The sequence below is a fragment of the Microcystis sp. 0824 genome (assembly GCF_003112475.1).
Classification (GTDB): Bacteria; Cyanobacteriota; Cyanobacteriia; order Cyanobacteriales; family Microcystaceae; genus Microcystis; species Microcystis aeruginosa_C.
In genome coordinates, this window is record NZ_BDSM01000046.1 from 142673 (window position 1) to 197435 (window position 54763).

The 54763-nt window shown below is 46.2% G+C and carries 68 protein-coding genes and 1 tRNA gene (1 of these 69 only partly in view); 21 read left to right on the plus strand and 48 right to left on the minus strand.

All coding sequences use genetic code 11. The features are described 5' to 3' along the window. Positions 1-191: 191 nt before the first annotated feature. The gene (tpiA, locus tag N0824_RS14510; protein WP_071591854.1) at positions 192-917 is read left to right on the plus strand and encodes a triose-phosphate isomerase; all 726 of its coding nucleotides are present in this window, start codon (positions 192-194) and stop codon (positions 915-917) included. Here the strand turns inward: tpiA and N0824_RS14515 are convergent. Continuing rightward, positions 914-1696 carry a fumarylacetoacetate hydrolase family protein gene (locus N0824_RS14515; RefSeq protein WP_108937263.1) on the minus strand — a complete coding sequence of 261 codons (783 nt, stop codon included), beginning with the start codon at positions 1694-1696 and terminating at the stop codon, positions 914-916. The two genes, tpiA and N0824_RS14515, sit on opposite strands and share 4 nt — an antisense overlap. A 145-nt stretch (positions 1697-1841) precedes the next feature. Here N0824_RS14515 and rpsF point away from each other — a divergent pair, with 145 nt between their 5' ends. Further along, a complete protein-coding gene (gene rpsF, locus N0824_RS14520; RefSeq protein WP_002769143.1) occupies positions 1842-2231 on the plus strand; it encodes a 30S ribosomal protein S6 in 390 nt (129 codons plus the stop codon). 6 nt (positions 2232-2237) lie between these two features. On the opposite strand, the gene N0824_RS14525 is transcribed toward rpsF, so the two are convergent. Beyond that, on the minus strand, positions 2238-2936 hold the full coding sequence (locus tag N0824_RS14525; RefSeq protein ID WP_108937264.1) for a Uma2 family endonuclease: 699 nt from the start codon (positions 2934-2936) through the stop codon (positions 2238-2240). 619 nt (positions 2937-3555) lie between these two features. Between N0824_RS14525 and N0824_RS14530 the strand changes: the two genes are divergently transcribed. Further along, positions 3556-4164 carry a PEP-CTERM sorting domain-containing protein gene (locus N0824_RS14530; RefSeq protein ID WP_233256450.1) on the plus strand — a complete coding sequence of 203 codons (609 nt, stop codon included), beginning with the start codon at positions 3556-3558 and terminating at the stop codon, positions 4162-4164. Between the two features lie 421 nt (positions 4165-4585). Here N0824_RS14530 and N0824_RS14535 read toward each other — a convergent pair whose 3' ends face one another. Both N0824_RS14535 and queD read right to left on the minus strand, forming a co-directional pair. After that, positions 4586-5029 (minus strand): DUF29 domain-containing protein, encoded by a 444-nt coding sequence (locus N0824_RS14535; RefSeq protein ID WP_108937266.1) that lies wholly within the window; start codon positions 5027-5029, stop codon positions 4586-4588. 105 nt (positions 5030-5134) lie between these two features. Continuing rightward, entirely contained in the window at positions 5135-5509 is a 375-nt protein-coding gene (gene queD / locus N0824_RS14540; RefSeq protein ID WP_108937267.1) for a 6-carboxytetrahydropterin synthase QueD, read from the minus strand. 460 nt (positions 5510-5969) lie between these two features. On the opposite strand from queD, the gene N0824_RS14545 reads away from it, so the two are divergent. From N0824_RS14545 to N0824_RS14560, 4 genes are all read left to right on the plus strand, one after another. Then, complete coding sequence (locus tag N0824_RS14545) at positions 5970-6653, plus strand: PHP domain-containing protein (protein ID WP_108937268.1); 684 nt, start codon at positions 5970-5972, stop codon at positions 6651-6653. A gap of 229 nt (positions 6654-6882) precedes the next feature. Continuing rightward, on the plus strand, positions 6883-8781 hold the full coding sequence (locus tag N0824_RS14550) for an NAD(P)H-quinone oxidoreductase subunit F (protein ID WP_108937269.1): 1899 nt from the start codon (positions 6883-6885) through the stop codon (positions 8779-8781). Between the two features lie 149 nt (positions 8782-8930). Continuing rightward, positions 8931-9002 (plus strand) — tRNA-Thr (locus tag N0824_RS14555). A gap of 323 nt (positions 9003-9325) precedes the next feature. After that, positions 9326-10213, plus strand: coding sequence for a lipid kinase (locus N0824_RS14560; protein ID WP_108937270.1), 888 nt, complete (start codon positions 9326-9328; stop codon positions 10211-10213). 2 nt (positions 10214-10215) lie between these two features. Here the strand turns inward: N0824_RS14560 and N0824_RS14565 are convergent, their stop codons facing one another. Together N0824_RS14565 and N0824_RS14570 are read right to left on the minus strand one after the other, a co-directional pair. Beyond that, positions 10216-11271, minus strand: coding sequence for an amino acid ABC transporter substrate-binding protein (locus N0824_RS14565; protein WP_108937271.1), 1056 nt, complete (start codon positions 11269-11271; stop codon positions 10216-10218). Between the two features lie 24 nt (positions 11272-11295). Continuing rightward, positions 11296-12036 (minus strand): TIGR00297 family protein, encoded by a 741-nt coding sequence (locus N0824_RS14570; RefSeq protein WP_108937272.1) that lies wholly within the window; start codon positions 12034-12036, stop codon positions 11296-11298. Between the two features lie 46 nt (positions 12037-12082). Between N0824_RS14570 and N0824_RS14575 the strand changes: the two genes are divergently transcribed. Then, positions 12083-12787 carry a cytochrome b/b6 domain-containing protein gene (locus N0824_RS14575; protein WP_108937273.1) on the plus strand — a complete coding sequence of 235 codons (705 nt, stop codon included), beginning with the start codon at positions 12083-12085 and terminating at the stop codon, positions 12785-12787. 101 nt (positions 12788-12888) lie between these two features. Here N0824_RS14575 and N0824_RS14580 read toward each other — a convergent pair whose 3' ends face one another. The 4 genes from N0824_RS14580 to N0824_RS14600 form a co-directional block, all read right to left on the minus strand. After that, positions 12889-13506 (minus strand): bifunctional 2-polyprenyl-6-hydroxyphenol methylase/3-demethylubiquinol 3-O-methyltransferase UbiG, encoded by a 618-nt coding sequence (locus N0824_RS14580; RefSeq protein WP_108937274.1) that lies wholly within the window; start codon positions 13504-13506, stop codon positions 12889-12891. Between the two features lie 291 nt (positions 13507-13797). After that, on the minus strand, positions 13798-14037 hold the full coding sequence (locus tag N0824_RS14585; RefSeq protein WP_108937275.1) for a 2Fe-2S iron-sulfur cluster-binding protein: 240 nt from the start codon (positions 14035-14037) through the stop codon (positions 13798-13800). Between the two features lie 9 nt (positions 14038-14046). Further along, positions 14047-15522, minus strand: coding sequence for a cobyric acid synthase CobQ (gene cobQ / locus N0824_RS14590; protein ID WP_108937276.1), 1476 nt, complete (start codon positions 15520-15522; stop codon positions 14047-14049). A 197-nt stretch (positions 15523-15719) separates the two neighbouring features. Beyond that, on the minus strand, positions 15720-16121 hold the full coding sequence (locus N0824_RS14600; protein WP_108937277.1) for an Npun_F0494 family protein: 402 nt from the start codon (positions 16119-16121) through the stop codon (positions 15720-15722). Between the two features lie 115 nt (positions 16122-16236). Here N0824_RS14600 and N0824_RS14605 point away from each other — a divergent pair, with 115 nt between their 5' ends. The 3 genes from N0824_RS14605 (at position 16237) to N0824_RS14615 (ending at position 18012) form a co-directional block, all read left to right on the plus strand. After that, complete coding sequence (locus tag N0824_RS14605) at positions 16237-16539, plus strand: hypothetical protein (RefSeq protein ID WP_002801943.1); 303 nt, start codon at positions 16237-16239, stop codon at positions 16537-16539. 55 nt (positions 16540-16594) lie between these two features. Beyond that, complete coding sequence (locus N0824_RS14610; RefSeq protein WP_108937278.1) at positions 16595-17050, plus strand: ferredoxin; 456 nt, start codon at positions 16595-16597, stop codon at positions 17048-17050. Between the two features lie 281 nt (positions 17051-17331). Next, entirely contained in the window at positions 17332-18012 is a 681-nt protein-coding gene (locus tag N0824_RS14615; protein ID WP_108937279.1) for a response regulator transcription factor, read from the plus strand. 92 nt (positions 18013-18104) lie between these two features. Here the strand turns inward: N0824_RS14615 and N0824_RS14620 are convergent, their stop codons facing one another. The 6 genes from N0824_RS14620 to efp all read right to left on the minus strand — a co-directional run bounded on the left by N0824_RS14620 (position 18105) and on the right by efp (position 22292). Further along, positions 18105-18509 carry a DUF1622 domain-containing protein gene (locus N0824_RS14620; RefSeq protein ID WP_002762845.1) on the minus strand — a complete coding sequence of 135 codons (405 nt, stop codon included), beginning with the start codon at positions 18507-18509 and terminating at the stop codon, positions 18105-18107. A gap of 112 nt (positions 18510-18621) precedes the next feature. Then, a complete protein-coding gene (locus tag N0824_RS14625; RefSeq protein ID WP_002734165.1) occupies positions 18622-19221 on the minus strand; it encodes an ATP-dependent Clp protease proteolytic subunit in 600 nt (199 codons plus the stop codon). A 35-nt stretch (positions 19222-19256) separates the two neighbouring features. Further along, positions 19257-19943 (minus strand): ATP-dependent Clp protease proteolytic subunit, encoded by a 687-nt coding sequence (locus tag N0824_RS14630; RefSeq protein ID WP_002746650.1) that lies wholly within the window; start codon positions 19941-19943, stop codon positions 19257-19259. Between the two features lie 139 nt (positions 19944-20082). Next, the gene (locus tag N0824_RS14635) at positions 20083-21069 is read right to left on the minus strand and encodes a zinc-dependent alcohol dehydrogenase family protein (protein ID WP_108937280.1); all 987 of its coding nucleotides are present in this window, start codon (positions 21067-21069) and stop codon (positions 20083-20085) included. 5 nt (positions 21070-21074) lie between these two features. Further along, positions 21075-21569, minus strand: a complete 495-nt coding sequence (gene accB, locus N0824_RS14640) for an acetyl-CoA carboxylase biotin carboxyl carrier protein (protein WP_108937374.1) — start codon at positions 21567-21569, stop codon at positions 21075-21077. Positions 21570-21734: 165 nt separating this feature from the next. Then, positions 21735-22292 carry an elongation factor P gene (gene efp / locus N0824_RS14645; RefSeq protein ID WP_108937281.1) on the minus strand — a complete coding sequence of 186 codons (558 nt, stop codon included), beginning with the start codon at positions 22290-22292 and terminating at the stop codon, positions 21735-21737. Positions 22293-22468: 176 nt separating this feature from the next. On the opposite strand from efp, the gene N0824_RS14650 reads away from it, so the two are divergent. Beyond that, a complete protein-coding gene (locus tag N0824_RS14650; RefSeq protein WP_002732720.1) occupies positions 22469-22786 on the plus strand; it encodes a DUF3067 family protein in 318 nt (105 codons plus the stop codon). Positions 22787-22820: 34 nt separating this feature from the next. On the opposite strand, the gene N0824_RS14655 is transcribed toward N0824_RS14650, so the two are convergent. The 4 genes from N0824_RS14655 to N0824_RS14670 all read right to left on the minus strand — a co-directional run bounded on the left by N0824_RS14655 (position 22821) and on the right by N0824_RS14670 (position 29607). Continuing rightward, complete coding sequence (locus tag N0824_RS14655) at positions 22821-26267, minus strand: DEAD/DEAH box helicase family protein (protein WP_108937282.1); 3447 nt, start codon at positions 26265-26267, stop codon at positions 22821-22823. Between the two features lie 228 nt (positions 26268-26495). Further along, on the minus strand, positions 26496-27752 hold the full coding sequence (locus N0824_RS14660; RefSeq protein WP_108937283.1) for a restriction endonuclease subunit S: 1257 nt from the start codon (positions 27750-27752) through the stop codon (positions 26496-26498). Between the two features lie 148 nt (positions 27753-27900). After that, complete coding sequence (locus tag N0824_RS14665) at positions 27901-28092, minus strand: hypothetical protein (RefSeq protein WP_104397518.1); 192 nt, start codon at positions 28090-28092, stop codon at positions 27901-27903. Positions 28093-28095: 3 nt separating this feature from the next. Further along, a complete protein-coding gene (locus N0824_RS14670) occupies positions 28096-29607 on the minus strand; it encodes a class I SAM-dependent DNA methyltransferase (protein WP_108937284.1) in 1512 nt (503 codons plus the stop codon). Positions 29608-29925: 318 nt separating this feature from the next. Here N0824_RS14670 and N0824_RS14675 point away from each other — a divergent pair, with 318 nt between their 5' ends. Beyond that, entirely contained in the window at positions 29926-30117 is a 192-nt protein-coding gene (locus N0824_RS14675) for a hypothetical protein (RefSeq protein WP_002734734.1), read from the plus strand. After that, positions 30110-30373 carry a type II toxin-antitoxin system RelE/ParE family toxin gene (locus N0824_RS14680; protein ID WP_002733564.1) on the plus strand — a complete coding sequence of 88 codons (264 nt, stop codon included), beginning with the start codon at positions 30110-30112 and terminating at the stop codon, positions 30371-30373. Before N0824_RS14675 ends, N0824_RS14680 begins: the two co-directional genes overlap by 8 nt. Before the next feature lie 79 nt (positions 30374-30452). Here the strand turns inward: N0824_RS14680 and glmS are convergent, their stop codons facing one another. The 23 genes from glmS to N0824_RS14805 all read right to left on the minus strand — a co-directional run bounded on the left by glmS (position 30453) and on the right by N0824_RS14805 (position 45792). Then, complete coding sequence (gene glmS / locus N0824_RS14685; RefSeq protein WP_108937285.1) at positions 30453-32354, minus strand: glutamine--fructose-6-phosphate transaminase (isomerizing); 1902 nt, start codon at positions 32352-32354, stop codon at positions 30453-30455. 572 nt (positions 32355-32926) lie between these two features. Further along, entirely contained in the window at positions 32927-33493 is a 567-nt protein-coding gene (locus N0824_RS14695) for an adenylate kinase (protein WP_108937286.1), read from the minus strand. Between the two features lie 70 nt (positions 33494-33563). Beyond that, a complete protein-coding gene (gene secY, locus N0824_RS14700; protein ID WP_002780096.1) occupies positions 33564-34883 on the minus strand; it encodes a preprotein translocase subunit SecY in 1320 nt (439 codons plus the stop codon). Positions 34884-35150: 267 nt separating this feature from the next. Then, positions 35151-35594, minus strand: a complete 444-nt coding sequence (gene rplO / locus N0824_RS14710; protein ID WP_002780095.1) for a 50S ribosomal protein L15 — start codon at positions 35592-35594, stop codon at positions 35151-35153. Positions 35595-35604: 10 nt separating this feature from the next. After that, the gene (gene rpsE / locus N0824_RS14715) at positions 35605-36126 is read right to left on the minus strand and encodes a 30S ribosomal protein S5 (RefSeq protein WP_002746611.1); all 522 of its coding nucleotides are present in this window, start codon (positions 36124-36126) and stop codon (positions 35605-35607) included. Between the two features lie 26 nt (positions 36127-36152). Continuing rightward, positions 36153-36515 carry a 50S ribosomal protein L18 gene (gene rplR, locus N0824_RS14720; protein WP_002753900.1) on the minus strand — a complete coding sequence of 121 codons (363 nt, stop codon included), beginning with the start codon at positions 36513-36515 and terminating at the stop codon, positions 36153-36155. Positions 36516-36518: 3 nt separating this feature from the next. After that, positions 36519-37088, minus strand: a complete 570-nt coding sequence (gene rplF / locus N0824_RS14725; protein ID WP_002780093.1) for a 50S ribosomal protein L6 — start codon at positions 37086-37088, stop codon at positions 36519-36521. Positions 37089-37193: 105 nt separating this feature from the next. After that, positions 37194-37595, minus strand: coding sequence for a 30S ribosomal protein S8 (gene rpsH, locus N0824_RS14730; protein ID WP_002734721.1), 402 nt, complete (start codon positions 37593-37595; stop codon positions 37194-37196). Between the two features lie 186 nt (positions 37596-37781). Continuing rightward, the gene (gene rplE / locus N0824_RS14735; RefSeq protein WP_002787866.1) at positions 37782-38321 is read right to left on the minus strand and encodes a 50S ribosomal protein L5; all 540 of its coding nucleotides are present in this window, start codon (positions 38319-38321) and stop codon (positions 37782-37784) included. A gap of 54 nt (positions 38322-38375) precedes the next feature. Beyond that, positions 38376-38729 carry a 50S ribosomal protein L24 gene (gene rplX / locus N0824_RS14740; RefSeq protein ID WP_108937288.1) on the minus strand — a complete coding sequence of 118 codons (354 nt, stop codon included), beginning with the start codon at positions 38727-38729 and terminating at the stop codon, positions 38376-38378. Positions 38730-38801: 72 nt separating this feature from the next. Continuing rightward, positions 38802-39170: a 50S ribosomal protein L14 gene (gene rplN / locus N0824_RS14745; protein WP_002732358.1), complete on the minus strand. Its 369-nt coding sequence runs from the start codon at positions 39168-39170 to the stop codon at positions 38802-38804. Positions 39171-39190: 20 nt separating this feature from the next. Next, the gene (rpsQ, locus tag N0824_RS14750; RefSeq protein ID WP_002796423.1) at positions 39191-39433 is read right to left on the minus strand and encodes a 30S ribosomal protein S17; all 243 of its coding nucleotides are present in this window, start codon (positions 39431-39433) and stop codon (positions 39191-39193) included. Between the two features lie 6 nt (positions 39434-39439). Then, positions 39440-39658 (minus strand): 50S ribosomal protein L29, encoded by a 219-nt coding sequence (gene rpmC / locus N0824_RS14755; RefSeq protein ID WP_108937289.1) that lies wholly within the window; start codon positions 39656-39658, stop codon positions 39440-39442. Continuing rightward, complete coding sequence (gene rplP, locus N0824_RS14760) at positions 39658-40077, minus strand: 50S ribosomal protein L16 (RefSeq protein WP_002734310.1); 420 nt, start codon at positions 40075-40077, stop codon at positions 39658-39660. The genes rpmC and rplP overlap by 1 nt, the downstream gene beginning before the upstream one ends. A gap of 30 nt (positions 40078-40107) precedes the next feature. Further along, a complete protein-coding gene (rpsC, locus tag N0824_RS14765) occupies positions 40108-40836 on the minus strand; it encodes a 30S ribosomal protein S3 (protein WP_008197249.1) in 729 nt (242 codons plus the stop codon). Positions 40837-40859: 23 nt separating this feature from the next. After that, positions 40860-41219 (minus strand): 50S ribosomal protein L22, encoded by a 360-nt coding sequence (rplV, locus tag N0824_RS14770; protein ID WP_002746605.1) that lies wholly within the window; start codon positions 41217-41219, stop codon positions 40860-40862. A 135-nt stretch (positions 41220-41354) separates the two neighbouring features. Continuing rightward, positions 41355-41636: a 30S ribosomal protein S19 gene (gene rpsS / locus N0824_RS14775; protein WP_002753908.1), complete on the minus strand. Its 282-nt coding sequence runs from the start codon at positions 41634-41636 to the stop codon at positions 41355-41357. A gap of 30 nt (positions 41637-41666) precedes the next feature. After that, a complete protein-coding gene (gene rplB, locus N0824_RS14780) occupies positions 41667-42500 on the minus strand; it encodes a 50S ribosomal protein L2 (RefSeq protein WP_002771036.1) in 834 nt (277 codons plus the stop codon). A 33-nt stretch (positions 42501-42533) separates the two neighbouring features. Beyond that, positions 42534-42839: a 50S ribosomal protein L23 gene (locus N0824_RS14785; RefSeq protein ID WP_002746599.1), complete on the minus strand. Its 306-nt coding sequence runs from the start codon at positions 42837-42839 to the stop codon at positions 42534-42536. Further along, complete coding sequence (rplD, locus tag N0824_RS14790) at positions 42829-43461, minus strand: 50S ribosomal protein L4 (RefSeq protein WP_108937290.1); 633 nt, start codon at positions 43459-43461, stop codon at positions 42829-42831. The genes N0824_RS14785 and rplD overlap by 11 nt, the downstream gene beginning before the upstream one ends. A gap of 20 nt (positions 43462-43481) precedes the next feature. Continuing rightward, positions 43482-44120, minus strand: a complete 639-nt coding sequence (rplC, locus tag N0824_RS14795; RefSeq protein WP_002746597.1) for a 50S ribosomal protein L3 — start codon at positions 44118-44120, stop codon at positions 43482-43484. 664 nt (positions 44121-44784) lie between these two features. Further along, a complete protein-coding gene (locus N0824_RS14800) occupies positions 44785-45123 on the minus strand; it encodes a P-II family nitrogen regulator (RefSeq protein WP_108937291.1) in 339 nt (112 codons plus the stop codon). 183 nt (positions 45124-45306) lie between these two features. After that, entirely contained in the window at positions 45307-45792 is a 486-nt protein-coding gene (locus tag N0824_RS14805; RefSeq protein ID WP_108937292.1) for a DUF4079 domain-containing protein, read from the minus strand. A 198-nt stretch (positions 45793-45990) separates the two neighbouring features. On the opposite strand from N0824_RS14805, the gene N0824_RS14810 reads away from it, so the two are divergent. Continuing rightward, entirely contained in the window at positions 45991-46650 is a 660-nt protein-coding gene (locus tag N0824_RS14810; protein ID WP_108937293.1) for a phosphoribosyltransferase, read from the plus strand. 128 nt (positions 46651-46778) lie between these two features. Here the strand turns inward: N0824_RS14810 and N0824_RS14815 are convergent, their stop codons facing one another. Then, positions 46779-47081 carry a YkvA family protein gene (locus N0824_RS14815; protein ID WP_108937294.1) on the minus strand — a complete coding sequence of 101 codons (303 nt, stop codon included), beginning with the start codon at positions 47079-47081 and terminating at the stop codon, positions 46779-46781. A gap of 233 nt (positions 47082-47314) precedes the next feature. Next, positions 47315-48079 carry an NADAR family protein gene (locus N0824_RS14820; protein ID WP_373456622.1) on the minus strand — a complete coding sequence of 255 codons (765 nt, stop codon included), beginning with the start codon at positions 48077-48079 and terminating at the stop codon, positions 47315-47317. 170 nt (positions 48080-48249) lie between these two features. Between N0824_RS14820 and N0824_RS21925 the strand changes: the two genes are divergently transcribed. The 4 genes from N0824_RS21925 to accD all read left to right on the plus strand — a co-directional run bounded on the left by N0824_RS21925 (position 48250) and on the right by accD (position 50772). Beyond that, positions 48250-48300, plus strand: coding sequence for a KxYKxGKxW signal peptide domain-containing protein (locus N0824_RS21925; RefSeq protein ID WP_108937376.1), 51 nt, complete (start codon positions 48250-48252; stop codon positions 48298-48300). Positions 48301-48741: 441 nt separating this feature from the next. Continuing rightward, on the plus strand, positions 48742-49551 hold the full coding sequence (locus N0824_RS14835; RefSeq protein WP_108937295.1) for an A24 family peptidase: 810 nt from the start codon (positions 48742-48744) through the stop codon (positions 49549-49551). A 101-nt stretch (positions 49552-49652) separates the two neighbouring features. Further along, the gene (locus tag N0824_RS21030) at positions 49653-49802 is read left to right on the plus strand and encodes a hypothetical protein (protein WP_192576009.1); all 150 of its coding nucleotides are present in this window, start codon (positions 49653-49655) and stop codon (positions 49800-49802) included. A gap of 19 nt (positions 49803-49821) precedes the next feature. Next, positions 49822-50772, plus strand: a complete 951-nt coding sequence (gene accD / locus N0824_RS14840; RefSeq protein ID WP_108937296.1) for an acetyl-CoA carboxylase, carboxyltransferase subunit beta — start codon at positions 49822-49824, stop codon at positions 50770-50772. Between the two features lie 85 nt (positions 50773-50857). Here accD and N0824_RS14845 read toward each other — a convergent pair whose 3' ends face one another. Beyond that, complete coding sequence (locus tag N0824_RS14845; protein ID WP_002802309.1) at positions 50858-51241, minus strand: Fur family transcriptional regulator; 384 nt, start codon at positions 51239-51241, stop codon at positions 50858-50860. 31 nt (positions 51242-51272) lie between these two features. Here N0824_RS14845 and purS point away from each other — a divergent pair, with 31 nt between their 5' ends. Continuing rightward, on the plus strand, positions 51273-51548 hold the full coding sequence (gene purS, locus N0824_RS14850) for a phosphoribosylformylglycinamidine synthase subunit PurS (RefSeq protein WP_108937297.1): 276 nt from the start codon (positions 51273-51275) through the stop codon (positions 51546-51548). A gap of 95 nt (positions 51549-51643) precedes the next feature. Then, complete coding sequence (gene purQ, locus N0824_RS14855; RefSeq protein WP_108937378.1) at positions 51644-52342, plus strand: phosphoribosylformylglycinamidine synthase subunit PurQ; 699 nt, start codon at positions 51644-51646, stop codon at positions 52340-52342. A gap of 35 nt (positions 52343-52377) precedes the next feature. On the opposite strand, the gene N0824_RS14860 is transcribed toward purQ, so the two are convergent. Beyond that, complete coding sequence (locus N0824_RS14860) at positions 52378-53496, minus strand: glycosyltransferase family 1 protein (RefSeq protein WP_108937298.1); 1119 nt, start codon at positions 53494-53496, stop codon at positions 52378-52380. An 81-nt stretch (positions 53497-53577) separates the two neighbouring features. After that, positions 53578-54763, minus strand: partial view of a glycosyltransferase family 4 protein gene (locus tag N0824_RS14865; protein ID WP_108937299.1) — the 3' portion only. It continues 41 nt past the right edge of the window; 1186 of the gene's 1227 nt are visible here — the last part of the coding sequence; the start codon falls outside the window, past its right edge; it ends in the stop codon at positions 53578-53580.

A 54763-nucleotide genomic window follows, 5' to 3' on the forward strand; every position in this document is an offset into this window, starting at 1 on the left:
GAGGGAAAAAAGTCTAAAAGCCTTATCCAACAAAGTTTTTAGATTTATTCAGCAAGCCCTAGGTACAGGTAAAAGTATTAAAAAAATCTGTTCATGACAGACAGCGATTATCGGTGATCTTGCTTAGGGTAACAAAAAGGCTTACAGTAAAATGTACCATAAATTATCAAATCTACTAAATTAATTAAGCTGTGCCGAAAGTTGTTATTGCAGGTAACTGGAAAATGCACAAAACCCAGAGAGAAGCTTTGGAGTTTTTGCAAGATTTTAAATCCCATCTAGATGAAACCCCCGACGACCGAGAAGTAGTTCTTTGCGCCCCTTTCACAGCTTTAGCTGTCCTCTCTAAAACCCTCCACGGTGGTCGTATTCGCTTGGGGGCGCAAAATGTCCACTGGGAAAAATCGGGGGCTTATACGGGGGAAATCTCGGCGGATATGTTAACCGAAATTGGGGTTCACTATGTGGTTATCGGTCACAGTGAACGCCGGCAATATTTCGGCGAAACCGATGAAACCGTCAATTTAAGGGTTATATCTGCCCAAAAACAAGGTTTAACCCCAATTATCTGTGTGGGAGAAAGTAAGGCCCAAAGAGATGCTGGAGAAACGGAAAAGGTAATTATCAAGCAAATTCAAGCAGGTTTAGTCAATGTTGACCAAAAAAACCTCGTTATCGCCTACGAACCCATCTGGGCCATTGGCACGGGGGAAACCTGCGAAAGCGAGGAAGCCAATCGGGTTATCGGTTTAATTCGGCAACAATTAGACAATCCCGAAGTAACCATTCAGTACGGTGGTTCGGTAAAACCCGATAATATCGATGAAATTATGGCTCAATCGCAGATAAACGGGGCTTTAGTCGGTGGGGCAAGTCTAGACCCCGCCGTCTTCGCTAGGATTGTTAATTATCGTTAATTGATTTCTGCTGCCATGACGCGATTTTCCAAAACCCCGATGCCTTCTATTTCCACCCGAACCTTATCCCCCACCTGCATCGGTCCGATTCCTTCGGGAGTTCCCGTTAAAATCACATCCCCCGGCAGCAGGGTCATCACTTGAGAGATATAAGCCACCAAGACATCGGGGGGAAAAACCATATCACTGAGATAACTGCTTTGTTTGGGTTCGCTGCCATCATTGAGAAAAGTGGTTAATTGCGCCCCGATACTCAATTCCCGGACAATCCAGGGGCCGAGGGGACAAAAACTGTCAAATCCTTTCGCCCGCGTCCATTGGCTATCTTTTTTCTGTAAATCCCTAGCGGTGACATCGTTAGCAATGGTATAACCCCAGATTTTGCTTCTGGCTTGGGCTGTGGTGCATTTTTTGGCGGTTTCTCCGATAATTAATGCCAATTCTCCCTCATAATCTACTCTTTCCGATTGGGGCGGATAAAAAATTGTTTCACCATCGGCGATAATTGTCGTCGGTGGTTTGAGAAATAAAAGCGGTTCGCTCGGTACAGGTGTTCCCATCTCGGCGGCGTGGGCGCGGTAATTTTTGCCCACAGCAATAATTTTCGACGGGAAACAGGGGGCTAATAGTTGGTAGCTATCAGGTTCTAATTCTAGTTTGGTTAGTTGCCCTCCTTGCCAGGGAGGGGCATCAAAGACGGCAACGCTACGGTTTAGCTGTAACAGTCCGTAGAAGATTTGTCCTTGACGATGTTTCACTCGTACATAGCGTTGCGCCATATTTTTCTGGGAATGACTAGCGATCGACTCTCGGATAGTAGTATGATCATATATCCTTGCTTCTTTATTAAAAGCTAGAGAGTTATGAAAATCAATTAACTCCTGGCCTTGACAAAGAAGCCTTCTAGTCCATAAGGATTCTGAGATGAGCAATAACTACGAAACTCTTTACATTCTCCGTCCCGATTTAGGGGAAGAAGTCGTTCAGCAACAAGTGGAACGTTATCGAACTCTGATTAGCGAACACAGCGCCACAGACATTCAAGTTAAGGTGTGGGGTAAAAAACGTCTGGCCTATCCCATCAAAAAACTCAATGATGGTGTCTATGTGCAGATGAATTATCAGGCCAGCGGCAAACAAGTCGCCCCCATGGAACGGGCCATGCGTTTAAGTGATGAGGTTATTCGTTATTTAACCCTAAAACTCGATCGCGTGGTGGCCCCCCCTGCCGATTTATCTCCCTTAACGGAAATTCCGCCCTCTCCTATCACCGAAGCGGTGGTGGAAGATGACGGTATCTCCGCTGAAGATTAATTATAGTCACAACTGTGTCGGGTCAATGCCCAATTCGCGTAATCGGGCAAAAGCGCGGTCGCGCTCTTGTTGTGCTTGGTTGCGTTCCTGTTGTGCTTGGTCGCGTTCTTGTTGTGCTTGGTTGCGTTCCTCAAAGAGGGTTTCAGGGTCTTTAAATCGTTCCCCATTGGGATAAAAGACCTCTAAACCCTCTTCAAACATCTCAAACCGAATCCCTAGGATTGGGGAAGTCCAAGGAAAATTCAAGGCCGTCACCGGGAAAAAATCCTCCTGCTGATTGGCCCGCACCAATCCCCAGAAATCATGGGAGTCTGGGTCATAGAAAAACATTTCTAATACCCCATGCTCCCGATAGAAAGACTGCTTTTTGAGCATTTCCCTGGCACTATTGCTCGGAGAGAGGATTTCAAACACTACCTGGGGGGCAATATTGTCTTCTTCCCATTGTTTATAGCTGCCGCGCTCACCAGGTGGACGGCCGAAAACTACCATGGCATCGGGAGCTTGACGGGGAGCGGGGGGTACAGTTACCTGCTGGGGATACCAGAGCAAATCCCCAGCGACAAAGACGGTTTGCTCTTTAAATAAATACTTGAGATTGGCAACCAAGCGAACAATCCAGCGATATTGAACTGTGTTGTCGGCCATAGGTTTACCGTCGGAGTCAGGATAGAAAAGTTGGAGTTCGATGGGTGCTTGAACCATGCTTTATCTCTTGCGATCGCATTTTGGCCTGACTTTATTGTATCATCGAGCTATTGACAAAAGCAGATATCAGCCCTTGCTGAGAATTTGCCGCCGATTGAGAACATCGCCTCGTTGCTTCAGTCGATGGGGTTGGTTGAGCAGATATTTTTCCCGATTCCAATTATGAAATCTCCTCGTGAAGGGGAATTGAAACAGATAGAATCTGGCAGGATTTTAAAGATTCATTAAAGCCAATAGTAAGGGCTTCAAATCTACAAAAGCAAATAGTAAGCTGTACTGCATTTAAACTGCGTCTTGGATATTTTAGTACAAATGCTAAAACTTCCTCTCTAATGTTCCACAAGTGCTTCGCCATTGTTCTGCTTATCTTAATGATAACCTTGTTGAATTCTATTTTTTACCCCTTAAGTATTTCTGTTTATTACCAAAGTGAGATGCTTCTTATTACCAAAGTGAGATGCTCCCGTATTTTCCTAAATGTATGGTAGAAGCATCTTGCCTGACAACGAGGGCAGAACCACATTTTTTAAGAGGCATTTAGTTATGAAATTAGTAAAACTTATTCAACACTCCATCGGGGGGGGGTGTAATACTTATCAGTCTGGCGACAGCCAATGTGGCTCGGGCTGCCTTGATCACATTCGACGATCTTATCGCTGGGCAGACCAGTTATTCTTTTGATGGTGATGGTGATGGGAGCGACGATGTTATCTTCAGCACTATCGATCCGTCTGGTTTCAACACTATAGGTCCGGGACTATTTCAGAGCTACATTAATGAACCAGGACTTGAAGGTACTTCACTGTTAAATCCTGATTTAAGGGTTGATTTTCTTGTAGGAGCGAAAGATTTCTTAAAATTTGGTTTTGCACTTGATAGTGTTTCTGAAGGACCTGGTACTTTTGCTTCTTTTCAGGTCTTTGATAGCAGCAATAACCTACTTGCTTCCTCTACTGTTCCTGGTCTCTATAGTCCAAGCAGTTTTCCTGAAGGGTTAATTAATGTAAACTTTTTAGGAACAGCTTCTTACGCCCTCTTCAATTTTAGCAGTGACTTTGGACGCTATATCATTGATAATTTTGAGGGAACTTACGGAACCACTGAGGTGGAAAGTGTTCCTGAACCCTCTTCTACATTAGGCATTCTTGCTCTGGGAGTTCTAGCGGCAGGTTCTTGTTTCAATCGCAAACTATCTCAAGGGAAGAAGTCAAAACAGGACAATTGAGTTGAGAACTTTGGGATTTATCCCCCCTTAATCTTCCATGAATAAGGGGGATATCTGACGGTTTTTAACACCTACCTACATATAGAAAAATAGGGGTTGGGTTGAGCAATAGCAAGGACCAACCTGCTATTTTATAATTGTCAAAGGCAAACCTTTTTCTTTTCTAACTTCTCAACATAAGTCAATCGCCTCTTTGATATTTTGTAGAGCTTCTTCTTGAGTCTAATACTGACTCAGACATCCCGGAATAATAGGACATTCCACAATGTACCATCCAGGGTAAGCGCATCTAAAAATGTAAGTAGCTGGTTATAATTAAATTAAACATGGATTTTAAGTTCGATCCCCCCTGCCCCCCTTAATAAGGGGGGTGCCGATAGGCGGGGGTATCTGAAACTTTTTAATACCCACCTACTTAGTATTAATCCGGTAGATATTCAGGATCGAGGATGTCAGTTTTGGCAAAAGGACAGATTTCAGGAAAAGTTTTTTTATCTAACCCTGTTTCTCTAGCGGCAAGTAGGCAAGCATTTTGATAACACTGAACAAAAACTTCCTCAAAATATACCTTGAGACTGGGGCTATCTTCAAAAACGTCCAACAATCTCAAACATTGTTCGGTGATAGAATACTGCCAACTATGAGAACGTTTAGAGGGTTGATACTTCCATTTAAGCAGGTGAAGCAATAGCTTTTCTAAATTACTTTTCAAAGCCTTTTTATCACTCCTACCCATTGCCTCAATTTCCTCAATCAGATTTTCTAAATCGAGGTACTCCCACTTACCTTCTTTAAGTAGGTTAGCAGTTTCTTCTACCCACAGATTAAAGTCTGTGTCATAAAGTTTCTTGGCAGTAGATAGCATATCAGATTTCTCCTACCTCCTTCATCTGAGAGGATTGTGACTGGGAATCTTATAATTTTCGTGGGATAGGTTTGCAATCCATCCTAGCTAATGATAGTTTGCCGATTAGGGATAATAGGTACATCCAGAGGTACAGGTTTCGCAGATTTCGACGGCATGAAGGTTGGGTAAACCAGCTTTTGCCAATTTTTCATAGATCCAGCGTGATAATTCTTCACTGGTGGGATTTTCTAAACCAGTGGTTTCATTGAGATAATGATGGTCGAGAAAATTATCGAGTAACGGTTGTAAATATTGTTTAATTTCACCAAAATCCATCACCATGCCCTGTTGTGAGCCTTGGGACTGTAAATAATGACTTTTCACATAGACGCGTCCTAACCAACTATGACCGTGGAGACGGCGACATTTACCTTCATAATGGGGTAAATGATGGGCTGCTTCAAAGCGAAATTCTTTGTAAATAATCCATTCTGCCATGGTTAATTGGTCGATACTGTCGGTTAGATCTGGTTTATTTATTTCGCCACCGATAGTTATCCATTCTAGTCAAAACTTTAGTATTCTTAGTCCATAGTAAGCTGTTAGTGTATCTAAGTTACTCGTCAAGACTGTCTATGAGAAGGGAGCGGGGAGAGGGAGCCAGAACACTTGTACCAAAAAGCGTACATAGGGCTGGCTGAATAAATCTGAAATATGGACGAATTAAGGGTTTTAGGGGCCTGTTTCGCGAAACAGGTGCAAGATTTTGAGTCCTGTAGGGGCAGCGATAACCGATAATCAGCGCGGAGACAGAAGAAGGCTCCGATTCCCGCTTAATATTCATTGACGAACAGTCTCTAAAGGTGTTAGCGGTAACAGCAGCTACCCAATTTTTTTTGGTATTTGCTATGCTGATTGTTAACAATTTGTAATCTTTGGGAAATTTCCTTAATACTGCATGGTCGTTTCTGCTACAATTCCACCCCTAGCTCAAGATACCCTCGCCCTGAAAGCGGTGTGGGCAAATATTGGCTATGATAGTTGTCCCTACCATTACAATTTCCATCTTCACACCCATTGTTCCGATGGTCAAATGACTCCCCAAGGCTTGATGAGACAAGCGTTAGACATCGGACTAAAAGGATTAGCAATTACCGATCATCACTCGATCGAAGGTTATCGACAAGCCCAAATTTGGCTAGAAAATCAGCATTTAAAGAGTTCTCTACCCCATCTCTGGACAGGGGTAGAAATTACGGCGAATCTCTTAGACACAGAAGTGCATATTCTTGGCTATGGTTTCGATCCCGCTCACGTTGTCTTGACTCCCTATCTGCAAAGAACCAAACCAGAAGGAGATCTGGCTTTAGCCTCTAGAGTCATTAAAAGTTTACAGCAAGCGGGGGCTTTAGTGGTTCTCGCCCATCCCTTTCGTTACCATCGCCCCGCGGCCGATTTAGTGGCGGCGGCGGTAGAATTGGGTATTGATGGTATTGAGGCTTTTTATGCCTACGGCAATCCCAAACCCTGGCTACCCAGTCAACGGGAAACAGAACAAGCTCTCGCGCTTAGTCGTCAATATCAATTATTCGCCACCTGTAGCACCGATTCCCACGGTAAATCTTTATTACAGCGCATTTAGCCTGATCGCGGGATTAACTGTAAAATACTTAAATTGACTAAACTCGATCCCTGCTCGATCGAGTCTTGGTTTTTTATAGCCGTTGATCAGTGATCAGTAATCAGTAACCAGTAACCAGTGAAAGAGCCTAAATTTGTTGAAAATTGAAAACTTAAACCTGATAACTTAAAACTTAAACCTGATCACTGATAACTGATAACTGATAACTGATAACTGAATAACCCCCTGAATGAAAGATTTATTCCTTTACACTTGCTGGTTAATTCCCATTTATGGCTTAATTGGTTCGATTTTAACCTTGCCTTGGTCTTTAGGCATAATTAGTCGCACCGGTCCGCGGCCGGCGGCTTATATTAACCTATTGATGACCGTATTAGGGTTAATACACGGATCGATCGCTTTTAACCAAATTTGGCATCGAGAGACGATTAAACTGGCTTTTGAATGGGTAAAAGTGGCCGATCTTAGTTTATCCCTTTCGATCGAACTTTCTCCCGTCAGTTTGGGGACGCTGGAACTGATTACCCTCATCAGTCTCTTGGCCCAAATCTATGCCCTTGGCTACATGGAAAAGGATTGGTCTTTGGCGAGATTTTATGGCTTAATGGGCTTTTTTGAGGCAGCTTTAGGAGGAATTGCCCTTAGTGACTCTCTACTATTCAGTTACGCTTTCTTAGAGATGTTAACGGTCTCTACCTATCTCCTCGTCGGTTTTTGGTATGCTCAACCTTTGGTAGTAACCGCGGCCCGAGATGCCTTTTTAACCAAGCGCGTCGGCGATATTATTTTATTGATGGGTTTGGTGGCTCTGTCCAGTTACGGAGAGGGATTGAGTTTTTCTCAGTTAGAAAATTGGGCGGTAAATAACCCTGTACCGCCTCTGACGGCGACTTTGTTAGGATTAGCCCTTATTGCTGGTCCAACGGGTAAATGCGCCCAATTTCCCCTGAATTTGTGGCTAGATGAGGCGATGGAGGGACCAAATCCAGCCGGAATCCTGCGGAATTCGATCGTGGTTTCAGCCGGGGCCTATGTTTTAATTAAGCTGCAGCCGGTGTTTACCCTATCTCCGATCGCTGCTGATGTTTTAATAGTGTTGGGGACAATGACGGCAATTGGTACTTCTCTGATGGCCTTGTCCCAAATTGATATTAAACGGGTTTTATGCCACTCCACCAGTGCCTATCTCGGTTTGGTCTTTATTGCGGTGGGATTAGGTCATGTGGATATCGCTTTACTAATTTTATTCTCCCATGCGGTGGCAAAAGCCTTATTGTTTATGAGCGCAGGATCATTAATTCTCACCACCAGTAACCAAAATATCACGGAAATGGGGGGAATTTGGGCAAGAATGCCGGCTACAACCATGGCTTTTTTAGGAGGTTCCGCGGGGATGACGGTTTTAATGCCCCTGGGGATGTTTTGGACGTTAAAACGGTGGTTAAGTGGCGAATGGGCGATTCCTTGGTGGTTATTAGCGGTTTTAATCTTTGTTAATTGTCTTAGCATCATCAATCTTACTCGGGTCTTTCGTTTAGTCTTTTTGGGACAAACCCAAAGTAAAACCCATCGCACCCCGGAAGTGGCTTGGCCGATGGCTTTGCCCATGGTAGCATTGATTTTAATCGTTTTATTGGCCCCGATTATTCCCCTACGTTGGGATTTTTGGCTATCTTTCACCAATCCCCTCCTTAATAACCAGAGTTTCACTATTGTCTGGGGTTTTCCCTTACTGATGGCCTCTGGGGTAATTGGCCTAGTTATCGGGTTAACGGTAGAGTTAAGACGAGCTTGGGCGAGACCAACTGGGTTAATCCTGCGATTCCTGCAAGATTTGTTCGCTTATGACTTCTATCTTGATCGCATCTATCAGTTTACCGTGGTTTTAGCGGTGGGCAGCCTGTCAAAAATTACCGCTTGGATCGATCGTTATATTATTGATGGTCTGGTTAATTTAGTCAGTTTAGCGACGATTTTTAGCGGCAGTGCCTTAAAATATAATGTTTCCGGTCAATCACAGTTTTATGTTTTGACTATTCTTTTGGGAATAGGGGGATTAATCTGGCTCTTATTAAACGGTCAATGGTCACTGATAACTAATTATTGGTCATCCCTTTTGACTCATTGAACGTCCGTGTATTGGTCCCTAGTCTTCCGGCAGCTGACTAGGGAGGGAAAGCAGCGGGTTGAACATGATCGACAAGAAAAAATATCCACACTTCGACAAGGCTCAGTGACCACTTGGTCTATTTATGTTATAATGGGTTGGTCAAAAATGCTGGTGTAGCTCAGTGGTAGAGCAGCTGATTTGTAATCAGCCGGTCGCGGGTTCAAATCCCATCACCAGCTTGTGGGAAAACCAACTGTTTTCAGTCCCTACAAAGCTTTGGTGGCTCGGGTTGTGGCAAAAAGTTTTTCGGTGGGTGTAGGGTGTAGGGTGTAGGGTGTAGGGTTTTACCCATTTTCAGGTGGTCAATTACCTAATTTTCAGGGAAAAAGTCCCGGAATTTTACCCCCGATCACTCCCAGGCCCGGCACTTTTTGAGGGGAAAAAAGTCTAAAAGCCTTATCCAACAAGGTTTTTAGATTTATTCAGCAAAGTCTATATACAATCTCTCAAAAAGCTGGTGTTGGTTTATCTTCAGATATTGATGCTACTGAGAAACTTACCTATGACTAAAAGAGCTTTACTACTAATTAATCGTCACTCGCGCAAGGGTAAAGAAAACTTTGCTCAAACTGTCGAGCTGCTCAATCATTGGGATTTTGAAATTATCAGCGTCCCTTTGAAAAAGGTAGAAGATATACCTTTTTTGCTGGAAAAATATCGCTATGATATTGATTTAGTTATCGTCGGTGGTGGCGATGGGACTCTTAATGCTATGGCGGATATGTTGGTAGAAACTCAACTGCCCCTAGGTATTATACCTTTAGGAACGGCTAATGATTTGGCCCGGACTTTAGGGATACCGAATTCTATTGCCGAAGCCTGTCGAATTATTGCGGAAGGTAATTTAAAATATATCGATCTAGGTTGGGTAAATAATAAATACTTTTTCAACGTGGCTAGTTTAGGATTAAGTGTGAAAATTACCCAAAAACTGAGCAAGGGTTTAAAGCGACGTTTGGGAATTTTTGCCTACGCTTGGACAGCCTTACAGGTATTAAGTAAAACCCGTCCTTTTACCGCTATGATCCGTGTTGATGGTCAAAATATCAAAGTTAAAACCCTACAAATAGCGGTCGGAAATGGTCGTTATTATGGGGGAGGAATGCCGATCGCTCACGATGCCCAAATTGACGATCAAAGGTTAGATTTATATAGTCTAGAAATTCAACACTGGTGGCAAATTTTCCCGCTTTTATGGACATTACCGCGAGGACAACAGGGTTTATTATCTTGGGTGAGAACTCTTAAGGGGAAAGAAATTCAAATTCAGACTCGTAAACCCCATAGTATCAACACCGATGGCGAAATTACTAGCACTACTCCCGCCATGTTTCGAGTTATTCCGGCCGCCTTAGGAGTCTATATTCCCCGTCAGGAAACACAATCTTAAAATTAACGAAAAGGAGGAGAATACAATAAACCCCCCTTTGTCCAAAGATTATTTAAACCTCGATCGAGTTGCAGGGGTTTGCCGATTTCCCGATCATAAATTTCACCGTAATTACCCACCTGTTTTAAGACTCTTTGGGCAAAATCATTGGGTAAACCCATATCTTCGCCTAACTTCTCATCAATACCCAAAAAGCGCCGAATACTGGGGTCTTTGCTGTCGGCAAAAGTGGCAATATTTTGGGAGTTAATCCCGAATTCTTCCCCTTGAATTAAACTAAAAACGATCGAGCGGACGGCATTCGACCAAGGGGGATCACCATCGGCCACGGCTGGGGCCAAGGGTTCCTTAGATATTACCACTTCTAATAATTGATGATCCTGCGGTCGGGGAAAAACCGAGCGCCGGGCCACCAATTGGGAGCGATCGGAGGTGACAGCCTGACAGCGCCCCGCCTGATAAGCTGTATATAAGGCCTCCACATCATCGGAAACGATCGGTTTATAACCTTGAACTGCCGCTTTTGCCATGGCATCGGCCAGATTTTGTTCTGTGGTGGTTCCCGATAGCACACAAATGGACTTTCCGCTTAAATCTTCTAATTTCTTAACATTACTGGCTTTTGTGGCCATAATTCCCTGACCATCATAGAAAACCGGGGTGATAAACTCCATCCCCAGGGCGGTATCCCGGTTAATCGTCCAGGTGGTGTTGCGACTGAGGATATCCACTTCTCCCGTCTGTACGGCAGTAAATCTCTCTTGGGGGCTAAGTTTACGATATTCGACTTTGGATGGATCATCAAAGAGTGCCGCCGCAATAGCTCGGCAAATTTGCACATCTAAGCCCGAATATTCGCCTTTTTCATTAACAAAGCTGAACCCCGGCACTTCTCCGTTAATACCACAAATTAACTTACCGCGATTTTTCACCGTTTGCAAGCGGCCCGCATCGGGACTATTGGCAGTGGTAGAACTAGAATTAGGTTGATTTTCCGTCCCACAGGCAGCAATTAGCAGTAACAGCAGGGAAAATGCACAAAAACGCCACTTTAGCATAGATATTTCTTTAGTCACTTAATTTTAGCGGAAAGACCAGAGCAAGCTTAACAGTATGGACACGATCGCACCGATAACCGTATTGATCACATTGACCAATTCATTAGTTAACCACAGAAAGCGAGTTTGTAGAGTAGCACCGATGAGACTTTCGATATTGGTGGCGATAAATGCCGCAATTACGCACCATAACACACCCAGAAGATCGATCGCACCGATACCCCATGCTAACAGGGAAATCGCCGTGGCTGCCAGCAAACCGGCGAGCGTTCCCTCTAAACTAACAGCCCCTTCCGTTCCCCGGGGGACGGATTTAAAATTAGTAATCAGATAAGTGGTTTTACCGTAAGCTTTGCCCACCTCACTGGCAGTAGTATCGGCTAATTTAGTGCTAAAACTAGCCACATAAGCGAGTATTAAGAGGTAATCCCAGGGAGAAGCGGCAAAAAGACTGAGGATAGCGCAAATTGCCCCCGCTAAAGCGGAACCCCAGACATTTTCTGGACCGCGTACCCCCGCTCTTTTTTCGGCGATTCCCTCCGCTTCCTTGCGCGCTAAACCGATGCGGGTGACAGTAGAACCGACGAGGAAATAGAATAAAACAATCAGATAACCGCGCCATCCCAAGCTTCCCCAGACAATTACCCCTAAAACCCAAGCATGGAGATAACCCATCGGAGTTAAGAGCTTTTTTGGCGCAATTGCAGCGATTCCGAGGAGGACGGTATTGAGAAGAACAGCGACGAGCCAAGGATGAGTTAACATAGTATCTGGGCAGAGTTTACCTTCCCCCATTGTATCGATCGAGTCGATGAAAACTAATCAACCTTATCAACCTCTTTTACTGCGAATTCTGCACGGATTCACGGGAATTGCCCTCATTGCCGCCATGGTTACGGCCTATTGGACCTATGATACTTTTGACGGTCGTTGGTTAAAACTGCCCTTACCAGAATATCGAGAAATTGAAAGTATTCATGGCACTTTTGGCCTCTATACTCTGATTATTTTTCCCGTTTTTGCTATCTATGCTTTTCGTCGGGGCAACAAAAGATTAATTCAAAGTGATTCTCTTAACAAATTAACCCAATTTGGTAAGCCGATTTGGTGGTATAGTCTCCATCGTTTAGTCAATACTTTGATTCTTTTTTCCCTAACTTTTGCTTTGTATAGTGGCCGGATGATGGATTCCGAATGGCTACCAGAAGGGGAATTAAATCACTTTTGGTATTATGCCCATTTGATCAGTTGGTTAATTATGGCAGTAGGTCTGATCCTGCACCTACTCATGACTGCTAAAGTGGGAGGGATTCCCCTATTATTATCTATTCTTAAATGGCGTTTTCGTGAACAAGATAATCCGAAATTATGGTTATCTCAATTACGTCAATGGCGGTTAAATTTGCGTCTAGCCAATACTTTTCAGTGGCTACAATCTCTTAACTTATATAAAGTCTTAGAGATTGTTATTTTATTGGCTATTATAGCGGCTTGGATTGTTCCCAAGTTTGACTAAGCTGTACTATATTTAAACTGCACATTGGGGATTTTAGTACAAATGCTCAAATTCCCCGCTCTCACCCTCTCCTATACCTTTTAAACAGGATTTAGTATAATTTATTGACCCCGACGAGCGAGAATAATCATCGTCTTTGCTAAGGGAGCAATACGACCAATACGATAGATTTTCTCTACCGATAAATTAGCTTCTGTTAACAGTTTTGTGATAGTTTTGACAGACCAGAATTTAATATGTCCGTGATCCCAAAGAGCGGTAAAATGCTCGTCCATCTTACCCGTAGCCGCTAGGACTAAATTTTTGAGATAACTATGATAGGGAGTGGATATCAGCGCATATCCTCCGGGTTCCAGCAGATTATAAACGGTCTTAGCATAATCGCGCGGAGCATAGACGTGTTCTACCACTTCCAAACTAATTAGCAGCGGAAAAGTACCAAATTTACTAGCCAGATCATCATAGGCGGAGCCAACGTATAGATCAAGTTCAGGATAGGCTTTTTTTGCCTCTGCTATCCCCGATTCGGAAGGATCGCAGCCACTGACTTGAAATCCTTTTTCTGATAGCCAATTAGCGATCGAACCGTTGCCACAACCGAGATCAAAAATACGCTTTTCAGGAGGAGCAAGATCGGCAAAAATCTGACTTAGAGAGGGGAGCAAATAAGCGTGGGCAGTCCCACAGCAAGAATTTTGATAATGATAATAATCTGACATATTTTAAAACAGTCAATATGTATGTAAGTGTTTTGCGTGGCATCACCACTATCGCACGGTAATACAAAAAGTAACTTTTGTCAAGGGTTTGGTGAAATTTATTCTTACATCCCATTGATAGGATATACCATGGCATTTTATCAATATATTGCATATACTATTATCAATAAAAATGATGCAAAAATTAAAAACCTTCGCTTATGTGAGAATTCTCCGAGTCATTATTCTCCTAGTTAGAAGTCGTAAACTTAACATTAATAGCTGACCTCTGTTATCAGAAAACCTTAACAACTACCAAAGCGGATCGGAGTATAAATGAACGGTTAAAGAATCTCGATCGCTGGGGATACCAGTAATACAACTGCAAATTTGAGTACCATCATCTAATTCTACCTCGCAAGCGTGACAGGAACCCATTAAACAGCCAGTAGGAATGTCAATTCCTGCTTTTTTGGCTACATCTAATAATAGTTCTCCCGTTTCCGCTTCTATGATGATATCATCGGGTAAAAAACGCACTGCAATAGTCATAGTTTCTCCTTACAAATGAGCAAAAATAGGTTTAAGATTTAAATGTTCTTCCAGTAAATTAGCCATCTTATCGAGGGTTATTTCTCTTTGTTCACTATAGTTAGCAATTCCCGTCGGCAAAGATAATAAACCGCGACGCTGACGCAGATGATTTAGCCAATTTCTTCGCCAAGAACCATTATCAAAGATACCATGTAAATAACAGCCCCAAATTGACAGAGAATCATTGACAATTCCTAGACTAGCATCTTCCTCGAACATTTTTTGATAACCTGATTCACTTTCCCATTGGCTTATTCCCTGGTGAATTTCGTATCCTGTTACTGGTAAACCAGCTTGGGGATAATTGGATAAAACTTGTCGTTGACGGGTAATTTTTTCGGCAGTAATTACCGTTTTTAACGGCAGTAAATTTAAGCCAGCTGCCTCACTTTCGGGACCTTCTCGATGGTCAGGATCCAGAATTAATCGCCCTAACATTTGCAAACCACCACAGATGCCAAAGATAATACCTCCCCTTTGGTGATAGGCTTGTAATTGATTAGCCATACCACTTTGATTAAGAGCAATTAAATCAGCAACAGTGGTTTTAGAGCCGGGGATAATTACCCCATCGGGATCACCTAAAGATTCCTGTAATTCTAGATAACGGACATTAACCGTTGCTTCACCACAGAGAGGGTCAAAATCAGTAAAATTAGCGATATGAGGCAGACGAATGACACTGATATTTAGTTCAGCTTTGGGTTTTTGGGCGGGGCGATCGAGTAAACTAAGAGAATCCTCGGCACTTAAAAAGATATCACTATAGGGAAGAACTCCTAAGACGTGAATTTTTGTATAATCTTCTAGCCAAGTAATTCCCGAATCTAAGAGAGATTTTTGTCCGCGAAATTTATTGATCACAATACCTTTAATTAAAGCCCTTTCTTCCGGTTCTAATAATTCTAACGTACCGACGACGTGAGCAAAAGCCCCCCCGCGATCAATATCCACCACTAAAATAGTAGCGGCATCGAGATATTTAGCCACCCGCATATTAGTTAAATCGCGATGTTTGAGATTTATTTCCGCCGGACTTCCCGCACCTTCACAGACAACTAGATCAAATTCTGTTGATAATTTAGCTAAAGATTCTTTAATTGCTTGCCAACCTTGCTCAAAATAATTCTGATAATAATCCGCTGCCGTGGTGACACCCACAGCCTTACCTTTAATAATCACCTGAGAGGTCATATTTCCCTGGGGTTTTAATAAAATTGGGTTCATTTCTACCCGGGGAATTGTCCCCGCGGCCCATGCTTGCACCGCCTGAGCGTGACCCATTTCTCCCCCTCCGGCGGTAACATAGGCATTAAGGGCCATATTCTGACCTTTAAAGGGTGTTACTTGCCAGCCTTTCCGGTTGAATAAACGACATAAAGCCGCAGTTAAAAAAGATTTACCCGCGTGGGAGGTTGTCCCCACTACCATAATTGCTTTCATCTAGTTTTTTTTATTGAGTATTTAATTTTTGGGAATTAGGAATTATGAATTATGAATTGGGAAGTGGGAATTAGGAATTGGAGAGTGGGGGGAATAAATAAAAATAATCTCCCGACTCCTGACTCCTGACTCCCGACTCCTGACTCCTGACTCCCGACTCCCGACTCCTGACTCCCGACTCCCGACTCCTGACAGCATTAAAAAGAAAACCAACGTTGCAGAGTATTGACAAATCTTTGCCAGAAAGTGGGTTTAGGGAAAAAGTCCCCTTGGGGTTGCCATTTTTCTATTAATTTTCTCCCTAAAGGAGTGAGACGAAAACTATCGGTTATCCCCTGTCCATCTACTTCGCGCCGCAAAATTCCCACTTTAATCAACCAGAGAAGATAGCTTTCCGCTGCCGCTTCCGTCAGCAGTCTGGAAGTATAACCTTTCTCTAAACCTCCGGCACCCGGAATGCTTAAAAGTGATACACTTTGCTCCAGCATAGCGGCAAATAAGGTGACACGGAAAGGAGAACAACAGAGGGCGCGTTCGGCCCTAGTGATGGTAGCATCAGGATAATTGATGGCGGTAACGGTGGCAGTCGATAGGCTCATGGATTCCGGTCATTTAGCTATGGATAAACTCATTGTTACATTAATTCTGCGCCAACCCCTGTCAACCCCAATCACCGATAAAATAGGGATGAAGTGTTAAGTAGCTTGAGTGTTTATGCAGTCTCCCGAACCGTTCGATACTAAATATACCCCAGAGGAAGTGGAAGTGGAAATCGAAACCGACGATTTTCCCCCCCTTGATACCCCGGTTAGTTTCGCTGCCACTCTCGAAAAAGTGAAAACTTGGTACGGCAGCCTGTCCACACCGGCACAGGTAGTCGTGGCAGTGGCGGGGGTTTTTGTGGCTCTTTCGATTTTAACGGCGATTTTACGCCTAGTCAGCGCAGTTTTAAGCGCTTTAATCCTCGCCGCTATCGTTTATCTCATCTATCGTTACATCCTCAAACCGAAAGTTTAGTCGGCTATGCACATTTTCTGTTCAATGTCAAGAGTTTAATTGATAAAAAAAATTTATGGAAGAAGCGGACACCAGAGATATCTTAGGGGAAAATGTGGCTAAGTTGGGATTGGCCCAGATCCAGCGTCATCTATTTCTCTGCTGCGATCAGACTAAGCCAAAATGCTGTGACAAGGAAGAAGGGTTAGAAGTGTGGGATTATTTAAAGAAGCGGTTAAGTGAATTAGAACTCGATCGCCCTAGCGCCGACCGTCCGGGCTGTATTTTTCGCACTAAAGCCAACTGTTTGCGGGTTTGCAGCCAAGGCCCGATTTTATTAGTGTACCCGGAAGGAGTCTGGTATGGAAGGGTAAACAAGGAAGCGATCGAAAGAATTATCCAAGAACACCTAATCGGTAATCAAATCGTCACCGAATATGCTTTTCTTCGCCACGATTTACCGGCAATTTCCCTGAACTGTCCAGAAGAAGAACCCGAAACAATAGAGGAAAACAGGCTTAAAACTAGCTGAAACAGAATAAACCTCTTGTAAAAATCAAAAATTGTTGTTAGGGTGAGTAGTCAGTAGTCAGTAGTCAGTAGTCAGGAGAATTAAGAATGAATAATAATCAATTAAATGGTCTATTTACAGATTTTAGGCAATTTAATCATTATTTTTGCCGTTTTTGAACCCTGAAAAATTAATTATGCAAGAGGTTTAATTAACTACACATATCTAACTACCTGTTGCCTCTTGCCTATCGATCCTTTGTCCGTCTCCATTCCCCCAACCCTACAGCGTGGAAAATAGCGATGAAAGAGACCAACAAAGACAATAAACAACTTTTATTAATCGACGATGACCCAAATTTAATACTTTTGGTGAAGGATTATCTAGAGTTTCGTGGTTATAGGGTGACAACCGCAGAAAACGGTCCCGAGGCCCTAGAAATCCTCGAACGCGGGGCAAATACTGCCAAAGCATCGGAAATCCCCGATATGATTATCTATGATCTGATGATGCCGGAAATGGACGGTTATGCCTTCCTCGAAAAAATTCGTCAGGACAGTCGTTTTAGTTGCATTCCCGTGATCTTTCTCTCCCCTGAGGGGCAAAGTCAGGACAAGATAACAGGTGTAACCGCCGGGGCCGATTTTTATATGGTCAACCCCTTTGAACCAGAAGAATTAGTGGCCAGGGTGGAGTCTTTCCTCAAACAAGCAGGCCGGTTGCCGAAACGCACCTCCCGCCACCATTCCTCGGATGTCACCCCTGTTCAAGTCCAGGGTAATGTGGAATTAACCCCAACGGAGTTAAAAGTAGTACAATTGGTCGCCCAGGGCCTGGCTAATCGGGAAATCGCCGCAAAATTCAATGTTAGTCAACGGACAATCGAAAGTCATGTGTCGAATATGCTTCATAAAACCGGTCTTCATAATCGCACGGAATTGAGCCAGTGGGCGATCGAAAGTAATAAGCTGTTGACTATCTAGAGCTTGCTGAAAAACTTTTTTAGCATACCCTCAATAGTCAACAGCTTATCAGGGGTTAGGTCAGGTGATTGTCAACTCACCTTTTTTTGGCATTAAAAATCCCTGAGATTGTCCTGGGCTGCTAGTTGCGATCGCTCTTTTTCCATGGACAATTCCGTTTCCAATTCTTGGCTGAGGAAATAGTTGAGGAAAGTTCGGATAATAGCAATGAGGGCGAGTTGTGCCAAGGCTTCTATAGTAGGTGTGACGGTGGTAGCCACGATGTCTCCACCTAACTGAAACTCTAGGGCTAAAGATAGCCAAGTACCGAAACGAATGCGAATTTGATTGAAGGAAAAAGGGGGAAGACTGCGACGGTGACGATTAGACTGCCAAGCTAATTGTAGGGTTTTAATTAATCCGATCACCACACAAGCGATCGAAATACTTTCTAGGCAAAACTTGATGATTGCCACCGCAGAGATCAAGCCTGTTTCTAACGTTGCTAAAAATTCCATACCCAACAGATACCCTCTTATGGGATTATCCGATCAACCAACCTACCATCTAAGGAAGTTTGTCCAATGGCAGTTAGAACAGGTTTCTCGCCTGTTCTAACCTCTGACTGACTTAAGCCGGTCTTCCCTCCACCACCTTATCGATTAAACCGTAGGCGACGGCTTCCTCGGCGGAGAGGAAATAATCGCGGTCCGTGTCTTTTTCGATGCGTTCGATGGTTTGTCCGGTGCGATTAGCCATAATTTCGTTTAATTGCTGGCGAATACGCAGGATTTCCTTAGCTTCAATGTCGATATCCGTCGCTTGCCGGCGCCCGGTTCCGCCCATGGGTTGGTGAATCATAATCCGCGCGTGGGGAAGGGCGAGACGCTTACCCGGACTCCCAGAAGCCAGTAAAAATGCCCCCATAGAGGCCGCTAATCCCACACAGATAGTCACCACTTCCGCTTTGATGTACTGCATGGTGTCGTAGATGGCCATACCGGCGGTAACGGAACCCCCCGGCGAGTTGATATAGAGATAGATGGGTTTAGTGGGATCTTCCGAGTCGAGATAAAGCATTTGGGCCACAAGGGCATTGGCTAACCCGTCGGTGACTTCCTGCCCCAGAAAAAGAATGCGTTCCACCGAAAGACGGCTGTAAATGCTAATCCACTGTTCGTATTGGCTACCAGGCAGACGGTAGGGAACTTTTGGCACACCGATAGGCATAATTGGTAACAACTCCTGCTAATTTGTAATAAATCTTAACTAACTTGGGCGAGGGGTTTTGGTAGTTCCTTGCGACTTTCGAGAACGCGATCGATTAATCCGTAGTCTTTCGCCTGTTGTGGGGTGAGATAGAAGGTGCGATCCATATCTTTCGCCAGTTTTTCGGTGGTTTGACCCGTATTTTTCGAGAAAATCTCTAACATCGTCTGTTTGTTGGCGATTACTTCTTTGGCACGAATCTGGATATCGGTGGCTTGTCCCTGGGCCCCAGTGCGATTTTGGTTGAGAACAATGGTAGCGTGGGGTAAGGAGGCGCGAAAACCCTTGGTTCCTGCGGAAAGAATCATCGCTGCAGTTCCCATCGCCTGTCCGATACAGATAGTATGAACGGGAGGTTTAATGTAGTTGAGGGTGTCACAGATGGCGAAAGCTTCGGTTTCGTAGCCGATCGCGTCGCCAGTGTACCAGGATGTGCCGGTAGAGTTGATATAGAAGAAAATCGGTTTTTCGGGATCGTCAAATTGCAGGTAGAGCAGTTGGGCGATAATTAATTCCGTCACGTCCACCCCGACATTGCGCTTGACATCATCGGAGGAAAATAAGGGCAACCCCAGATAGACAATTCTCTCTTTGAGCAGGAGAGATTCTAAGTCTGGTGGTGGTGTCCGATAGGCTGCATCCCCATAATAGGCAGTTTGTACCGCTTTAATCACTGAGTTCATCGAGTTTTTCCGTCATACACAGTATCCTGCTTTTGATTTTAACGTAATCAGGTTGACCGATCGGCAAAAGTGTAGCGGTGGTTTGCCTTCTCCCTGCTTTAACAACTTCTGCTGTTCACCAGTAGTAACAAGCAGATTTCTAGTCAATAATTAGGGCAATTTTCCCCGTCACCGAACCAGTTTCTAGGAGTTGATGGGCGCTGATAGCTGCCGCTAAAGGGAAGGTTTGGGAGAGATGAATGGTTAACTTTTTCTCGTCAATTAAACGCGCCCCTTGTCTGAGAATTTCTGTTTGATATTTTTGCGCTTCTGGCAGTCCCATCAAAGCCGGGGTTAACATTAATTCTAAACTAATCCGCAAATTGCGATCGCGTGCTTCCTTCCAGCTGCCCGTAGGTTCCAAAATCGTCACCATATCGCCGTATACTCGCACCGCTCGGCAAGTTTGCCTAAAAGTTTCCCCTCCCACCGTATCAAAAGCGATATCTACTCCTTTCCCTGCGGTTTCTTGAAGTATCGCCGCGACAAAATCGGTTTGTTTGTATAAAATCGGGTAATCTGCCCCTAATTGCCGCACTAAACGCTCTTTATCGCTATTTCCCACCGTCGTATAAACTTTAGCCCCTTTCAGTTTCGCCAATTGAATCGCAACATGACCAACACCCCCGGCCCCGCCATGGATAAGTACGCTTTGTCCCGATTGCAGACGGGCGCGATCGTAGAGTGCTTCCCAAGCGGTGATTAAAACCAAAGGTACAGCGGCCGCCTCGGCAAAAGAAAGAGATTTCGGCTTGTGGGCTAGATAATCCGCCTCGATTAGGGCATATTCGGCATAATTTCCCGTGCCGGCCTTGCCCAGTCCGCCGCTACAAAAGTACACTTCATCCCCGGGGCGAAAATCCTGCACCGCCGACCCAACGGCCTCGACAATTCCCGCCCCGTCACAGCCCAAAATGGCTGGCATTTGCTCGGGGTAAAAAGTGCCGCGTTTACGAATTTTTGTATCAATAGGGTTGACACCAGCCGCTTTTAATGCTACTAAAACCTGATGCGGTTGACTAATTTTCGGGGTGGGGACTTGCTGAAGTTGCAGCACATCCACGGCGGTCATGAGGATAGCTTTCATTCTATCTATTCGGGATTAACCCACATTAACGTCTGGCCAAATTCTACCGGTTCACCGTTAGCGACGGCGATTTCGACGATTTGCCCGGCCACTTCCGCTTCGATTTCGTTCATCAACTTCATCGCTTCGATAATACAGACCGTTTGTCCGACCCGGACTCGATCGTTTTTTTCCACGAAAGAGGGTTCATCGGGAGCGGGAGCGCGATAAAAAGTGCCGACCATGGGAGAGGTAATCGCCAGCCATTTTTTATCAATAGCGGCGGCCGCGGGTTCGGGAGTGGGGGTTTCCAGGGCCAGGGTGGGACTGGCGGCTACCACTGGAGGGGCGACCGGGACCGTCACCACCGGCAAGGGAGCGGGGAGAGGCCCAAGGGCAGTATTAACGGTTCCTTTGCGGATATTTAGCTCCAAATCTGCACTTTTCAGGCTAAATTCACTGATATCCGTTGCTGCCAATGTTTTGATCAGTTCTCGAATTTCGTTGTAATCAATAGTCACCGCGCTGAAATCCCCCCGCAAATAAAAAGCAACAAATCCAAATTCGCCCCCACCAAACCGTCGATTTTTCCCATCTAGCGGCTAAGTTTTGGGAAATAGGCTCAGAACACTGGCTTTAGTCCTAAACCCGTCCCTAAGCCCTTATTTCTGGGCTTCTCATCACAATTATTCCCGTCCCAGATAGGAACCATCCCTGGTATCCACTTTAATCCTTTCACCGATGGAAATAAACAGAGGAACCATCACCTGCGCTCCCGTTTCTACGATCGCCGGTTTGGTGCCACCGGTGGCCGTATCTCCCTTGACTCCCGGATCTGTATCGGTGATTTCCAAGATTACCGAGGTAGGCAATTCCACATCTAACACTTGCTCATTCCAAAAGAGAATATTAACTTCCATTCCTTCTTTCAGATACTTGGCTTGATCGCCCATTTGTACCGGGGTGAGAGTTGCTTCCTCAAAAGTCTCCATGTCCATGAAGACAAACTGATCGCCTTCTTTGTAGGTGTGCTGCATGGTACGCTTTTCGATCGTGGCTGAGGGCAAGGTTTCCCCGGCCCGGAACGTCCGTTCTACCACGTTGCCGGTCTGGACATTTTTTAACTTGGTTCGCACGAAGGCCGATCCCTTACCCGGTTTGACGTGCAGGAATTCCACCACCCGCCAGACAGAGCCATCTATCTCGATGGTTGTGCCACTCCGAAAGTCGTTACTCGAAATCATGAAATGCTGTTTAGGCCAAGAAAGATCAACATTCCATTTTACATACTCGCCGTACCGAAAAAAACTTTTTTATGGGAATTTCTCTGAATCGAAGGGCGGCGGACTAACCTAGGGGCAGCAGCTAAAAGTAAGTTAGAATTAATTGACTGACTGACATCTGAGAAGCGATAGCAACCATGACGGGTGTGGACTTACAGCAATTATTACTAGAAAAATGGGGTCGTTCCTACGATATCCAGCTACGACGCATCAAAGATAAGGTTCATGTCCAGGTAATGTGGAAATATCTCGAACAAGCTTCTTTTCCCCTCTCCGAGTCTGAATATTTGGAACATCTCAATGCGATCGCTAATTATCTCCACGAATGGGGTGGTGTTAGTCAATTTCAAGCTTTTATCCGCGAAACCCGCGAGCGTCCCCGTCTCGGTAAAGCGGTTAGTCTGCCCCTAGATCTGGGTGAAAGGGCATCGGAATGGCTGATCAGTGATCAGTGATCAGTTATTACAATTACATCAACCGCGCTTGTTCTTAAACCGCATCAACGGACTCATTAAACGCTCGCAAAATCGAGACGATCCGATCAGCTTCCTGATCATTAAACATCCCATCTAGACCTTCGGGATGGTTATCAGTAAAGGGAGGCTCGTAGAGCGCCCCCGGATTGATAACTCCGTTTTTAGCGAGCATATCGATGATATTTTCGATAAAACGGATTTGATTGGCCGAGAAGTTTGTCCCCTGCAAATAACGGGCAAAAGCTTGTTTAGCCGCCTGGCGTGCCGCTACGCGGATCCCTGCGGGATCAAGTCCGACGATTTCCAGGATCAGAAGCTTGAGGCTTTTCGTCTGGCCAAAAACCTCCTCAAAACGCTGACGGCTCTCAATTTCTGCGGCCGAAAATAGCATCTCCTCTAGGGCAGATAAATCCCTGTCCGTTAGGGGGATATTGCGCCGCAACTTAGCGATCGCAAGGTGATCCTGATGCTGACGGATATAGGCCTCGACTTTCCGGCGATACTGTTCGCGACTAAAACCGGTCTGATGGGTGGGAATATCGACAATCTGCACCTCCCCCATCTCATCGACAAAATCGGTGATCACGATCTGCTGCTTTTGGCGATCAATAAACTTGACCAGATCCCGGACACGCACCCGAATCCCCTCCACTCCCGACGGCGTTGCGCCGGTCCACCAGCTTTCGTCCTGCACCTCGCGAATAAAGGCCAATTGTCCCTTAATCATCGGGATATCGGGCTTAGTCTCCAGTTGACCGAGAATATCCCGCACTTTGTCCCGCAATCGCTCATAAATACGGTCGGCCTTGAGAATGGCTAATTGCAGTTTCACACAGAGAAGGTCGAATTCCTTGGCCAGGGGATCCTCATTGGGCAGACTATTGGGTAAACCGGCCAAGCAGTCGGCAATGGTGGCCGCGTCCTCCTGACTGAGGTTGTTCCAACGCTGGCGCTGACTAAAGGTTTCCACCTGCGGCAAGCGACGACGCACGAGGAAATTATCCCGGGGCATGGTGGCGATGTGTTGATGGAGTGCATCGAGCAAACTCGTGTATAGGTCGCCGGATCGATCGACTTTGTAAGTAGAGGACTGCTCTCTTGCCCTAGGTGTCGCGCTTGGCTTGGAGGGAGCGAGACGGGTTGCCAACTCGAGGCGATGTTTCACTAGGCGACTGGTGAGGCTTTCGGGTATTTTCTGGCTTGTTTCATCGATATCCTGCTCGAAATACTCGAAATTCCCGCAGAGGTCAAAGACCAGAAACTCGGTTTTATGGTTGCCAGACCCAAACAAATCCTGACAGAGACGGGTCCCGCGCCCGATCATCTGATTGAACTTCACCCGGGAGAATACGGGCTTAAAAAAGACCAAATTGACCACTTCCGGCACATCTACGCCGGTATCGAGCATATCCACCGAGACGGCCAAAATCGGTTCTTTGTTGACCTCGCTGAAGTCATCGAGCAGACTCTGGGCGTATTTGTCGTGACTGTCAATAATTTTGGCGAAATGACCTTTGTAGTGAGGATAGTTACTGTTAAAGCGATCGCAGATACATTGGGCGTGTCGGTGATTACGGGCAAAAATAATCGTTTTACCCAATCGATCGCCACTGTTGACCTTTAGCCCCCGTTGCATCAATAATTCTAATGCTTGATCCACGGTGTCGATATTGAACAACCAGTCATTAAAGGCAGCTGCGTTAATTGCCTGCGGTAGTTCGCCGCTTTCCTCGTCCCGGAACTTCTCCTCGTAGTCTAGCTGCTCCTGTGGGGTTAGATCGCTGTATTTAACCCCAGTACGCAGAAACTTAAACGGTACAGTAACGCCCTTGGGGGGGACGAGGTAGCCATCCCTAACGGCATCATTTAACTCGTAGGCGAAGGTAGGCACGCCCTGGGGTAGCTGGAAAATGCGGTAGGTGTCCCGGTCTATTTCCGAGCGCGGCGTGGCAGTTAGCCCCACCAGCAGGGCATCGAAATAATCGAATATTTCGCCGTATTTCTGATAAATGGAGCGATGGGCCTCATCGATGATCACTAGGTCAAAATAACCCACCCCAAAGATTCGCCCCTCTCCATCCATGTGATCGATGGCGTTGAGCATGGTTTGATAGGTGGAGAAGAGGACGTTAGCCCCCGTCACGTCCTTGCTGCGGGTCAGATGCAGGACGGTAACGCTGGGTAGATGCCGCTGAAAGGCTCGATAGGCTTGCTTTAATAGGGCATTGCGATCGGCCAGAAACAGGACTCGGTTTACCCAATTGGCGCTCTTGAGCAGTTCCACCAATGCGATCGCAGTTCGGGTTTTGCCGGTTCCGGTGGCCATAACCAAGAGGGAATTACGGGCGCACTTTTCTTCAAAGGTTTCGGTGATGCGGCGGATGGCCTCTTTCTGGTAGGGACGGCCGACGATATCCTCGTTAATGGCGGTGTCCCTGAGGCGTTTACGGTGGGAACGGCGGAAAATTAGCCGTTCTAGCTCGGTTTTTCGCAGGAAACCGAGGACGGGACGGGGGGGATAGGCGAGATCATCCCAGAGATAGGTTTCATAGCCGTTGCTGTAGAAAATAACGGGGCGTTGGTTGTAGTTTTTTTCTAAGCAGTCGGCGTAGAGTTTGGCCTGCTGTTGTCCGCTGTCGGCGCTTTTGCTGCTGCGTTTTGCCTCCACGAGGGCGAGGGGTTTGCCGTCGTCGCCCCATAGTACATAATCGGCGAAACCGCGTCCGGTATCTCCGGGCTTTTGGATGGGCATCCCCTGCAGCTCGAACTCAGTGACGTTGGCTGCTTTGGTATCCCAGCCGGCCTCTTGGAGTAGTACATCGATCAGGTAGCGGCGGGTGTCGGCTTCGTTGTAGTCGTGCCGGTCAGCGATCGCTCGATTTTGGGCGAGGAGGGCATCCCGTTCGGCCCTAGCGGCTGCGAGTTCGGCCTCGGTTTGGCGCTGTTTTGCTTCGGCCAATTGGCGCAGGGCATCGCTTTGGGACAGGCGTTTTTCCAGGTCTTGCAGTTGTTTGGGAGCGGGGGGTGCGGCCGGGGGTATCTTCTGGCGATCGAAGCTAATATCGCCCAATTTTCGCCCATTCTGCCCATAGTAGCGCACCAGCCAGTAGGTGAGATGAAATAGTTCCTCGATCAGGTGCAGGGAGTCCCGTTCACTGATGAGGCTGGTATCGTGGGCGGCGTTGTTGCCGACTTTGTGGATGGTGCGAATTTTGCCGAAAAGTCCTGGTTTAAGGTTATCTTTAAAGGTTTGCTCGTGGATGAGAGCGCCTAGGCTATTGTCCCGGGGCGGTTGCAGGTAGGGGTCGTTTTCATAGAGCCAGCAGACCATTTGTTCTAGGACAAAACGGGTATAGAAGCAACTAGCCCGGGGGTTACTGAAGACTAATCCCTCCGCTTGGCTGGCATGATCGTAGATTGTCGGGAATTGATCTCGCAGGAAGGAGAAGTTTGAGTCCATATTGCGCTCCCCAGTCTATAACTTTATTATTCCCAAAGTTTTGGCTATCTCTATATTTTACCTGATTATTGTTTAACAGTTATATAAAAAAACAGCAAGTTCGGTTATTTTATCTAGGTTTTTCCCTCATGACAGTGTGAGATAATAGGAATCTTGGTTAATTGTCCAACGGTCTTTTTTAATGGCATTTCCCACAAGATTATGGCAGTAATCCGCCGGATGCCATGGCTACAGTTCCCCCCTAAATGCTCTTTGTAAAAGGGAATTAAAGAGATTTTCGGATTGTTCAAGATGCTCTACGCTGGCATTTTTAGCTTCTGTCAACTTTCGTTGAAAATCCAGATACCTTTTTTGCATCTCAATCGGTGGACATAAAACTTTTGTCGCTTTTACGTTTGAAGTGCTAATCGTATTAAGGCCAGATGTCGTTTTTCCAAATTTTGTTAATTGACAACGACCTCCCGCAGAATTAAGATATGCACTGATATAGATAGGTTCTGCTTTATCGGGATCGAGTCTGACGCGAATAAGATGGTTTTGGTGAACGCAATTTTCGATGGAACCATCCCATACAGAAGATCTTCCTATTTCCTCCTTGTTCCCATGACCTTCAACGATAAGTATATCCCCTGCTTTCATATTTATCCTTTCCAACTCAGAAGAAGTTACTCGGATGTTTTTGATTTCGTCAAGTAAAAGCTTATCTCTGTAAACATTTGCCACCCGAAGATAAGGAACTTCTAACGGCAGCTCTTTTCTTGCTGGTGTTACTTGTAATCCACCTTGTATTTGAGAAATTTTTCCTAAGTCTATAACCTCCCACCCTTTCGGATTAGTAACAGGATCACCGAACATCTCTAGGAAAGTTGATCGCAATAACTCCTCAGTCAACCGAATCGCCTCTTTGCGCTTGCGTCGCACCCCATCCGCTTTATCCAAAATTGCCGCAATTCTTCGCTGTTCTTCGAGGGGTGGGAGGGGGATTTCTAGGCTTAATAAGTCTTCCTTGCTGAGGTTTATCTGCACTCCGCCGCCAGCAAACCGTAAATAATGTTGTTTTGCCCTATTTGTACCTAAAACACGCTTGAGATAGGGAAAAAAAATAGAGTCTTTATCTTTTATGACTAATTTTCCTACACGTTGGTTAAGTAAAACATTTCTGCCCTTAGTAGAGACAACAGTTGGAACTCCTAATATTTTCGGTTCAGTTGCCATGTCGGTCATAGCAATTATGACATCATTATCTTTCAGCAAAAATTGTTGATATTTATCTGCGTATGGATCAGGTAGAAATTTTGGATGATAATCTAGATCAAATTCCCCATCTGGTCGAATATTACTCATTCGACAACTCAGTGTATTAGAAGAGTCAACGTAATCCGTTGATTTGAAGGCATAGCCATTTTGTAAATCACATAGGCTACCGAGTTTAACTATTTTCCAGTCATCGGGAAAAACACCCTTATTACTTGTATATAGCTTCATCCCAACATCTCCTTTAATGCGTGTAAAACCTGATCAATCTTATTTTCAAACATAAATCAAATATCCTTTCGGTGGACTAAATCGGTGGGTTACGACGGATTGTTAGATTGACTTTAACGCCTAGATTGTTGCCGTCTAACCCACCCTACTATAAACTCTTCTCCCCCCTTTTTAAGGGGGGTTGGGGGGGATCGGATGGCAGTGTGGCAAGCAAATCTAAGCACGCTGCTTCCGGTGTCCCCGGAGGTACTTCCAGAAGCGACTCAATCTCCAGTAAAGCGGCCTCATACTCGGATTCGGTTTTGAGAGGATGTAGGTCTAATGGCTGTAGATTTTTCATCTCCTAATCTCCTAACATCTCCTCTAATGCGTCCAAATCCTGACGAATATCAGCCTCTAAAGCCCTTAACTTCTCTAAAATCACCTTCGGCGGCTCATAGCTCACTTCCTCGTACTCTATCTCCTTATAGCGGTTAATTGATAGATCATAAGCATTGGCTTGAATCTCCTCGCGAGGCACAAAAAACGCCTTCCCTGTGCGGTCACTGAGCTTTGTCGAAGTGCGATTGGTATCCTTAGCGGAGTCGCGTTGCTGCCAACAGCGCAGCAAGTCTGGGATATCATTATCGGCAATCGGTTGGCGCTTATCATCGAGAGAGAAACCATCCGCCACCATGTCATAAAACCAAACGAAGTCAGTCCCCTTTTCCCTTACCCCCAGCTTCGTAAAAATCAGGATTGCGGTAGATACCCCCGCGTAAGGTTTAAACACCCCCGACGGCATCGATATCACCCCCTCTAGCTTATGTTCCTCCACCAAGATGGTGCGGATGTCCTTATGGGCTTTCGACGAGCCAAATAGCACCCCATCCGGCACAATTACCGCACCTTTTCCCCCCGTCTTCAGCAAGCGCAAAAACAGGGCCATGAATAATAACTCGGTTTTAGTGGTGTCGATGATTTTCGATAAATCCTTGGCAATAGTGGACTTCTGCACCGAACCCTTAAACGGTGGATTAGCCAGAATCATCGTAAAACTATCCTCTACCCCGGCGTGATCCTCCGATAGGGAATCCCGGGCCTCGATAATCGGCTGCTCGATACCGTGTAACATCAGGTTCATGCTGCCGATGCGTAACATCGTCCCATCGAAATCAAAACCGTGGAACATTTGGTTATTGAAATGCTCTAGGTTGCCGCGTTCATGGAGCAAACGTCCCCCCTCGCTGTCCTTTAACTCCCGCACATACTCGGCAGCCGCTACTAAAAAGCCTCCTGTGCCACAGGCCGGATCACAGATAACCTCCCGGGGTCCCGGTGCTAATAACTCCACCATCATTTTGATAATATGGCGCGGTGTGCGAAACTGTCCGTTAGTCCCGGCTGTACTCAGTTTCGAGAGCATATACTCGTAAAGGTCGCCTTTGGTGTCCCGATCCTCCATGGGGATTTTTTCAATTTGCTCGATTACTGTCCCCAGCAGCGCCGGAGACGCGATGAGAAACACCGCGTCCTTCATGTGTTTAGCGTAGGTGCTACCCTTGGACAATTGCCCCAGATCTTTGATAAAGGGAAACGCTTCATCCCGGACAATCTGGAGCATTGTCTCGGCATCATCGAGATTTTTGAAGTGGGACCAACGGATATGCTGTTGGCTGGGGGTAAAGGTGGGATTTTCGAGATTTTCGCCTAATCGTTGGGCCCTACGCTCCTTAGCTAGTTCTAGGTCATCTAGGCGCTTGATGAAGAGTAAATAGGAAATCTGCTCGATTACCGAAAGCGGGTTACTAATGCCGTTATTCCAGAAGGTTGTCCAAAGTTTATCTATTTTGGATTTTAATTCGCCGGTGATCATCGCTGTTTATTTGTTCACTGCTTTTAATATTGCAGTAATATTGTACTGAAAATCGGGGGTCTCTTAGGTTTTCTGGGTAAAATATATTCTAAGTAGCTGGTTATAATTGAATTAAAAATGGATTTTAGGTTCGATCCCCCCTGCCCCCCTTGATAAGGGGAGTGCCGCTCCCCCCTTAGTCCCCCCTTGATAAGGGGGGCATCTGATAATTTTTAACGCCTACCTACTTAAAACTGGCGAGGAGGTGGAACAAACCACAAAGACACAAAGGACACAAAGATCGATCGCTCCTATATAAGTTCAAGTTATCAAACAATTATGAAAGGAATTAACTTTGTGATTAATGAAAAAGGGGAAAAGAAAGCTGTTCTCATTGACTTAGAAGAATGGGGAGAGCTTTGGGAAGACTTTTCTGATATTTTAGTCTCTCGTAGTCGAGAAAATGAATCAGAAATTTCTTGGGATGAATTAAAACAAGAATTAGAAACAGAAAATACATTCGATGAGTAATTATCAAATTCGATTGAAAACCTCTGCGGCTAAAGAATTTAAAAAATTACCTTCTTCGATTAGGCAACGGGTGAGTGACAGTCTTGAGAAATTACAGCAAGATCCCCGTCCCTCTGGTGTTGTAAAACTAAAAGGAGAAGATAAAATGTATCGGCTTCGTGTTGGTGATTACCGCATTGTTTACACAATAGAGGATAATGATAAAATAATAAAGGTTACTAGAATCGGACACCGACAAGATGTTTATCAAGAATAAAAAATTAAAATGCCCATGTAAGCTAAGACGCATTTTAACCGCCTATCCTTAGATTAGCTGAATCTCCCCCAACCGAACCCTATTCCACCGTGACACTTTTGGCTAAATTGCGCGGCTGATCCACATCTAAACCGCGACGGGCTGCGATATGATAGGAGAGCAATTGTAGGGGAATTACTGTTAAAATTGGCGATAATAATTCCTCAACTTCCGGCACATACAATAAATCATTAAAGACTTTTGGTGCTTCCGTATCGCTGTCAGCAACTACTCCCAATAACCGCGCATCCCTTGCTTTTGCTTCCTGTGCATTGGAGAGAACCTTATCATAAACTACCCCCGGCATCGCAATCGCTACTACGGGAACTTTTGCATCTAAAAGCGCGATTGGTCCGTGTTTCATTTCTCCTGCTGGATAGCCTTCCGCATGAATATAACTGATTTCTTTGAGTTTTAAGGCCCCTTCTAAGGCAATGGGGAAATTAATCCCCCGTCCCAAGAAAATAAAGTCCTGGGTGTCATTAAATTCATGGGCCAATTCTTCGATCGCTTTTTCCTGTTTTTCTAAGACAGTTTCGATCGATCTTGGCAGCGATCGCAGTTCATTAATAATTTCCTCGATCCTCTCTAAGGACAAAGTTTGACGACGATAGGATAAATCCAAAGCTAAGAGATAAAAACCCAATAACTGTGCTGTAAAACTCTTAGTTGCCGCCACCCCGATTTCGATCCCCGCTTGGGTATTAATAATCTGATCGACCATTTGTGCTAGGGTACTTTCGGGGCGATTAGTAATACCGATAATCCGGGCCTGATATTTTTTTCCTAATCCTAAACGACGCTGTTTTTCCGTTTCCAACGCCGCTAAAGTGTCGGCTGTTTCCCCCGATTGCGTCACCCCGATGGTTAAAGTATTGGGCATCAGGGGGGTGGGTGCATAGCGAAATTCCGAGGCGTACTGTACCCCTGTAGGAATACCCGCCAACTGCTCAATCAAGTATTTACCGACTAAACTAGCGTGCCAACTGGTTCCACAGGCTAAAATCTGAATATGTTCTAAATTTTCGTAAATTTCCTCAGAAAAATTAAGATTTATCGGGTTGACATTATCCCCATTTTGTGATGTCCAATGGGGATGCAGGTAGGTCCCTAAACAGTCGCGCACCACTCCTGGTTGTTCGTGGATTTCCTTGAGCATGAAGTGACGATAACCCTGTTTTTCTACGTTGGTCGGACTCCAATCGAGGACTCTGGGGCTTTTACGAACTCTTTTCCCTTCAAAATTATAAATTTCCACTCCCAAGGGTGTTAACTGAGCGATTTCGCCATTATCCAAGGACAGCACTGCCCGGGTATGGGGAACCAAAGCACTGACATCGGAGGCACAGAAAAACTCCCCCTGACCAAAACCGATGATTAAAGGGGCGTGTTGCCGCACCACAATCAATTCATCGGGATAATCGGGACTAATTACCGCTAGGGCAAAAGCACCCTCTAAACGTTCAATTGCCTTTAAAACTGCCTTGAGGAAAGGACTCACCCCCAAGTATTCTTCATCGCTAGGTTTGGGTAGATAACTGGCGATTAGATGGGGAATAACTTCTGTGTCGGTTTCTGAGTCAAATATACAGCCTTTCCCCTTTAATTCTGTTCTTAATGCCTGAAAGTTTTCGACAATGCCATTTTGTACCACTGCCACCCGTTGACTGTTATCGGTGTGGGGATGGGCATTACTTTCTACGGGTTTGCCGTGGGTTGCCCAACGGGTGTGACCGATGCCAATTTGGGAGGGATTAACTTCCTGTTCTAATTTTTCCCGTAGATTGTAGAGTTTTCCCTGGGCGCGGACTCGATGTAATTCACCTTCGAGAATTGTGGCAATCCCTGCCGAATCATAACCCCGATATTCTAAACGTTCCAATCCAGCTAGGAGAATATCGATCGCTGTTTGGGTTCCGATATAGCCAACAATTCCGCACATTCTTTCGCTGACCCCATTTAGGCTAAGTCCGATCTATTCTATCGCAAGCGTGGCGCTTATTTGCTTAGAGGCTCAAGACGCAGGGGCAAGGGTAAAGTTTCCCCTATAGGAGATTGGGGTGTGGGGTGTGGGGAGAACAAATAAAAGCAATATGGATCACTTAGCAGCATATTCTGTTCTTTTTGTCAAAAAAACTTTCTCTTTGCAACAAAACTACACAATTAATTGATCAACGGGTTGGGTTTTAAAAGGCTCTTTAACCTCCATTTATTGCTGTTCCCAAATAGCTGAGTGTAGATTTAGCAAGGGTTTTCAGGATCAACAGATAGCTAAAACCCTAAAAAGCACATAAAAACCCATCATTTCATACTGCGAAATTATACCATAATCGCTGGAAGTATTGCAACCTCGTAAACAAATGAGAATTATTTTTAATAAATTCTTAAGAAAAGATAAATATTGCGAAGTGTGAATTTAAATATTCTCAACTATTAAAGCTTGTTTGATATAAAAAACTTATAAAAAGTTGTAATTTTTACTGACTGATTACTGATTACTGACTGAGAGAAACTTTAAACAGGAGTGACAACTGCTGTTAGAGCGGCAGTAACCGCGTCCATCGGTTGATTACCGTCGATATGGTTAAGAGTCCCCTTTTGACCGTAATAATCTAAAACGGGGGCAGTTTGGTCGATATAAACCTGTAGGCGACGGGCGATCGTTTCTTGGGTATCATCTTGACGACCGCGTTGCATGAGACGCTCAATTAAGACCGTATCTGGTACAGCCAAATTAACCACAAATGTGTAACTATCGGCCAATTCTTCCAGTAATGCGTCTAAAAAGCTCGCCTGTGCCACCGTGCGGGGAAAACCATCAAGAATCCAACCCTTAGCACTGTCAGGCTGTTTTAAACGTTCCTGAATTAAACCTAATAACAACTCATCGGGGACTAATTCGCCCTTTTCCACATAAGCTTGTGCTTGTTGACCAAGTTCTGTCTTCTCTGTAATTGCTTGACGTAAAATTTCACCGGTAGAAATATGAGGAATCGTCAGAGATTCCGCTAATTTTGCCGCTTGGGTCCCTTTTCCCGATCCGGGCGGTCCCAAAAATATCACACCGATCCGTTTGCTCATGGATTAAATATAGGGTTTTAAGGGTAAAAATAACCAGTAACCGCTAAAAGGTCACTGGCTGACTATCTAACTACTGTTTAATCATGCCCTCATAGCGTTGAGAGATGACATAGGTTTGAATTTGTTTCGCCGTATCGATCGCCACCCCCACCAGAATTAACAGGGAAGTTGCCCCCAAACCGCGAAAAGTGGTGACACCGGTGGCGCTTTCTACTACAGTCGGCACAGTAGCCACCAAACTTAAAAAGAGAGCGCCCAAAAGGGTGAGACGATTCAGCACCCCTTCCAGATAATTAGTAGTAGCGGTCCCCGGTCGAATCCCCGGAATACTGGTTCCCATTTTTTTCAGGTTTTGGGACATATCCTTGGGGTTAACGATCAGGGAAGCGTAGAAGAAACTAAAACCGAGAATTAGTAAGCTATAAAAAGCCACATAACCCCAACTATCGGGACGCAGGGCATTAACCAACTGAACTAAAACCTGACCGACCGGGTTATCCGTGGGTAAAGCTTGCACCAATTGAAAAGGTAAGACCAACACTGCCGAGGCGAAAATAATCGGCATCACGCCCCCTTGATTGAGTCGTAGGGGTAGATAACTGGTTCTTTCCCGATAGAGACGACGACCCACCTGACGACGGGCAGAAACAATCGGAATCCGACGGGTTCCTTCCTGAACAAAAACAATGCCGATAATCATCACCAGGAAAACCAGCAAGAGAATCACCACTTGAGCGATCGCTTGTCGGCCCCCCTGTTGAGCAAAAGTAATTGTATCACCGAGGGTTTTCGGTAAAACAGCGACAATGTTGACAAAAATCAGCAAAGATGCTCCATTTCCCAGACCGCGTTCCGTAATCAGTTCCGAAATCCACATCACGAACATAGAACCGGCCACTAAAGCGAGAACCGTAGCGGCGATCGAGGGTAAAGTTCCAGCCACAACGCCGTTAGCCACCAATAAACCAAGAGTAATACCGATACTTTGAATAATTGCCCAACCAAAGGCAATATAACGGGTAATTTGGGCAATTTTTCGCCGTCCTGCCTCTCCTTCATTTTTCTGTAAATCTTCCAAAGAAGGAAGGGCAGCGGTGAGCAGTTGCACGATAATTGAGGCGTTGATATAGGGAAGAATGCCGAGGGCAAAAATCCCTAACGTCGATAATCCTCCCCCGGTGAACAGGTCAAGGATTCCCAAAGCGGCGTTACTTTGAATAATTTCTGCTAATCTTGCCCGATCCAAACCGGGTATCGGTACAAACATCCCAAAACGGAGCAGAATCAGTAAACCCAATGTAATCAACAAGCGACCGCGTAAACCGGCCGCCTGTGCCATTTGCATAAACGTTTCCTGTGCCGTGGGAGCCTTATCACGACTAACGACCATTAACAGTTACCTCTAGTGCAGTTTTTTTATGGGAAAAAGTAATCGAGGGGGAAAACTTTCTCGATTTTTTTAAGATTTCCCCTGTGTTTATTATGATATAGCAATCCGGTCTTGGGGATTGGGTGTTAGGGTGTGGGGATTGGGTGTAGGGTGTGGGGTGTAGGGTGTGGGGTGTAGGGTGTGGGGAGAACAAAGCTGCCCTTTACCTTTTGCCTTTTGCCTTTTGCCTTTTGCCTTTTATCTCCTGTCTCCTGTCTCCTGTCTCCGTTAAATTTCTTCCCAAGTACCTTGAGCGGCGGTAATTTTCTCTTTAGCACTATTGCTAAAAGCGGCGGCCTTCACCTTGAGGGGAACGGTAATTTCACCATCACCTAAAACTTTTAAAGGGCCGTCATTGCTGGTGAGAATTTTAGCTTTTAGCAGACTTTCTAGGGTAACTTCCGTATTAGCGGGTAAAGAAGCCAATTTTCTCAGATTAACAATCGTGTATTGACGGGGGTTAACCAAAGGAAAATGCTTTAATTTGGGAACCCGACGATAGAGGGGCATTTGTCCCCCCTCAAAACCGGGACGAGTCCCCGTCCCAGAGCGAGATTTTTGTCCGCGCATTCCCAGACCGCAACTAGCGCCCTGGCCGGCCGAGACACCCCGTCCCACACGACGACGGCGTTTAGTGGACCCCGGTTGGGGGGCGATTTCGTGGAGTTTCATGGTGATTTCTTTATGTGTACAAATGTTCTACAGATACGCCTCGATCCTTGGCCACTTCCGAGAAAGTGCGGAGAGTTTCCAGGGCGTTAACGGCGGCTCTAGCGTTATTGAGGGGGTTATCGCTACCGAGTTGTTTAGCGAGGATATTTTTCACCCCAGCTAATTCTAAAACGGTACGGACAGCACCCCCGGCAATAACCCCAGTCCCCGGAGCAGCCGGACGCATAATCACTTGAGCGCCTCCGGAAGCACCCCGGGTGAGGTGAGTGATGGAACTAGCCTTAGTTAAGGAGACTTCAATTAGTTGTTTTTTGCCATCGGCCACGCCTTTACGGACGGCCCCGATAACGTCCCCTGCTTTGCCAACTCCCACTCCCACCTGGCCGTTTTCATTACCGACCACGACGATGGCCCGGAAGCTGAGTTTTTTCCCACCCTTAACCACTTTACTAACCCGGCGAATCTGGATGACCCGCTCTTGCCAAGTGGTTTCTTTTTCTTTTTCGCGGTTGCCCTTGCGACGTTTTGCCATAGTTTTATCAGTGTTGAAAGGATATTTTAGAAGTTTAAACCGGCTGACCGAGCCGCTTCTGCTAAGGCTTTGACGCGACCGTGATAGAGATTGCCACCGCGATCAAAAACCACTTGTTCAATGCCTTTGTCTAGGGCCCGTTGGGCCACCAGTTTACCCACGGCAGCCGAAGCTTCTTGGGTAGCGGTGGATTCCAATTCCCCGCGCAAGGTGGCCTCTAGGGTAGAAGCGGCCGCGAGGGTGTGTTGGGCTACGTCGTCGATAATTTGGGCGTAGATGTGGTTATTAGAACGAAATACGGATAAACGCGGCCGTTCAGCAGTGCCATTAATTTTGCGACGCACACGCTGGTGACGACGACGGACTGATTCTTTGCGACTAAGTTTCATGGTTTATTTTTTACCTCCTTTACCGCCTTTAGCGCCTTTACCGCCAGCTTTACCAACTTTGCGACGGACAACTTCACCAAGATAGCGAATCCCTTTACCTTTATAAGGTTCGGGGGGACGAACTTCGCGGATTTTAGCGGCGGTGTTACCGACGGCTTCTTTGTCGATGCCACTGACGATAACTTGGGTGTTGTTTTCTACGGCGACGGAAACACCATCGGGCATCTCCATCTCCACGGGTTTACTGTAACCAACATTAAGAACTAATTTACTACCCTGCGCCTGGGCGCGGTAGCCCACCCCTTGAATATCGAGGCGTTTTTGAAAACCAGTAGCAACTCCTTCTACCATGTTGGCCACTAGAGTTCTACAGAGTCCGTGGCGTTCTCTGGCGGTACGCGAATCGTCTTGACGGGTAACGAGCAGGGTTTCGCCATCTTTATCGATGGCGACGGCGGTGGGTAGGGTTCTCTGGAGAGTTCCTTTAGGCCCCTTCACCGTCACGGTAGCACCATCGATATCGACGGTGACTTTATTGGGAATAGGAATCGGGCGTTTGCCAATACGAGACATAACAGTTATCAGTTATCAGTGGGTCAGATATCCCGGAAGAGTTATCAGTGGGTCAGCTATCGGGTTTAAACTTGCAAAGGCTGACGGCTGATAGCTTATCCTTGTTTACCAGATGTAGCAAAGGACTTCGCCGCCAACGTTTTGTTTACGGGCCTCGCGATCGGTCATAATGCCTTTAGAGGTGGAAACAATGGCGATGCCAATGCCACCGAGGACGCGCGGTAAGTCTTTACTGTTGGAATAAACTCGCAGGCCCGGTTTACTGACTCTGGTGAGGGTAGTAATGATCGGTTGACGGTTTTTGCCTTTATATTTGAGGGAAAGCACTAATTGAGATTTAATCCCCTCACCCACTTCCTCAAAGTCAGCAATAAAGCCTTCGTCTTTGAGAACTTGGGCAATACTGCGCGTCATCCGCGTGGTGGGGATTTGAGTAGTGGTCTGCCGAACCGCGCAAGCGTTACGGATGCGGGTCAGCATATCCGAGATGGTATCGTTAGCAGACATGAATTACCTGTTTTTCTCCTAAATTGGGATCAACATCAGTGGTCAGTTATTGCGGGAGTCAGGAGTCAGGAGCCAGTCGTCAGGAGAAGGTAGGTAGGATTTATTCAGTAATTTCTCTGACAAAATCGCTTTCTCCCTTTTCCCTTGCCACTTTTTCCTGATTTTTTTCCTTTTCTCTTGATTGATTTATCTAAAGGGCATTCCCATCTCTTTGAGGAGGGCGCGTCCTTCTTCGTCGTTTTTAGCGGTGGTGATGATTGAGATGTCCATCCCGCGAATTTGATCGATTTTGTCGTATTCAATTTCGGGGAAGATCAACTGTTCACGAATGCCTAAACTGTAGTTACCACGACCATCAAAACTGTTACCACTGATACCGCGAAAGTCGCGAATGCGTGGTAAGGCCAGATTAATGAGACGGTCTAAAAAGGCGTACATTCGATCGCCGCGCAATGTCACCATCACACCCACGGGCATTCCTTCGCGAATTTTGAAACCAGCGATCGCTTTTTTAGCCCTAGTCACTACCGGTTGTTGTCCGGTGATGGTGGACAGTTCCGCCTTGGAAGACTCCAAAGCTTTGGCATTTTGTGAAGCTTCCCCAAGACCGCGGTTAACAGTAATTTTGATAACTTTAGGTACTTGGTGGATATTGGTATAACCAAATTGTTCTTTCAGTTTCGGAACAATGGTTTCTTGATAGGTGGTTTTTAGTTTTTGGCTCATAGTTTTTCTGCTTACTTTTCCTGGGCTTGGTCAGGAACTAGAATTGATGGGAAACTAATCAATAATTTCGCCAGTTTTCTTCAGTATCCGCACTTTCCGACCCTCTTCGGTAAAGGTATAACCCACCCGACTGGCGATCTTTTTCTTCTCGGAATAAAGCATCACTTTGGAACTGTGAATCGGTGCTTCGTAGGTAAGGATTTGACCCGATTCCCCTTCCTGTTGGGGTTTAGTATGTTTGGTGCGGATATTAACTCCCTTGACCACCACGGTACTTTCTTGGGGTAGGGCCCGTAAAATTTCGCCCACTTTGCCCTTATCGGAACCGGCGATTACCTGAACCACATCCCCTTTTTTAACGTGCATTTTTTGCCTTTGGGGCGGGGTTTGAATGTTTTTCTTACTCATTTTTTTTGACCTCAAAGTGTGAAAAGTTTTAGACTAGCCATCAGCCAATTGCCTTAGTACTTTTCACTTTGATCAGAGAACTTCTGGGGCTAAGGAAACAATTTTGGTGTAGTTTTTATCGCGCAATTCCCGGGCGACAGGACCAAAAACCCTAGTACCTTTGGGATTACCGTCATTATTAATAATCACGGCGGCGTTATCATCAAAACGGATGCTCATGCCGCTATCGCGACGGACAGTTTGACGGGTCCGCACGATCACCGCAGTGACCACATCGGATTTTTTCACGGGCATATTGGGGATAGCGTCCTTAACCACGGCGATAATTTTGTCACCGATGCCACCGTAGGTACAGTTACCTGTTCCCAGCACCCGCAGACACATTAGTTTCCGCGCCCCGCTATTGTCAGCGACATTTAAGTAGGTTTGTTGTTGAATCACGGTTTTTACCCAGGTGAAATTTAATTATCGGTTAATATTTCCGCCACTTCCCAACGTTTGGTTTTACTGAGGGGGCGGGTTTCACGAATACGAACTCGATCGCCTTGTTTGGCTTGATTTTCTGCGTCGTGAGCCTTAAATTTCTGGGTTTTCACGACTATTTTGCCGTATTTGGGGTGAGGAGAGCGGTTTTCAATGGCTACCACTACGGTTTTATCCATTTTGTCGCTGACCACTACCCCAACTCTTTCTTTAACTGCCATAACGGGTTATGCCTCCGGGGTGGACTGGGCTAGTTGGCGCTCCCGCTCTACGGTCAATAATTGGCCGAGACGGTGGCGGGTGTGTTTGAATTCGTGGGTTTTTTCCAAGCGGCGGGTGGCCTGCTGCAAACGCAATTCAAACAGTTTCTTTTTGGCATCGAGGATAGCGTCGGCGATTTCGTCATCGCTCATCTTCCTCACTTCGGCGATTTTTGGTAGAGCCATTAGACAAAATCCTCCTCGCGAGTGATAAATTTGGTCTTAATTGGTAATTTTTGAGCCGCTAGACGCATTGCTTCCCGGGCTACCGGTTCAGCTACCCCGGCAATTTCAAACATAATGAACCCCGGTTTAACCACAGCCACCCAGAATTCGGGGGAACCTTTCCCGGAACCCATCCTGGTTTCTGCAGCCCGTTGGGTGACGGGTTTATCGGGAAAAACGCGGATCCAGATTTTGCCACCCCGACGAATATAACGAGTCATTGCCCGTCTGGCGGCTTCGATTTGACGGGAAGTAATCCAACAGGGTTCGGTGGCTTGCAGGGCGAAATCGCCGAAATTAATCGTATTTCCGCCGGTGGCCAGCCCGCGCATCCGTCCGCGCTGTTGTTTGCGGAATTTTGTTCTTTTGGGACTTAACATGAGCTATTTACCACTGATAAATATTAGGGATCAGCCTTCGCTAGAGCGATCTTCAAACTGTTGACGGCGACGCTGTTGACGGCGCGGTGCTTGAGCGGGAACGGCGGCGGCAATTTCTTCTTGGCCGGGGATAATTTCGCCCTTAAAGATCCAAACTTTCACGCCTAGAATCCCGTAGATGGTGCTGGCGGTTTTGTAGGAGTAATCTATATCGGCCCGCAGGGTATGCAGGGGAACTCGTCCTTCCCGCACCCATTCAGTCCGAGCGATTTCTGCCCCGTTGAGACGACCGCTAACTTGAATTTTGATCCCTTTGACTTCGGCCCTTTGCGCCCGTTGGATAGCTTGCCGCACCACACGACGGAAGGAAACCCGTCTTTCTAGTTGTTGGGCGATGTATTCGGCGATCAGGTTGGCATCGGCATCAACGCGAGCCACTTCGATGACGTTAATACGAATTTGACGCTGGCCACCGAGGGCTTTTTGCAAACCTAGGCGCAGCTGTTCGATTCCCGTGCCACCACGACCGACGACGACCCCGGGGCGAGCGGTATGGATGGAAATATCTACTTGATCGGCCTTGCGTTCGATGCGAATATCGGCGATACCTGCATTAGAGAGGTTTTTTTCGACGTAATCACGAATACGGCGATCTTCTTGCACTAATTCGGGGTAACGTTTCGCGTCGGCATACCAGCAGGATTTGTGATCTTTGATAACGCCGAGACGAAAACCGAGGGGATGGATTTTTTGTCCCATTGTGGTTTTTTTAGTTAAGGTGATTAGTCTTTGTTGCTAGGAGCGACGGCGACGGTGATATGACAGGTGGGTTTGCGAATTTGGTAGGCGCGCCCTTGGGCCCGGGGTCGAAAACGTTTTAGGGTCGGTCCGCCATCGGCAAAGGCCTGGCTAACTACCAAAGTGGCGGGATCGAGTCCTTCGTTATTTTCGGCGTTGGCAACGGCGGAACGCAGGACCTTCAGGATCGGGTCACAGGCCCGGTAGGGCATGAATTCGAGAATAATTAGGGCTTCCCGATAGGAGCGACCGCGGATCTGATCGAGTACCCGTCTGACTTTCAGGGGTGACATCCGAATATAGCGGGCGATCGCTTTGACTTCGTTAGAGGTATCGATGGTCATTTCAGTTATCAGTTATCAGTTATCAGTTATCAGTCATCAGCTATCAGCTATCAGCTTTTATTTTTTGAAAATTAGCTAACTTGGTGATTTATGGTCACGACTATCTAGCTGACGACTGAGGGAGTAGCGGCTGATTTATTTCCGTCCTGCTTTTTTGTCGCTCTTAGCGTGGCCGCGGAAGGTGCGGGTGGGAGCGAATTCACCGAGTTTATGACCGACCATCTGCTCGGAAACATAGACGGGAACGTGCTGTTTGCCGTTGTGAACGGCGATCGTGTGACCGACCATATCGGGAATGATGGTCGATGCCCGGGACCAAGTTTTAATCACTTGTTTACTGCCCTGGGCGTTGAGTTTTTCGATTTTTTCCATCAGGTGGCCGGCGACAAATGGCCCCTTTTTCAGTGAACGACCCATAATTTTCAGTCAAAAGTAAAGTAATAATTTCTAACCCTGGTTACGACGGCGCACGATCAGATCGCTACTGCGTTTTTTCTTGTTGCGAGTTTTGCGACCGAGGGCGGGTTTACCCCAGGGAGTCATCGGGCCGGAACGTCCGATCGGAGCGCGACCCTCTCCACCTCCGTGCGGGTGATCCACTGGGTTCATGACGCTACCCCGAACATGGGGGCGTTGACCGCGGTGACGGGTACGACCGGCTTTACCGAGACTGATATTTCTCGCTTCGGCGTTACCGACTTTTCCGATGGTGGCGTAGCATTCCCGCCGGATCATGCGTACTTCTTTGGAGGGGAGGCGGATGGTAACGTAATCACCTTCTTTCGCTACCACTTGAGCGAAACCACCAGCAGCCCGCACCATTTGACCACCGCGACCGGGGACGAGTTCGATGTTATGAACTTCTGTCCCTAGGGGGATGCGACTTAAGGGCAGGGCATTACCCACCTCGAAAGGAGCGTTTTCTCCGGCGATGACGGTATCACCAACGCCTAAACCGGCGGGGGCGATGATGTAGCGTTTTTCCCCGTCTTTGTAGAAAAGCAGGGCAATGCGGGCGTTACGGTTAGGATCGTACTCGATCGCCGCTACTGTGGCGGGAATATCACGTTTATCGCGACGAAAATCGATAATCCGGTAAAGGCGCTTATGGCCGCCGCCCCGGTGACGACTGGTAACGACACCGCGATTATTACGCCCTTGTTTGCTGTGTTTGTGATGAGTTAGGGACTTTTCTGGTTCGGTTTTGGTGATCTCTTTAAAGTCGGAGATGGCCGCCTGCCTTGTCCCGGGGGTTAAAGGTCTAAAAGAACGAATACCCATAGTTTAGTTTTCCGTTATCGGGTTTCTTGGTGGTTATACGTCGGGATAGAGGGCGATCGAGTCGCCTTCGGCTAGGGTCACGATCGCACGTTTGTATTGGGGTTTGTAACCGAGGAAACGGCCGACGCGTTTTTTCTGACGAGAGGGGCGGCTGGTGTTCACTTTCGTTACTTTTACGTCAAACAACAATTCGATCGCCGCTTGAATTTCTGGCTTGGTCGCTTTCAAGGCCACATCGAAGACGTATTTATTTTGTTCTAGGAGTAGGGTGGCTTTCTCGGTGACGATCGGCTTTAGGATCAGATCGGCGAGTTGCCTGGCTTCAGTTTTAAGCACCATAGACCTCCTCAATTTTAGCTAGGGCTGCGGCGGTGGCGATAACTCGATCGGCTAGGATGACATCATAGACGTTGAGACTATCGGCGCGAATAATTTTGAGATTGCAGATATTACGTCCCGATAAATAGACATTTTCGGGAATTTCCGTCAAAATCAGCAGAATTTTTTCCTCTGGACTGGCTCCCCAGCGACTTAAGGCAGCGGTGAGTTCTTTGGTTTTGGGTTGGGAGAATTGTTCAGCGAAGCTTTCCACCACGATAAAGTTATCGGCCTGGCTGATCAAAGCGGTTCTCAGGGCTAATCTTTTCTCTTTGCGATTGACCTTAACCTCAAAATCTCTCGGTTTTGGTCCGAAGATGACACCGCCACCACGCCAGAGGGGAGAACGGATCGAACCGGCCCTGGCGCGACCAGTGCCTTTTTGCCGCCAGGGTTTGCGACCACCGCCGCGCACTTCCGAGCGGGTTTTGGTGGAGGCGTTACCTTGACGGGCCGCCGCTAGATGGCTGATGACGACGCGGTGAATTAGGTGTTTGGCGGTTTCGGGTTTAGCGGTTTTTAGTTCCAGGGTGCCTGTTCCCGCTTCTTCCCCTTGCCAATTTTTGACTGTGTAGTTAACCATGGCTTTAATCTTTCCTTGCCCTATTTACCAAATTTCTTGGCGGGGGTGATGTTTAACAGGGTTCCTGGTTTACCCGGGACGGCTCCTTTGATCAGGATCAGGTTGCGTTCGCTATCGATTTTGACCACGGACAATTTGCGGATGGTCACTTGGGTTGATCCGTATTGTCCGGCCATTCTCTTACCCGGGAAAACCCGGCCGGGGGTAGTACCGGCACCGGTGGAACCGGGGAGGCGGTGGTTTTTGGAACCGTGGGTCATGTTACCGCGTTTGAAGTTATGGCGTTTTTGATAGCCAGAGAAACCTCGTCCGATGGTGGTTCCAGCCACATCGACTAAATCCCCCTCTTGGAAGATAGCGGCGGTAATTTCTTGGCCTAAAGTGTAGGCCGATGCGTCCTCGAGGCGGTATTCGATTAAATGCCGCAGGGGGGAGACACCAGCTTTGGCTAAATGACCGAGCAGCGGTTTATTGAGGGCTTTTTCTTTGACGGTTTTGTATCCCACTTGGATGGATTCATAACCGTCGGTTTTTTTCGTTTTGACTTGGGTGACGGGACAGGGACCGGCTTGAACGACGGTGACGGGAATGGCGACTCCCGTTTTGTTGTCGAAGATTTGGGTCATGCCCAGTTTTGTACCGAGGATACCGATAGACACGGATTGTTCTCTTTATCTTTACTAGACGACAATCAAAAATAACGTGGCCGTGGCTATAGGAGCGAGAAAAATCTTTCCCGCTTTATCAGCCTGCCCAACTTGAATGACTTTTTTCGAGTTATTTAAGCTGGCATCCCGTTAAATTCGTAAGTAGGACTAGACAGGGTTGCTGGTTCTGCCTAGATTGTTGCTGGTCTTTGTTTCTTGGGGACTTAAAGGGTTGACCTTCAGTATCCCGGCGAAGACCGAGCGACCAAGGCGGTTCTGCTCGGCAGTGCCTTTAGCACCACCTAAGACCGATTTTGGCCACAATCAAACATTATATAATATTTGTGACTTTTTAGGCAAGGGGTTTTTTTAGTCACCGGAAATGATCATAAGCTAAGACGCATCTTAACCGCCTATCTTTAGATTAGCTGAATCTCCCCCGATCCCTTTACTATTGCAAGAGTGCCTCTTGCCTCTTGCCTCGTCTCAACAAGCAATTTAAATGCGCGGGCAGCTTATCTAGTCTGGTGAAATTATTTGTACCGTTCGGCGGTCTTCAGCAGCGATGGGGGCAGACCGAGCCGAGAGATTCAATTATAGTATTTATACTTCTTGATGGGAAATACCGTCAATGGGGGGGGATGACAGCAGGGTACTATCATCCCCTGTCGGGGGGTTAAATCGCTCGGAGGTCTCTTTCTCCGGTACGGATGCGGACGATCTGTTCCACGGGGGAGACAAAGATTTTACCGTCTCCGATTTCACCGGTACGGGCTGCCGAAATCAGCTTATCGATGACTATATCGACTTGCTCATCTTCGACGACGATCTCGATCTTGAGTTTTTGGAGAAATTCGACGGTGTACTCGGAACCGCGATAACGTTCCGATTGACCTTTCTGACGACCGAAACCTCTAACTTCGGAGACAGTCATCCCGACAATGCCCGCGTTAACTAGGGCGATTTTCACCTCTTCCAGTTTAAAGGGTCGGATAATCGCTTCTACTTTCTTCAAAATATCTATCTCCTCGTTGCGTGACGATACCTTCTTGGCGAATTACCTGTTAATTCTAAACGCAGAATCCCGACAATAGCACTTAAAGTCATGATTTCTTCAATTATTGGCCTTGGCCACAGTCTTCTGTGGTGAAAAATCTCCAGGTGGGAATTAGCCCACCCGAAGCCATGAATAAACCAACTAGAGAGATAATCCTAACTGAAGACCAAAAACACCGTGAACTAGCAGTAAAATTAGGGCAATACTGCCGATATAGGCGTGAATAGTCCGGAAAAGTTCTTTTTTACCGCCAGCAAAGCCAGTGAGGGATAATAATCCATTGAAAGCTAGTAAACCGATCGCGATCGATCCTGTCCAGAAATGGCTGCTTTCGAGGATGGGATGTTTCTGCATGACTAGGGATAAAACACCGCCAGTGTAACCGAGAGCGATAAATAAAAACAGCCAAGGGGCGAGTTTGCGGTGATCAGCCCGATTTTTGTCCACTACTTCCCCATCTTTGCTTAAACGGCTTTGCCAACCGGCATAGGCAGTATAACTACCCATAACTAAAACCACGATCCCCATCATGACTGGATGTCCCCAATGAACAATCGGTTCGGGAGTGCCGAGACTGCGAAAGGCAGCGGCGATCGGCTCTAGCGCATCACTTAAACTTTGATTCATGTTTGTTACCTAACTTTACAAAACCCTTTTGCCTAAGATTTTAGCCGATCTCCGACCTGGAAAAACTGCGGTTAGCTGAAAAAATGTCAAGCCTTCGCTAAATTTCTTAACATTTCAGCTAGACATAAGCGGAGAAATATAGAATAAAGGCAGGGGAAACCAGGGATCCCCACGGGGACTAACCCCTAGGAGGGAGTTATGACTTATCTGCTCAAAGATCGGCGGTCGGCCGGGAGACTATTAGTTAGTTACTTGACAGAATATACCAATAGTGCTATGGCGCTGGTGTTGGCGTTGCCCCGGGGTGGGGTTCCGATCGCCTTTGAAATTGCCCGAAGGTTAAATTTGCCCCTAGATCTGTGTTTAGTGCGAAAATTAGGTGTACCGGAGCGAAAAGAGTTAGCTTTTGGGGCGATCGGTCAAAATGGGGTGCGGGTAATCAATGAAAGTATCGTTGACGACTTGCATCTATCGGAGGCGATGATGGAAAGGGTAGCAAAGGAAGAAATGATCGAATTAGAGCGACGCGATCGCTTGTATCGAGGTGAGCGACCCTTTCCGGACTTAACGGGAAAAACGATTATTCTAGTAGATGATGGTATCGCTACGGGAGCAACGATTAAAGCGGCGATTCTGACCCTGAAAGCTAGAAACCCCGCTGCTATTATTATTGCTGTTCCTATTGCCCCTGTGGAAGTCTGTGAGCAATTAGAAAAATTAGTTGATCGAGTAATTTGCCTACATAAACCCTACGAATTGAGATCGATTTCTCTTTGGTACGAGGACTTTTCCCAAACCAGCGATGAGGAGGTGCAAACACTTTTAGCCAGCGTCGATAGTTCTTTGATTCCAGTTTAGGGAATTATGAATTATGAATTATGAAGTGGGTAGTGGGAAGTGGTGAGACCACTTCGTGGGCGTTGCGGGGGGAGAATAACTAACAGCAATCTCCTGAATTCAGAAGTCAAAATTGAGACTTAAGAGTTCTAACTTTTGACTTCTACGGCATCGGTATCAACGGCATTGGTTGGGGAAGAAACTTCAGTTTGATTATTTACTCTCCCGGGACGGCGAGTGCGATAATCAAGAACTAATCGCGATAATTCCGTGGTTAAAAGGGTGAGGACAATCCCATCATCAATCCAACCAATAATCGGGAAAACGTCAGGAGAAATATCGAGGGGACTAAAAAGATAAACCATAGTTCCCAGAATGATAATCCAACGATATTTAGGGTGAGTGATTTTGCTGCTGTACCAGTTGTAAAAAGATTCAACAATCGGTTTCATTAATTTGTCCTCGTTGACGGCGATAATTTAATTTTGTCAGGTTCCCCCTAGGGCTGATAGTGGGGTTTTACCCCCCATTATGTAGGGTTATCCCCGCTAATTATCCACTAAAAAAGCCCAGAAGAAAATTCACCTTTAGGGATGAGCCTGAAGTATTATTACTGGATGCTTAAGAGGGGAGATAGGGGCATCTTTTCCCAGTGCAGGCGTTGGTTAGCTCGCCAGTCAACCATCTACTGGCCGCTGGAAAAATCGTAACGTATTCGTTCACGGGTTTCCATCAATAGCTGACCGAGCATATTCAATCCAGTTCCATCTCCACCATCACCCCAGTATCTATCATTTTTTGTATGCTCAATCAACTTTAGATCACCTGTTGAAAGTATCTTTTCAGTCAAGTCAGGATGTTGTGTAAATTTGGCATATAGAGCCTCTCGCATCACATCATCTTTTATGATTTCCCAATCTCGACGCAGTGGTCTGCGACGATCCCGTCCCATCTCGGCCGCTTCTCGTGCTGTTTTGGCTTGTCGAATTTCTTCTTCATGAGGAGTATTAACAAACTTCTGAGCCTGAAAGTAATGTTCTGAGGTAGGCCATATTCTATCTTTTAGATGGATTGGGTATGGTGCGAAATTCGAGAAAAACCCGTAAGGCTTATTTAAATGGTAAAACTTAATAGGCTCACTCCGAGCGTCACTTGCATAGTCGATAGCATACTTCGCTAGAGTCGTTTGGATAAGTGTATTAATTTCCCGAGGAAGTGTTGCAATACCTCCGCCAATTGCATAACCAGGTATTGAGCTTTGATTTTGCCATCCTAAAACATCCCATCCCTGATCAAGCAGAAACTTGATGTATTCCAAGTCAGATTCAACAACTTGTTGGTGAGTACGTCCGCCATAATCGCTGTAAGTTATCGTAGTAATGGGAGCAATTTGCAAACGCTTTTGTAATGTGGAGTATTTACCTCCCATCAGAGACTCCATCGCTTCCATGACCGCTGCTTGATTGGCTCCTGATGTATTAGTATTCCAATGACCGGATTCATAGGTCTGGTGAATTGTGACAGTTTGAGCATAGTTAGCCGAGTAGGTGATAGCAACACCAGGGGATCCTATACTGATCAGCTTTTGTGCTTCAGCAATAATAGCGAGAGCTTGAGCAAATGCGGAAAGATTGTTTCCGCTTTCGTCTTTATAAGGCAGGTAAAAATTGAATAGACTTCCCATGATAAGCACTTTGATTGAACTGACAAGCCATCAAACAGAGATGAATGCCGATTATGGCGGTCTTCATGTTTATAAACTAAAGGATGCGAGAAACTGGTAATTATTGGGACCACGAATGTATGGAAACGTATCAATCAGGCGAAAGTTCAACCATAGGTTTTTAAGCTCCACAAGAAGATATAGTGAGTGGCTAAGATAAGCTGTAAAGAATGGAACAGTCAAACTAGAGGCCGCGAGAGGTGAAAGTCTAACCCACGGGTCTGAATGGGAGGGGATGAAGGCGACATTCCCGACCCGTAATAGATGAAGTGTAACTTAATTTGGTATCGAGGACTGACTCCCCAAAAGGAAAACTTCCTATCTCACCATTAAGATAACTGCTATAACTGGGTATTCTAGGAAAGTGATCGGATTTCAGCCTTGAATCTATGGAAACCCTCTTTCATCTAGTTACTTTTGCCTTTGTCTTCACTTTTGGTGCCTCGGTGGGCAGTTTTTTAAACGTGGTCATCTATAGATTACCGAAAGGGATATCTCTAGTTTATCCCCCTTCCCACTGTCCGAAATGTCACCACAGGTTAGGTAAAAGCGAGAATATACCCGTTTTCGGCTGGTTATGGCTAGGTGGTCGCTGTCGCTGGTGTAAAACCCCGATTTCTGTCCGTTATCCAGCCGTCGAAACTTTTACTGGTTTGTTATTTTGTCTGGTTTTAGGAGATTTTAGCTTTTCTTGGCAGACCCTCGGCCATTGGATTCTGCTAAGTTGGTTATTAGCTTTAGCTTTGATCGATTTTGACACGATGACGCTTCCTAACTCCCTTACCCAATCAGGATTAGTTTTAGGGATAGTTTTTCAGACTCTCTTGGGTTGGCAAAATAATCAAACTGTTATCTATATCTTTTCAGCGATCGCTAGTGCGGTTTTAGGAGTCTGGTTATTTGATCTGGTCCGGTGGGGGGGAAGTTTTGCCCTCAGACAGCAGGCCATGGGGGGAGGAGATGCCAAATTAGCGGCCATGATCGGTGCTTGGTTAGGATGGCAAGCATTATTAGTCACCGCTTTTCTGGCCTGCGCTATTGGGTCGGTGATCGGTATGACGGGCATTTTTATGGGTAAAATGGGAAAAAGACAAGCTATACCCTTCGGTCCATTTCTTGCCCTCGGCGCTCTGATGAGTGTCTTTTGGAGTGATAAGATCATCTCAGCCTATCAAACGATTTTTTTCCCTCTGTTGTAAAAAAGCTATCTTGTAATTAAATCTTGATACAATAGTCTTCCGTATCTTGGATCACCATTAGAACAACCCCCAGTCTAGGGTAAGCCGATTGGCTACAGGAAATGCTCAAAGCTCACGACATCCCCAGTCGCGTTATCGCTATTGGCCTTGGTATTTATTGCGGCCAGGGGCATCAGGCCGCCCTACAAGTGCGTCCCCAAGATCGCTGGACAGCACTTTTGTTATTAAGTCCTCTAGAAGAAAGTAGATAAATTGTCTTTATTTTAAACTATGTCTCTATTTGATTGGTTTGCAAATCGCCAAAAAACAGAACCCAAGGTTCAACAACAACAGGAACGAGAAATAGCCGATGGTCTATGGACAAAATGCCCAAATTGCGGCGTTTTGTCCTATACGAAGGATTTATTAGCTAATCAACTGGTTTGTCTCGATTGCGGTCATCACAATCGGGTGGAAAGTGAAGAAAGAATTCGCCAGTTAGTGGATGCTAATACTTGGAATTGCCTCGATGAACAGATTCGACCGACGGATCCGCTCAAATTTCGCGATCGGAAAAGTTATAGCGATCGCCTGCGGGAAACCCAAGAAAAAACGGGTCTGACGGATGCTGTCCAGACGGGAACGGGGACGATCGATGGTTTACCCTTCGCTTTAGGGGTGATGGACTTCCGTTTTATGGGGGGTAGCATGGGATCGGTGGTGGGAGAAAAACTCTGTCGTTTGACGGAACGCGCTACCGATGAAAGTTTACCCCTGGTGATTATCTGTGCTTCCGGCGGGGCGAGAATGCAGGAGGGAATGTTAAGTTTAATGCAGATGGCCAAGATTTCCGGCGCTCTTAACCGACATCGAGAAGCAAAATTACTCTATATCCCCGTCTTGACTAATCCCACCACGGGAGGAGTCACGGCCAGTTTTGCCATGTTGGGAGATATTATTATCGCCGAACCGAAGGCTACTATTGGTTTTGCTGGTAAACGGGTAATTGAACAGACTTTGCGCGAGAAATTGCCGGAAGGTTTCCAAACATCGGAATATTTGTTAAAACACGGGTTTGTCGATGCGATCGTTCCCCGTACCCATCTCAAGAAAACTCTCGCTCAATTAATTAGTTTACATCAGCCCTTTTTCCCCTTGTTATCCCCCCTCAACAGCCATCATCACTACAGTCAACCGGAGTTAATCCCCCTGAAAACAGCCCAAGGACAAACAACAGTTTAATCTTTGTAAGACAGCACTGGAGTTGAAAGTCTGAGCATTTGTACTAAATTCACCCGATAGGCAGTTTAAATGTAGTACAGCTTACTTAACTGGGTTGACAATGATCGCAAAGTCCAAAAAATTCGAGAGTATGGTAATAAACCTTGAATTGGTGGGATTTTTCGAGTTTTTCTTCCAATTCATGAACGGGACACTCATTAAAGACGATAGACCGACCGCAATGAATACAGGTAAGATGGTGTTGATCCTGCTGAACGGAACTGTAGAGGGATTCTCCTGTGGCTAGGGTTCTCACCTGCACCGCACCCTGTAGCTTTAGGGATTCTAGGGCGCGGTAAACAGTGGCTAACCCCATATTTTGGTCACGCTGACGGAGTTCCACAAACAATTCCTGAGCGGATACTGCCCGATTTAAGGTTTTGAGTAAGTGGATAATGCGCTCTTGCGATCGGGTGCGTTGGGATTTCATATCAAAAAGGTCAGCGATCAAAATTAATTCTATGCCAAAAAATTATCAGTGCTTTATTTATGTTACCCTGCGCCCTTCGGTTCTCGATCCGGCGGGTACGGCGGTAGAGTCAGGATTAAAGCAATTAGGTTATGATACTGTGGCTGGGGTGCGAATTGGTAAGTATATTGAGCTTACCGTAACAGCAGCGGACGAAACCAGCGCTCGATCGCAATTGGATCAAATGTGCGATCAACTATTGGCTAATCCTGTGATTGAAAATTATCGCTTTGATTTACATTGTCAGGAGATAGGGGATAGAGATTAGGGGATAGGGAAATGGGGAAATTCAACTAACTCCAACACCCTGACACCCATCTGATGAGAGCTTTTTTGCACAATGAATTAACCAAGTTAAAAATTATGAAGTTTGGGATTATTGTTTTCCCCGGATCGAATTGCGATCGAGATGTGGCAACGGTGACGGAGGGGATTTTTCGGCAACCTACCCGCTATGTTTGGCATCAAGAGACGGATTTAGCGGATTTGGATGTGATCGTGGTGCCGGGGGGATTTAGTTACGGTGATTATTTGCGCTGTGGTGCGATCGCTCGTTTTTCGCCGGCGATGAAAACTGTCCGAGAAGAAGCCGAAAAAGGTAAATTAGTTTTAGGCATCTGTAACGGTTTTCAGGTATTAACGGAAATTGGGCTGCTACCCGGTGCGTTAATTCGCAATCGCGATTTACATTTTATCTGCGATCGAGTGCCAGTAAAAGTGGAAAATAATCGCTCTGTCTGGACGCGAGGTTATCAACCGCAACAGGTGCTTAATTTGCCCATTGCCCACGGGGAAGGGCGTTATTATGCCGCAGAAGATACGTTAAAATCTCTGGAGGATAACGGACAAATTCTCTTTCGTTACTGTACTCCCACAGGAGAGGTAAATGAGTCAGGAAATCCCAACGGATCGTTAAATAATATTGCAGGAATTACCAATAAAGCAGGAAATGTGCTAGGAATGATGCCTCATCCCGAACGCGCCGCCGATCCGCTGCTCAATTTGACCGATGGTATTCTATTATTTCGGGAGATAACAGGTAATTGTGCTGTTCTGATATGAGGAATGATGACCATGAGTAGACGAAAAACTCTAGACTACAATTTTGGCAATAATCGGTCATAGGATTCAATCATTCTTTCGTAACTAAAGCGAGTGGCATTGATAAAACCTTTTTGCCTCAATTGTTCTAGGCGATCGGGAGCGAGAAGATTTTCTGCAATAATAGTAGCGGCAGCCTCGTGTTCGGTGGGATCGAAGTAAACGGCTGCATCGTCAGCGATAACAGTCATGGGGAGACGATTGGAGGTAAAGACTGGACAACCACAGGATTGAGCTTCAATAACGGGAACACCGAATCCTTCCTGAAAAGAGGGAAAAATTAAAGCAGTTGCTAGGCAATAAAAGGCGCGGAGATCCTCATCGGAGACGGTTCCTAATTCGATTACTTGTGCGGACAAATTATTCTGATTAACAAATTCTCGCATATCTGGCAGCAAAAGTTTTCCCATCAGGATCAATCGGCAATTTTCCAGACCGGGGAAAGTGATTAACCTCTTGAATATTTTCAGCAATCCCAATCGATTTTTATACCATTGGTCGCCCCCGACATGAATTAGCCAGGGACAATCACTATTAATGTTAAATTTGTCCACGAGATTTACCGCCGCTTCTCTTGTCATCGGACCGTATCCCTCACTCAAGCAATCCTCGATCACTTCCGTTTGTTCGGGGGTAATTTTGGTTAAACGGAGAACATCGGCACGAGTAGCTTCGGAAGAACAGACAACATATTTAGCCTGTTTGAATCCTCGCAAAATCATCGCCTGATACTGTTTTCCTGTCCAACTGGTGGGATTTTCAGGAATTTCTCCTAGGGCGGAACGAATGGCCAGCAGATCGTGACAGATCACAAAATATTTGCGATCTTTTAGATAGGGAGTTAAATAGGATAACGCCTGATCACAAATGCAGACGATATCGGCCCAATCAAGCTGCTGACGTAACTGCACTGGGAAAATAATTAACTTATCGATGTACCCTAACCACTTGCCGATCCCCTGGGGAGAAGGCTTCAGTTGACCGAAAATAGGCTGGGCTTGCACTCGCCGAATTTCGTGTCCTTTTTGTCTGAGTCCTTTCTCCACTAAACCGACAAAACGATTAATACTGATCTGCCGATCGTTGACGTAATTCCCTACTATTAAAACTTTCATGATTAGGCTCCAAAAAATCAATTTTTATAGCGCTAAAACTCTCAAACAGTCTCAAGTAAAATTCAGGGGTTAAGAACAATATTAGTCCCGCAAAATTTCCTCGTACCTTTGTCCCGCTCGCTCCCAGGTGTACTCCGATTCCACCATCGCCCGGCCATTATGGGACAGTTGTTCTCGCAGAGAAGGATCATCGAACAACCTAGCGATCGCTGTGACGTACTCAGCAACACTATTAGCCCGCAGCGCCCTAGGGGGAATTCCCGCTGCTGCCACCGTTAAACCCTCTAAACCGCGATCGCTGGCGACAATCGGAATCCCAGCGGCCATGGATTCTAGGGTTTTGCACTTGATTCCCAATCCCACCCGCAGGGGAACCACAGCAATGGTTCCTCGGTGTAAATATTCCACTGTCGAGGGAACGGTTCCCGTCACGCTCACACCGGGATACTTGGCCAGTTCGAGAACTTCCGGTGCTGGGTTTGCCCCCACTAGGGTTAAGGTGGTGGCGGGATATCGCTGTTGAATGACTGGCAGGACTTCTAAAGCAAAAAAACGGGCGGCATCGATATTATGGGTGGAGCTCATGGCGCCGACAAAGACCAAATTATGACCGCCGGGATCCCGAGGACGATAGGGAAAAAGGTCTAAATCCACGCCATTAGGCACGATCTCCACCCGTGCATCCGGGAGGATCTTTAACAATTGTTCGCGATCATAATCGGTAGTAGCCACTAATTGCGAAAACTTGGCACAGTAACGTTTTTCGTACTGATAGAGTAAGGGCAGATAGAGAAAATCCCGCAGCGGATAGGCGGAGGCTCCTCTATCTAAATGATTGCGTGTCCAACCGTACACGGAACTGTGAATATCCACTACTGTTTTGACTCGCTGACGGTATTCTGGCCGGACAAAAATCTCGCTGACACTGTGAGCGCAGATAATTACATCACATTTTTGCTGCTCGACGTATTCATCTACTCGCTCTTGAATGAGCGGCGAACGATAACTAAGAACACTAGCAGGGGTCATCTGTCCTATTGCCCCCAGAAAGCGCCCTGCTTGACCGATTAGTTTTGTCAGTCCCTTGCCTTGAGCGGGAATTTCCTGGGGCGGAAATAAGACAAGATGATTGGTAAAGGTTTTTAATTCTTCGATCTGAGTTTCCGTTACATTTTCCACCCGACGAGCGAACAGGGTGACATCGTGGTTTTGATGAAGATATTTGATCAGGTTAAAAGTTCTAACCTCGGTTCCCCCGCGACTGGGT

What these genes read in the sequence shown, in the direction of transcription:
- N0824_RS14515 (WP_108937263.1), bottom strand. Translation starts at nt 1,696, where the DNA reads ATGGCGCAACGCTATGTACGAGTGAAACATCGTCAAGGACAAATCTTC.
- rpsF (WP_002769143.1), top strand. Translation starts at nt 1,842, where the DNA reads ATGAGCAATAACTACGAAACTCTTTACATTCTCCGTCCCGATTTAGGG.
- N0824_RS14525 (WP_108937264.1), bottom strand. Translation starts at nt 2,936, where the DNA reads ATGGTTCAAGCACCCATCGAACTCCAACTTTTCTATCCTGACTCCGAC.
- N0824_RS14535 (WP_108937266.1), bottom strand. Translation starts at nt 5,029, where the DNA reads ATGCTATCTACTGCCAAGAAACTTTATGACACAGACTTTAATCTGTGG.
- queD (WP_108937267.1), bottom strand. Translation starts at nt 5,509, where the DNA reads ATGGCAGAATGGATTATTTACAAAGAATTTCGCTTTGAAGCAGCCCAT.
- N0824_RS14545 (WP_108937268.1), top strand. Translation starts at nt 5,970, where the DNA reads ATGGTCGTTTCTGCTACAATTCCACCCCTAGCTCAAGATACCCTCGCC.
- N0824_RS14550 (WP_108937269.1), top strand. Translation starts at nt 6,883, where the DNA reads ATGAAAGATTTATTCCTTTACACTTGCTGGTTAATTCCCATTTATGGC.
- N0824_RS14560 (WP_108937270.1), top strand. Translation starts at nt 9,326, where the DNA reads ATGACTAAAAGAGCTTTACTACTAATTAATCGTCACTCGCGCAAGGGT.
- N0824_RS14565 (WP_108937271.1), bottom strand. Translation starts at nt 11,271, where the DNA reads ATGCTAAAGTGGCGTTTTTGTGCATTTTCCCTGCTGTTACTGCTAATT.
- N0824_RS14570 (WP_108937272.1), bottom strand. Translation starts at nt 12,036, where the DNA reads ATGTTAACTCATCCTTGGCTCGTCGCTGTTCTTCTCAATACCGTCCTC.
- N0824_RS14575 (WP_108937273.1), top strand. Translation starts at nt 12,083, where the DNA reads ATGAAAACTAATCAACCTTATCAACCTCTTTTACTGCGAATTCTGCAC.
- N0824_RS14580 (WP_108937274.1), bottom strand. Translation starts at nt 13,506, where the DNA reads ATGTCAGATTATTATCATTATCAAAATTCTTGCTGTGGGACTGCCCAC.
- N0824_RS14585 (WP_108937275.1), bottom strand. Translation starts at nt 14,037, where the DNA reads ATGACTATTGCAGTGCGTTTTTTACCCGATGATATCATCATAGAAGCG.
- cobQ (WP_108937276.1), bottom strand. Translation starts at nt 15,522, where the DNA reads ATGAAAGCAATTATGGTAGTGGGGACAACCTCCCACGCGGGTAAATCT.
- N0824_RS14600 (WP_108937277.1), bottom strand. Translation starts at nt 16,121, where the DNA reads ATGAGCCTATCGACTGCCACCGTTACCGCCATCAATTATCCTGATGCT.
- N0824_RS14605 (WP_002801943.1), top strand. Translation starts at nt 16,237, where the DNA reads ATGCAGTCTCCCGAACCGTTCGATACTAAATATACCCCAGAGGAAGTG.
- N0824_RS14610 (WP_108937278.1), top strand. Translation starts at nt 16,595, where the DNA reads ATGGAAGAAGCGGACACCAGAGATATCTTAGGGGAAAATGTGGCTAAG.
- N0824_RS14615 (WP_108937279.1), top strand. Translation starts at nt 17,332, where the DNA reads ATGAAAGAGACCAACAAAGACAATAAACAACTTTTATTAATCGACGAT.
- N0824_RS14620 (WP_002762845.1), bottom strand. Translation starts at nt 18,509, where the DNA reads ATGGAATTTTTAGCAACGTTAGAAACAGGCTTGATCTCTGCGGTGGCA.
- N0824_RS14625 (WP_002734165.1), bottom strand. Translation starts at nt 19,221, where the DNA reads ATGCCTATCGGTGTGCCAAAAGTTCCCTACCGTCTGCCTGGTAGCCAA.
- N0824_RS14630 (WP_002746650.1), bottom strand. Translation starts at nt 19,943, where the DNA reads ATGAACTCAGTGATTAAAGCGGTACAAACTGCCTATTATGGGGATGCA.
- N0824_RS14635 (WP_108937280.1), bottom strand. Translation starts at nt 21,069, where the DNA reads ATGAAAGCTATCCTCATGACCGCCGTGGATGTGCTGCAACTTCAGCAA.
- efp (WP_108937281.1), bottom strand. Translation starts at nt 22,292, where the DNA reads ATGATTTCGAGTAACGACTTTCGGAGTGGCACAACCATCGAGATAGAT.
- N0824_RS14650 (WP_002732720.1), top strand. Translation starts at nt 22,469, where the DNA reads ATGACGGGTGTGGACTTACAGCAATTATTACTAGAAAAATGGGGTCGT.
- N0824_RS14655 (WP_108937282.1), bottom strand. Translation starts at nt 26,267, where the DNA reads ATGGACTCAAACTTCTCCTTCCTGCGAGATCAATTCCCGACAATCTAC.
- N0824_RS14660 (WP_108937283.1), bottom strand. Translation starts at nt 27,752, where the DNA reads ATGAAGCTATATACAAGTAATAAGGGTGTTTTTCCCGATGACTGGAAA.
- N0824_RS14665 (WP_104397518.1), bottom strand. Translation starts at nt 28,092, where the DNA reads ATGAAAAATCTACAGCCATTAGACCTACATCCTCTCAAAACCGAATCC.
- N0824_RS14670 (WP_108937284.1), bottom strand. Translation starts at nt 29,607, where the DNA reads ATGATCACCGGCGAATTAAAATCCAAAATAGATAAACTTTGGACAACC.
- N0824_RS14675 (WP_002734734.1), top strand. Translation starts at nt 29,926, where the DNA reads ATGAAAGGAATTAACTTTGTGATTAATGAAAAAGGGGAAAAGAAAGCT.
- N0824_RS14680 (WP_002733564.1), top strand. Translation starts at nt 30,110, where the DNA reads ATGAGTAATTATCAAATTCGATTGAAAACCTCTGCGGCTAAAGAATTT.
- glmS (WP_108937285.1), bottom strand. Translation starts at nt 32,354, where the DNA reads ATGTGCGGAATTGTTGGCTATATCGGAACCCAAACAGCGATCGATATT.
- N0824_RS14695 (WP_108937286.1), bottom strand. Translation starts at nt 33,493, where the DNA reads ATGAGCAAACGGATCGGTGTGATATTTTTGGGACCGCCCGGATCGGGA.
- secY (WP_002780096.1), bottom strand. Translation starts at nt 34,883, where the DNA reads ATGGTCGTTAGTCGTGATAAGGCTCCCACGGCACAGGAAACGTTTATG.
- rplO (WP_002780095.1), bottom strand. Translation starts at nt 35,594, where the DNA reads ATGAAACTCCACGAAATCGCCCCCCAACCGGGGTCCACTAAACGCCGT.
- rpsE (WP_002746611.1), bottom strand. Translation starts at nt 36,126, where the DNA reads ATGGCAAAACGTCGCAAGGGCAACCGCGAAAAAGAAAAAGAAACCACT.
- rplR (WP_002753900.1), bottom strand. Translation starts at nt 36,515, where the DNA reads ATGAAACTTAGTCGCAAAGAATCAGTCCGTCGTCGTCACCAGCGTGTG.
- rplF (WP_002780093.1), bottom strand. Translation starts at nt 37,088, where the DNA reads ATGTCTCGTATTGGCAAACGCCCGATTCCTATTCCCAATAAAGTCACC.
- rpsH (WP_002734721.1), bottom strand. Translation starts at nt 37,595, where the DNA reads ATGTCTGCTAACGATACCATCTCGGATATGCTGACCCGCATCCGTAAC.
- rplE (WP_002787866.1), bottom strand. Translation starts at nt 38,321, where the DNA reads ATGAGCCAAAAACTAAAAACCACCTATCAAGAAACCATTGTTCCGAAA.
- rplX (WP_108937288.1), bottom strand. Translation starts at nt 38,729, where the DNA reads ATGAGTAAGAAAAACATTCAAACCCCGCCCCAAAGGCAAAAAATGCAC.
- rpsQ (WP_002796423.1), bottom strand. Translation starts at nt 39,433, where the DNA reads ATGGCAGTTAAAGAAAGAGTTGGGGTAGTGGTCAGCGACAAAATGGAT.
- rpmC (WP_108937289.1), bottom strand. Translation starts at nt 39,658, where the DNA reads ATGGCTCTACCAAAAATCGCCGAAGTGAGGAAGATGAGCGATGACGAA.
- rplP (WP_002734310.1), bottom strand. Translation starts at nt 40,077, where the DNA reads ATGTTAAGTCCCAAAAGAACAAAATTCCGCAAACAACAGCGCGGACGG.
- rpsC (WP_008197249.1), bottom strand. Translation starts at nt 40,836, where the DNA reads ATGGGACAAAAAATCCATCCCCTCGGTTTTCGTCTCGGCGTTATCAAA.
- rplV (WP_002746605.1), bottom strand. Translation starts at nt 41,219, where the DNA reads ATGACCATCGATACCTCTAACGAAGTCAAAGCGATCGCCCGCTATATT.
- rpsS (WP_002753908.1), bottom strand. Translation starts at nt 41,636, where the DNA reads ATGGGTCGTTCACTGAAAAAGGGGCCATTTGTCGCCGGCCACCTGATG.
- rplB (WP_002771036.1), bottom strand. Translation starts at nt 42,500, where the DNA reads ATGGGTATTCGTTCTTTTAGACCTTTAACCCCCGGGACAAGGCAGGCG.
- N0824_RS14785 (WP_002746599.1), bottom strand. Translation starts at nt 42,839, where the DNA reads ATGGTGCTTAAAACTGAAGCCAGGCAACTCGCCGATCTGATCCTAAAG.
- rplD (WP_108937290.1), bottom strand. Translation starts at nt 43,461, where the DNA reads ATGGTTAACTACACAGTCAAAAATTGGCAAGGGGAAGAAGCGGGAACA.
- N0824_RS14805 (WP_108937292.1), bottom strand. Translation starts at nt 45,792, where the DNA reads ATGAATCAAAGTTTAAGTGATGCGCTAGAGCCGATCGCCGCTGCCTTT.
- N0824_RS14810 (WP_108937293.1), top strand. Translation starts at nt 45,991, where the DNA reads ATGACTTATCTGCTCAAAGATCGGCGGTCGGCCGGGAGACTATTAGTT.
- N0824_RS14815 (WP_108937294.1), bottom strand. Translation starts at nt 47,081, where the DNA reads ATGAAACCGATTGTTGAATCTTTTTACAACTGGTACAGCAGCAAAATC.
- N0824_RS14820 (WP_373456622.1), bottom strand. Translation starts at nt 48,079, where the DNA reads ATGGAAGCGATGGAGTCTCTGATGGGAGGTAAATACTCCACATTACAA.
- N0824_RS14835 (WP_108937295.1), top strand. Translation starts at nt 48,742, where the DNA reads ATGGAAACCCTCTTTCATCTAGTTACTTTTGCCTTTGTCTTCACTTTT.
- N0824_RS21030 (WP_192576009.1), top strand. Translation starts at nt 49,653, where the DNA reads ATGCTCAAAGCTCACGACATCCCCAGTCGCGTTATCGCTATTGGCCTT.
- accD (WP_108937296.1), top strand. Translation starts at nt 49,822, where the DNA reads ATGTCTCTATTTGATTGGTTTGCAAATCGCCAAAAAACAGAACCCAAG.
- N0824_RS14845 (WP_002802309.1), bottom strand. Translation starts at nt 51,241, where the DNA reads ATGAAATCCCAACGCACCCGATCGCAAGAGCGCATTATCCACTTACTC.
- purS (WP_108937297.1), top strand. Translation starts at nt 51,273, where the DNA reads ATGCCAAAAAATTATCAGTGCTTTATTTATGTTACCCTGCGCCCTTCG.
- purQ (WP_108937378.1), top strand. Translation starts at nt 51,644, where the DNA reads ATGAAGTTTGGGATTATTGTTTTCCCCGGATCGAATTGCGATCGAGAT.
- N0824_RS14860 (WP_108937298.1), bottom strand. Translation starts at nt 53,496, where the DNA reads ATGAAAGTTTTAATAGTAGGGAATTACGTCAACGATCGGCAGATCAGT.